This window comes from Streptomyces sp. NPDC003248 (assembly GCF_055563235.1).
Map to the genome: position 1 here is coordinate 57345 of NZ_JBVHDT010000003.1, position 56916 is coordinate 114260.

At 72.4% G+C, this 56916-nt stretch carries 47 protein-coding genes and 1 pseudogene (2 of these 48 running past the window's edge); 20 read left to right on the forward strand and 28 right to left on the reverse strand.

All coding sequences use genetic code 11. The features are described 5' to 3' along the window. The 9 genes from ACZ3KJ_RS09060 to ACZ3KJ_RS09100 all read right to left on the reverse strand — a co-directional run. Window positions 1–1229, reverse strand: partial view of a sensor histidine kinase gene (locus tag ACZ3KJ_RS09060; protein ID WP_467525861.1) — the 5' portion only. The gene continues 109 nt to the left of window position 1, outside the view; only the first 1229 of its 1338 coding nucleotides appear in the window; it begins with the start codon at window positions 1227–1229; the stop codon falls past the left edge of the window. A gap of 19 nt (window positions 1230–1248) precedes the next feature. Beyond that, on the reverse strand, window positions 1249–2136 hold the full coding sequence (locus tag ACZ3KJ_RS09065; protein WP_467525863.1) for a DUF5936 domain-containing protein: 888 nt from the start codon (window positions 2134–2136) through the stop codon (window positions 1249–1251). A gap of 22 nt (window positions 2137–2158) precedes the next feature. Further along, on the reverse strand, window positions 2159–3103 hold the full coding sequence (locus tag ACZ3KJ_RS09070; RefSeq protein ID WP_467525864.1) for a type II secretion system F family protein: 945 nt from the start codon (window positions 3101–3103) through the stop codon (window positions 2159–2161). A gap of 52 nt (window positions 3104–3155) precedes the next feature. Further along, entirely contained in the window at window positions 3156–4493 is a 1338-nt protein-coding gene (locus tag ACZ3KJ_RS09075) for a CpaF family protein (RefSeq protein WP_467525866.1), read from the reverse strand. 25 nt (window positions 4494–4518) lie between these two features. Then, window positions 4519–5061 carry a TadE/TadG family type IV pilus assembly protein gene (locus tag ACZ3KJ_RS09080; protein WP_467525867.1) on the reverse strand — a complete coding sequence of 181 codons (543 nt, stop codon included), beginning with the start codon at window positions 5059–5061 and terminating at the stop codon, window positions 4519–4521. Window position 5062: 1 nt separating this feature from the next. Beyond that, window positions 5063–5455 (reverse strand): TadE/TadG family type IV pilus assembly protein, encoded by a 393-nt coding sequence (locus ACZ3KJ_RS09085; RefSeq protein WP_467525869.1) that lies wholly within the window; start codon window positions 5453–5455, stop codon window positions 5063–5065. After that, entirely contained in the window at window positions 5452–6714 is a 1263-nt protein-coding gene (locus ACZ3KJ_RS09090; RefSeq protein WP_467525871.1) for an AAA family ATPase, read from the reverse strand. Before ACZ3KJ_RS09090 ends, ACZ3KJ_RS09085 begins: the two co-directional genes overlap by 4 nt. A 12-nt stretch (window positions 6715–6726) precedes the next feature. Further along, window positions 6727–7434: a Flp pilus assembly protein CpaB gene (gene cpaB / locus ACZ3KJ_RS09095; RefSeq protein ID WP_467525872.1), complete on the reverse strand. Its 708-nt coding sequence runs from the start codon at window positions 7432–7434 to the stop codon at window positions 6727–6729. A gap of 65 nt (window positions 7435–7499) precedes the next feature. Further along, window positions 7500–8396, reverse strand: a complete 897-nt coding sequence (locus tag ACZ3KJ_RS09100; RefSeq protein ID WP_467525873.1) for a hypothetical protein — start codon at window positions 8394–8396, stop codon at window positions 7500–7502. A 491-nt stretch (window positions 8397–8887) separates the two neighbouring features. On the opposite strand from ACZ3KJ_RS09100, the pseudogene ACZ3KJ_RS09105 reads away from it, so the two are divergent. Together ACZ3KJ_RS09105 and ACZ3KJ_RS09110 are read left to right on the forward strand one after the other, a co-directional pair. Further along, window positions 8888–9961, forward strand: a pseudogene (locus ACZ3KJ_RS09105) (RHS repeat domain-containing protein); the annotation flags it as partial. Between the two features lie 7 nt (window positions 9962–9968). Further along, window positions 9969–10727, forward strand: coding sequence for a hypothetical protein (locus tag ACZ3KJ_RS09110; protein ID WP_467525874.1), 759 nt, complete (start codon window positions 9969–9971; stop codon window positions 10725–10727). A gap of 720 nt (window positions 10728–11447) precedes the next feature. Here the strand turns inward: ACZ3KJ_RS09110 and ACZ3KJ_RS09115 are convergent. From ACZ3KJ_RS09115 to ACZ3KJ_RS09140, 6 genes are all read right to left on the reverse strand, one after another. Next, window positions 11448–12002: an LppU/SCO3897 family protein gene (locus tag ACZ3KJ_RS09115; protein WP_467525875.1), complete on the reverse strand. Its 555-nt coding sequence runs from the start codon at window positions 12000–12002 to the stop codon at window positions 11448–11450. A 220-nt stretch (window positions 12003–12222) separates the two neighbouring features. After that, on the reverse strand, window positions 12223–12627 hold the full coding sequence (locus ACZ3KJ_RS09120; RefSeq protein WP_389513734.1) for a hypothetical protein: 405 nt from the start codon (window positions 12625–12627) through the stop codon (window positions 12223–12225). A gap of 86 nt (window positions 12628–12713) precedes the next feature. Further along, a complete protein-coding gene (locus tag ACZ3KJ_RS09125) occupies window positions 12714–14066 on the reverse strand; it encodes an Nramp family divalent metal transporter (protein ID WP_467525877.1) in 1353 nt (450 codons plus the stop codon). Between the two features lie 157 nt (window positions 14067–14223). Beyond that, window positions 14224–14736, reverse strand: a complete 513-nt coding sequence (locus ACZ3KJ_RS09130; protein ID WP_467525879.1) for an ATP-binding protein — start codon at window positions 14734–14736, stop codon at window positions 14224–14226. Between the two features lie 183 nt (window positions 14737–14919). Next, window positions 14920–15828 (reverse strand): anti-sigma factor RsbA family regulatory protein, encoded by a 909-nt coding sequence (locus ACZ3KJ_RS09135; protein ID WP_467525881.1) that lies wholly within the window; start codon window positions 15826–15828, stop codon window positions 14920–14922. Window positions 15829–15972: 144 nt separating this feature from the next. Beyond that, window positions 15973–18786, reverse strand: coding sequence for an ATP-binding protein (locus ACZ3KJ_RS09140; protein ID WP_467525882.1), 2814 nt, complete (start codon window positions 18784–18786; stop codon window positions 15973–15975). A gap of 361 nt (window positions 18787–19147) precedes the next feature. Between ACZ3KJ_RS09140 and ACZ3KJ_RS09145 the strand changes: the two genes are divergently transcribed. After that, entirely contained in the window at window positions 19148–20503 is a 1356-nt protein-coding gene (locus ACZ3KJ_RS09145) for a M14 family metallopeptidase (RefSeq protein WP_467525884.1), read from the forward strand. A gap of 18 nt (window positions 20504–20521) precedes the next feature. Here the strand turns inward: ACZ3KJ_RS09145 and ACZ3KJ_RS09150 are convergent, their stop codons facing one another. From ACZ3KJ_RS09150 to ACZ3KJ_RS09165, 4 genes are all read right to left on the reverse strand, one after another. Then, entirely contained in the window at window positions 20522–21265 is a 744-nt protein-coding gene (locus ACZ3KJ_RS09150) for a hypothetical protein (protein WP_467525886.1), read from the reverse strand. Window positions 21266–21405: 140 nt separating this feature from the next. Beyond that, entirely contained in the window at window positions 21406–21816 is a 411-nt protein-coding gene (locus ACZ3KJ_RS09155) for a RidA family protein (protein ID WP_467525888.1), read from the reverse strand. Between the two features lie 10 nt (window positions 21817–21826). Then, complete coding sequence (locus ACZ3KJ_RS09160; protein WP_467525890.1) at window positions 21827–22591, reverse strand: IclR family transcriptional regulator; 765 nt, start codon at window positions 22589–22591, stop codon at window positions 21827–21829. Next, window positions 22588–23703 (reverse strand): sugar kinase, encoded by a 1116-nt coding sequence (locus ACZ3KJ_RS09165; RefSeq protein ID WP_467525892.1) that lies wholly within the window; start codon window positions 23701–23703, stop codon window positions 22588–22590. The genes ACZ3KJ_RS09160 and ACZ3KJ_RS09165 overlap by 4 nt, the downstream gene beginning before the upstream one ends. 144 nt (window positions 23704–23847) lie before the next feature. Between ACZ3KJ_RS09165 and ACZ3KJ_RS09170 the strand changes: the two genes are divergently transcribed. Continuing rightward, window positions 23848–25125 (forward strand): amino acid deaminase, encoded by a 1278-nt coding sequence (locus ACZ3KJ_RS09170; protein ID WP_467525894.1) that lies wholly within the window; start codon window positions 23848–23850, stop codon window positions 25123–25125. Window positions 25126–25220: 95 nt separating this feature from the next. Continuing rightward, a complete protein-coding gene (locus tag ACZ3KJ_RS09175) occupies window positions 25221–26846 on the forward strand; it encodes an N-acyl-D-amino-acid deacylase family protein (RefSeq protein ID WP_467525896.1) in 1626 nt (541 codons plus the stop codon). Window positions 26847–26867: 21 nt separating this feature from the next. On the opposite strand, the gene ACZ3KJ_RS09180 is transcribed toward ACZ3KJ_RS09175, so the two are convergent. Beyond that, entirely contained in the window at window positions 26868–27782 is a 915-nt protein-coding gene (locus ACZ3KJ_RS09180) for a trypsin-like serine peptidase (protein ID WP_467525897.1), read from the reverse strand. A 400-nt stretch (window positions 27783–28182) separates the two neighbouring features. Continuing rightward, a complete protein-coding gene (locus tag ACZ3KJ_RS09185) occupies window positions 28183–28956 on the reverse strand; it encodes a hypothetical protein (RefSeq protein ID WP_467525899.1) in 774 nt (257 codons plus the stop codon). A gap of 158 nt (window positions 28957–29114) precedes the next feature. Here ACZ3KJ_RS09185 and ACZ3KJ_RS09190 point away from each other — a divergent pair, with 158 nt between their 5' ends. From ACZ3KJ_RS09190 to ACZ3KJ_RS09215, 6 genes are all read left to right on the forward strand, one after another. Then, window positions 29115–30326, forward strand: coding sequence for a pyridoxal phosphate-dependent aminotransferase (locus tag ACZ3KJ_RS09190; protein WP_467525901.1), 1212 nt, complete (start codon window positions 29115–29117; stop codon window positions 30324–30326). A 112-nt stretch (window positions 30327–30438) separates the two neighbouring features. Further along, window positions 30439–30861, forward strand: a complete 423-nt coding sequence (locus ACZ3KJ_RS09195) for an SCO4983 family protein (protein WP_467525902.1) — start codon at window positions 30439–30441, stop codon at window positions 30859–30861. 300 nt (window positions 30862–31161) lie between these two features. Then, on the forward strand, window positions 31162–32226 hold the full coding sequence (locus ACZ3KJ_RS09200) for a hypothetical protein (protein WP_467525904.1): 1065 nt from the start codon (window positions 31162–31164) through the stop codon (window positions 32224–32226). Between the two features lie 14 nt (window positions 32227–32240). Beyond that, a complete protein-coding gene (locus ACZ3KJ_RS09205; protein ID WP_467525906.1) occupies window positions 32241–33416 on the forward strand; it encodes a toxic anion resistance protein in 1176 nt (391 codons plus the stop codon). Beyond that, window positions 33413–34945, forward strand: coding sequence for a vWA domain-containing protein (locus ACZ3KJ_RS09210; protein WP_467525908.1), 1533 nt, complete (start codon window positions 33413–33415; stop codon window positions 34943–34945). The genes ACZ3KJ_RS09205 and ACZ3KJ_RS09210 overlap by 4 nt, the downstream gene beginning before the upstream one ends. Further along, the gene (locus ACZ3KJ_RS09215) at window positions 34932–35534 is read left to right on the forward strand and encodes a hypothetical protein (RefSeq protein WP_467525910.1); all 603 of its coding nucleotides are present in this window, start codon (window positions 34932–34934) and stop codon (window positions 35532–35534) included. The genes ACZ3KJ_RS09210 and ACZ3KJ_RS09215 overlap by 14 nt, the downstream gene beginning before the upstream one ends. A 205-nt stretch (window positions 35535–35739) precedes the next feature. Here the strand turns inward: ACZ3KJ_RS09215 and ACZ3KJ_RS09220 are convergent, their stop codons facing one another. Next, a complete protein-coding gene (locus tag ACZ3KJ_RS09220; protein ID WP_467525912.1) occupies window positions 35740–37563 on the reverse strand; it encodes a phosphoenolpyruvate carboxykinase (GTP) in 1824 nt (607 codons plus the stop codon). Window positions 37564–37908: 345 nt separating this feature from the next. Between ACZ3KJ_RS09220 and trhA the strand changes: the two genes are divergently transcribed. The 3 genes from trhA to ACZ3KJ_RS09235 all read left to right on the forward strand — a co-directional run bounded on the left by trhA (window position 37909) and on the right by ACZ3KJ_RS09235 (window position 40131). Next, window positions 37909–38622 carry a PAQR family membrane homeostasis protein TrhA gene (gene trhA / locus ACZ3KJ_RS09225; RefSeq protein ID WP_467525913.1) on the forward strand — a complete coding sequence of 238 codons (714 nt, stop codon included), beginning with the start codon at window positions 37909–37911 and terminating at the stop codon, window positions 38620–38622. Window positions 38623–38733: 111 nt separating this feature from the next. Next, on the forward strand, window positions 38734–39366 hold the full coding sequence (locus ACZ3KJ_RS09230) for a TetR/AcrR family transcriptional regulator (RefSeq protein ID WP_467525915.1): 633 nt from the start codon (window positions 38734–38736) through the stop codon (window positions 39364–39366). A 33-nt stretch (window positions 39367–39399) separates the two neighbouring features. Beyond that, a complete protein-coding gene (locus ACZ3KJ_RS09235; protein ID WP_467525916.1) occupies window positions 39400–40131 on the forward strand; it encodes a Mut7-C RNAse domain-containing protein in 732 nt (243 codons plus the stop codon). A gap of 6 nt (window positions 40132–40137) precedes the next feature. On the opposite strand, the gene ACZ3KJ_RS09240 is transcribed toward ACZ3KJ_RS09235, so the two are convergent. After that, entirely contained in the window at window positions 40138–42633 is a 2496-nt protein-coding gene (locus ACZ3KJ_RS09240; RefSeq protein ID WP_467525918.1) for a galactose oxidase-like domain-containing protein, read from the reverse strand. 232 nt (window positions 42634–42865) lie between these two features. Next, window positions 42866–44347, reverse strand: coding sequence for an ArnT family glycosyltransferase (locus tag ACZ3KJ_RS09245; RefSeq protein ID WP_467525919.1), 1482 nt, complete (start codon window positions 44345–44347; stop codon window positions 42866–42868). Window positions 44348–44948: 601 nt separating this feature from the next. Here ACZ3KJ_RS09245 and ACZ3KJ_RS09250 point away from each other — a divergent pair. Both ACZ3KJ_RS09250 and ACZ3KJ_RS09255 read left to right on the forward strand, forming a co-directional pair. Continuing rightward, the gene (locus tag ACZ3KJ_RS09250; protein WP_389514396.1) at window positions 44949–46175 is read left to right on the forward strand and encodes a glycosyltransferase; all 1227 of its coding nucleotides are present in this window, start codon (window positions 44949–44951) and stop codon (window positions 46173–46175) included. Further along, complete coding sequence (locus ACZ3KJ_RS09255; RefSeq protein WP_467525920.1) at window positions 46172–47362, forward strand: glycosyltransferase; 1191 nt, start codon at window positions 46172–46174, stop codon at window positions 47360–47362. Before ACZ3KJ_RS09250 ends, ACZ3KJ_RS09255 begins: the two co-directional genes overlap by 4 nt. 167 nt (window positions 47363–47529) lie before the next feature. On the opposite strand, the gene ACZ3KJ_RS09260 is transcribed toward ACZ3KJ_RS09255, so the two are convergent. Next, complete coding sequence (locus tag ACZ3KJ_RS09260) at window positions 47530–49560, reverse strand: thioredoxin domain-containing protein (RefSeq protein ID WP_467525922.1); 2031 nt, start codon at window positions 49558–49560, stop codon at window positions 47530–47532. Between the two features lie 230 nt (window positions 49561–49790). On the opposite strand from ACZ3KJ_RS09260, the gene ACZ3KJ_RS09265 reads away from it, so the two are divergent. Both ACZ3KJ_RS09265 and ACZ3KJ_RS09270 read left to right on the forward strand, forming a co-directional pair. After that, window positions 49791–50357 (forward strand): Uma2 family endonuclease, encoded by a 567-nt coding sequence (locus tag ACZ3KJ_RS09265; protein ID WP_467525923.1) that lies wholly within the window; start codon window positions 49791–49793, stop codon window positions 50355–50357. A 243-nt stretch (window positions 50358–50600) separates the two neighbouring features. Beyond that, complete coding sequence (locus ACZ3KJ_RS09270) at window positions 50601–53837, forward strand: tetratricopeptide repeat protein (RefSeq protein WP_467525925.1); 3237 nt, start codon at window positions 50601–50603, stop codon at window positions 53835–53837. A gap of 474 nt (window positions 53838–54311) precedes the next feature. Here ACZ3KJ_RS09270 and ACZ3KJ_RS09275 read toward each other — a convergent pair whose 3' ends face one another. Together ACZ3KJ_RS09275 and mca are read right to left on the reverse strand one after the other, a co-directional pair. Then, window positions 54312–54572, reverse strand: a complete 261-nt coding sequence (locus ACZ3KJ_RS09275) for a hypothetical protein (protein ID WP_467525926.1) — start codon at window positions 54570–54572, stop codon at window positions 54312–54314. Next, on the reverse strand, window positions 54565–55425 hold the full coding sequence (mca, locus tag ACZ3KJ_RS09280) for a mycothiol conjugate amidase Mca (protein WP_467526343.1): 861 nt from the start codon (window positions 55423–55425) through the stop codon (window positions 54565–54567). The genes ACZ3KJ_RS09275 and mca overlap by 8 nt, the downstream gene beginning before the upstream one ends. 178 nt (window positions 55426–55603) lie before the next feature. On the opposite strand from mca, the gene ACZ3KJ_RS09285 reads away from it, so the two are divergent. Both ACZ3KJ_RS09285 and greA read left to right on the forward strand, forming a co-directional pair. Further along, window positions 55604–56002: a DUF4307 domain-containing protein gene (locus ACZ3KJ_RS09285; RefSeq protein ID WP_401696420.1), complete on the forward strand. Its 399-nt coding sequence runs from the start codon at window positions 55604–55606 to the stop codon at window positions 56000–56002. Window positions 56003–56181: 179 nt separating this feature from the next. Beyond that, complete coding sequence (gene greA, locus ACZ3KJ_RS09290) at window positions 56182–56682, forward strand: transcription elongation factor GreA (RefSeq protein ID WP_401696418.1); 501 nt, start codon at window positions 56182–56184, stop codon at window positions 56680–56682. 117 nt (window positions 56683–56799) lie between these two features. On the opposite strand, the gene ACZ3KJ_RS09295 is transcribed toward greA, so the two are convergent. Beyond that, on the reverse strand, window positions 56800–56916 hold the 3' end of the coding sequence (locus ACZ3KJ_RS09295; protein ID WP_467525927.1) for an ABC transporter permease. 741 nt of this gene lie beyond the right edge of the window; 117 of the gene's 858 nt are visible here — the last part of the coding sequence; its start codon lies off the right edge, out of view; the stop codon is at window positions 56800–56802.

The window sequence follows — 56916 nt, forward strand, 5'->3', positions numbered from 1 at the left end:
CCGACGAGGCCGAAGTGTCCGCCGCGGCGGAGCTGTTCGAGGGTGGTGCCGGGTGGGAGGCCGCGTCCGTCGTCGAGGACGCTCAGGCGCAGTACGCCGCCGTGGACGCCGGCCCGTACCTCGACGCGGTGCGCGTCAGCGTGGCGGTGCGCGTTCTCCAGGGCCTCCGAGGCGATGGTGAGGAGGTGGCGGGCCACGGCCGGCGGGACGGGGAGCGCCGCGCGGTCGCCCGTCGGGTGGTACGTGGCCGGGACGCCGAGGCGGTCGGCGATGTCGCGGGTGTGCGCCGCCAGTTCCGCCAGGACGTCGACGCCCTGCGCGGGGTCCGTCTCGCGGCGCAGGTCGGTGAGGAGTTCACGGGACTCCGCGGCGGCCCGGCGGGCGGCGCGGGCGATCAGCGCGGCCTGGTGCTGCACCCGGGTCCGGTCCACGGTCGCGGCCGCCGCCGAGCGGGCGAGGCCGTCCGCGGCGAGGGCGACACCGTGGAGGGTCTTGGCCACCGAGTCGTGCATCTCGCGGGCCAGGCGGGCGCGTTCGGCCGCGACCGCCTCGGTGGCGGCGAGCCGGGCCCTGACGGTGGTCAGGGCGTGCGTCGCGGTGCCGAAGCGGAGCATGAGGTTGCGCAGGGTGGAGCCGACGGCTCCGGTGATGACGCAGAAGCCGGGCAGGAGCAGCCGTTCGGCGAGGCTCGCGCCCGACTCCCGCTCCAGGGTGGCGTGGACGAGCAGCAGGATCAGCGACTGGAGGGAGGCGAAGCAGGCCGCCCCGCGCCAGCCGTAGACGATGCCCGCGAGGAGGGGCGTGCAGACGCTGACGTAGGCCAGGGTGGTGTCCGGGCCGGCGGAGATCAGCAGGAGGGTGCCGAAGAGGGTGTCCACGGCCAGGAGGGTGGGGTGGCGCAGGAGGAGGGGGCCGAAGCGTTCCCAGTCGCGGAAGAGGACGTACGAGCCCATGAAGGTGACGACGACGGCCGCGCCGACCAGGCGGGCGCCCAGGCCCGGGGAGGCGTTGAGGAGGGCGGCCGGCGCGGCCAGCGCGATCATGGCCAGGCGGAAGCCGAAGACCTGGCGGCACATGGCCTGGAGGGCGTTGACCTGGAGGGTGAGGGGTGGCTGGGTCGCGTGGGGCGGCCCGCTCCCGGGCACCGCCCCCTCAGATCCGCCGTCGGCCGCTCCCGGGCCGGCGCGTCGGTCCGGGCGGTCGTCGTGCCCCTGGGTGGTCGCCGTCATGACCGTCACCCCGCTCCCCCTACTCGCCCGTGATCGAAGTGAAGTCCGTGCCGGAGCCGAGCAGCATGCCCGCGCCGAGGAGGAGCATGGTGGCCGGGACCATGAACGTGGTGATCATCAAGGTGGCCTTGGGGACCGCCCGGGCGGCCTTGCGGCGGGCGTTCTGGGCGTCGGTGCGGCGCATGTCCTTGGCGATGGAGACCAGCGTGTCCACGATCGGCGCGCCCAGTTCCTCGCCCTGCTGGAGTGCCGTGACGAACATGGCGACCTGTTCGGAGTCGTTGCGGCGGCGCAGTTCGGCGAAGGCCTCGCGGCGGCTCATGCCGAGGTCCATCTGGCGGAGCGTGATGCGGATCTCGTCGGCCCACGGGCCCTCGTACCGGGACGCCACGCGGTCGAGGGCCTGGCGGAAGCCGAGGCCCGCGCTCACGACGACGGCCAGGACGTCCAGGAAGTCGGGCAGCGTCCGTTCGATCGCGTCCTTGCGGACGCGGATGGCGGACCAGATGCCGACCTCGGACCAGAACGCGCCGAAGGCGACCATGAGGAGGGCGAGGAAGTAGCTGCCCTGGAGGAGGGCGACCAGGCCGCCGAGGGCGCCGACCGCGCCGTAGACCGCGCGCCGGGCGGCGTAGCGGTCGATGGTGAGGCCCCCGGGGTTGCCGGCCAGGTCGATCCGGCGCCGGTAGCGGGCGACCTGCGCGGGTCCCATGAGGCGCAGGACGGCGGGGGCGTACCGCATGCCGAGGCGGTCGACGAGGGAGCCGACGGCGCCGGTGCGGCTGGCGCCGATCTCCAGGGCCAGCGCGAGGTCGCTGGGCAGTTTCGCGTCGGCCCGGTACATGCGCAGGCCGGTGAAGGCGCCGAAGACGCCGAGGCCCATGACGAGTGCGAGCAGCAGTTCCACGGTGGGCGGTTCCTCCCCGGCCTCAGACGTCGATGCGGGACATGCGGCGGATGAGGACGAAGCCGACGGCGTACAGCCCGAAGGCGATGATCACGGCGGCCTGGCCGAGGGGGGAGCCCGTCATGCGGTCGAGGGTGCCGTCCTCGACGCTGTTCATCAGGAACAGCGCGCCGACCCCGAGCACCGGCACGGCGTACGAGGTCATGTTCACCTGCGACAGCTGGGTCCGCACCTCCCGTCGCGTCTCCTTGCGTTCCTCCAGCGTCTCCGTCAGGTTCCGCAGCGCCCCGACGACCTGGCCGCCGGCCCGGTTGGAGAGGACCAGGGTCGTGACGAGGACGACCAGTTCGCGGGAGGGGAGGCGGTCGGCGAGTTCGCCGAGGGCGTCGTCGAGGGAGTGGCCGACGGCCAGCTGGTTGGCGACCTTGGCCAGTTCCTCGCCGGCCGGGGCCTCCAGCTCCTCCGCGGCCATGCCGATGGCGGTGCGCAGGGCGAGGCCGGCGTGGGTGGCGTTGGCGAGGATGCGGGCGAGTTCGGGGAGCTGGTTGATGAAGCGCTCGATGCGTTTCTGGCGCTGCCAGGTGAGGAACTGCCAGGCCGCCCAGACGCCGAGGAGGCCCGCCAGGGGGCCGAAGAAGGGGGCGAGGGTGGCCTGGCCGATCAGCCACAGGGCGGCGACCGCCGCCAGCATGGCGACGAAGAACTCGCCCGGCGTCACGTCCAGCCCCGTCGCGTTGAGCTTCCGCTCCAGGGTGCGGCCGAGGTTCGTACGGCGCAGCCGCCGGTCCAGGGTGCGGAAGCGGCGCCGGCGGCCGGTGAGGGGGATCTGGCCGGTGGCGGAGAGGCGGTCGACGAGGGCCGCCCGCTGGGCGCGGCCCCGCCCGTAGGTGTGCAGGCCCGCGACGGCCAGGACGCAGGTCAGGAGGGTCACGCCGGTGGTGAGGGTGATCAGGGTGTGCAGATCCATGGGGCCGTTTCCTGTCCGTCCTGTCTGTCCTGTCTGTTCCGTCTGTCCTGCTCTACCGGGCTTCTCGGGTGGTCAGTTCGTCGAGCGTGCGGGCCACGCCGAAGGCCTGCGGGATGGGCTGGCTCGCCATGTAGAGGCGGTCGGCGGCGCGGCGCGGGAGCGGGGAGTAAGCGAAGGAGCCGTGGATGCGGCCGTCCGCCGTCATCGGCCGGGCGTGGAAGCGGGCGATCGTCGCCAGCCGGTAGGGCTCGCTGCCGTGGCTGTCGAGCAGGGCGATCTCGGTGATGCGGCGGGCGCCGTCGGCGAAGCGGGTGAGCTGGACGATGACGTCCACGGCGCTGTTGATCTGGTCGTGGAGGGCGACGAAGGGGATCTCGACGTCCGACATGGAGGCCAGGGTCTGCAAGCGCATCAGCGCGTCCTCGGCGCTGTTGGCGTGGACCGTGGCGAGGGAGCCGTCGTGGCCCGTCGACATGGCCTGGAGCATGTCGAGCGACTCGCCGCCGCGGACCTCGCCGACCACGATCCGGTCGGGGCGCATGCGCAGCGAGTTGCGGACCAGGTCGCGGATGGTGATGCGGCCCTTGCCCTCGACGTTCGGGGGGCGGGACTCCAGGCGGATCACGTGCGACTGCTGGAGCTGGAGTTCCGCGGAGTCCTCGATGGTGATGATGCGTTCGCCGTCGGGGATCAGGCCCGAGAGGGCGTTGAGCAGCGTGGTCTTGCCCGTGCCGGTCGCGCCGGAGACGATCACGTTGAACTTCGCCTGCACCAGGCCCGCCAGCAGGTACACCATGTGCTCGTCGAGGGAGCCGAAGCCGATCAGTTCGTGCAGGGTGAAGGAGCGCGGGAAGCGGCGGATGGTGAGGGTGGGGCCGGTCAGCGACAGCGGGGGGATGATGACGTTGACGCGTTCTCCGGAGGGGAGGCGGGCGTCGACCATCGGGTTGGTCTCGTCGACGCGGCGGTTGACCGTGGAGACGATGCGTTCGATGGTCTGCATGAGCTGGTCGTTCGACGCGAAGCGGATCGGGAGCTGCTCTACCCGGCCGGCCCGTTCCACGAAGATCGCGTCGGGGCCGTTGACCATGATCTCCGTGATGGACGCGTCCTCCAGGAGCGGTTCGAGGATGCCCAGGCCGAGGGCCTCGTCGACCACCCGGCGGATGAGCTGGGAGCGTTCCGTGGTCGACAGCACGGGGCCCTCGCGGCTGATGATGTGCCCCAGCACCCGCTCCAGGCGGGCCCTGCGCTCGGCCGCCGCGAGCGCGCTCATCTCCGCGAGGTCGATCTCCTCAAGCAGCTTGGCGCGGTAGGAGGCGACCAGGTGGCCGTCCTCGCCCCGGCCGGTGTTCTCCTCGGGCGAGGTGATGCGTGCGCGCAGGCTCATCTCCGGTGCCTTCCTTCGCTGGCCTTCAGTGGTCGACCGGCATCGTGGCCGTCTTGCGGGCCTGGCCGAAGTCCCCGATCCCGGGGATGACGGACGGGATGGTGACGCCGGCGGTGACCCGGACCTCGTCGCCCAGACCGGCGCTCGTGCAGCTGGTGCCGCCGGCCAGCCAGGAGCTGACCGCGCCCTGGCAGGCCTGCTGGGCGCCCTTGTCGAGGGACGCGCTGCGGGCTCCGGCCCGGGCCGCCGTCCCCGCCTGCTGGGCCGTGTACGCGATCAGGCCCAGCTGGACGGCGGCCAGGGCGACGAGGAGCAGGACCGGCACGAACCCGAGGTATTCGAGGGCGACCTGGCCCCGGTCGCGGCGGAAATCGCGGACGCGGTCGCGGTCGCGGCACCCCCCGCGGAAGGTGCCCCGCCGGCTGCCCGGGCAGCCGTCCCGCAAGCCGTGCCGTAAGCCGTGCCGTAAGCCGTGCCGTAAGCCGTCCCGCAAGCCGTCCCGCAAGCCGTCCCGGAAGCCCTCCCGGAAGCCCTCCCGCCGCCGGTCCCGATGCTCGTACGCCGCCATCTCAGTCGTCCTCCTCCTCGACCGCGCCCGCCTGACCGTGCACGTCGAACGGGAAGGAGACCGCGCCCGGGAAGAGGACGGGCACCCGCAGGGTGACCCGGGCCGTCACGTACTCCGCCGACCACCCGCAGTCGACCTGGGCGCCGGACCGCCACGCGCCCGACAGCTTCTGCGTGCCCGCCTGTTCGCACACGGCCTGCCGCTCCCCCCGATGCGCCGCCGTCGCCGCCCGCACCGCCTCGTCGGCAGCATTCCCCGCGAGCGTGAAGGTGTACCCCACCAGCACGAACTGCCACACGACCACCAGGGTCACGATGATGAGCGGGGTCATGCCGAGCAACTCGATCGTGACCTGGCCCCGGTCGTCCTTGCGCCGCCGTGACATCACCCTCATTCCCTCCTCCGCCGGAACCCCACCGACCCCCGGTCCCCGCCCCGGACCGCGCCGCGGGCCCGTCCGTGTCTGCGTTCCGTGCCCTCCGGTGTCTTCACCAGGCCCAGTTCGCCGGCGAGCGCCCAGGTCGCCTGGCGGACGGCGCCCTTGGCGTCGAGGGCGTGGACGCGGCCGGCGTCGACGGCGGCCTGGAGTTCCTTGAAGTGGGCGGGGATCGTGGTCGTGGCCATGGCCGTACCGGTGATCTTCTGGATGAGCGCGGGCTGGATCTCGGTGGCGCGGCTGTGCCGGTTGACCACGACGGTGGTCTCCTCGGCCTTGCGGATCTGGAGGCGGTCCCACATCCGGACGGCGCGTTTGGCGCCCCGTACGGCCACCACGTCGGGGGTGGTGACCAGCAGGGCCGTGTCGGCCATCTCGACGACGGCGGCTCCGGCGCCGCCGAGCTGGGCGCCGCAGTCGACGACGACGACCTCGTAGCGGGAGCGCAGGGCGGTGACGATCTGGCGGGCCGCGCGGTCGGTGACCTCCTCGCCGCGTTCGCCCTCGCCGGGGGCGAGGAGGAGGGCCACGCCGGTGTCGTGGCGGAAGACGGCCTCGGCCAGGATGCGGGGCGAGATGTCGGTGATGGCGGCGAGGTCGACGACCGAGCGGCGGAACTGGACGTCCAGGTAGGAGGCGATGTCGCCGGTCTGGAGGTCCATGTCGACCAGGGCGGTGGAACGGCCGGACGCCTGGGCGGCGAGGGCGAGCTGGACGGCCGTGAAGGTCGCGCCCACACCCCCCTTGGCACCGCTGACGGTGACGACGGTGCCGCCGACGCCGGTGAACACGTCGCCGCCGTGGCCGAGATGGCGGCGCACGCCGACCGACCACCGGGCGACCGCCTGGACGCGGCTGGCCAGTTCCTCGTAGTCGAGGGGGAGGGTGACCAGGCCGCGGGCGCCGGAGTCCATGGCGGCGGCGAAGAGGCCGGGGCTCGCGTCGGTGGTGACGAGGATGACGCCGACCGCCGGGAAGCGCAGGGCGACGTCACGGACCAGTTCCAACGCCGGTACGGGGCCGATGCGTTCGTGGACGACGACGACCTCGGGCAGTTCGTCGACGGACTCGGCGGCGAGGCGGCCGAGGGCGTCGACCAGTTGGGTGGAGTCGGTGACGGGGGTGACGGGCTCGGCGTCCGGGAGCTGGCTGAGCAGCGTGGTGAGGGAGCGGGCCGCGTCCGCGTCGCCGACGGCCGGGAAGATCCTCGTGGGCATGGCGGCGGCCCCTTACTTGTCCGTGGCGAGTTCGTACGTGCGGTCCTGGTCGGGGACCGCGGTGTCGGAGCCGGGCGCCACCAGCGCCAGCCGGACGCGCTTGGCGAACGACTCGGCGTACGTGATGCGCTGGGCGTCGAGCGTGGACAGGGCGAAGGTGATGGGGACGGCGTCGGTGGGCTGCTGCGCGCGGTTGTCGGCGTCGGGTTCGAGGGCCGTCAGCTCGCCGACGTCGAGGACGCGGGCGTTGGTGACGATGATCTTCGACTGGTCGGGGTCGCTCTCCTTGGCGCCCTCGAAGGTGGCGTAGACGTTGACGGAGGAGCCCGGGGTGATCTTTCCGGCGACGCCGGTGGCCGCGTCGATCATGATGGCGACCTCCTGCTGGCCGGGCTGGAGGGCGGGCTGGTCGACGATCATGTCGCTCTGGAGCAGCGAGCCCTTCTTCAGGGTCGTCACGGCGATCTTGCCGCGGATGGCGGCGAGATCGGTCACCGCGTTCTCGGACAGCCACCGCTCGGGCATCTCGATCTTCTCGAACTGGCCCGTGGTGAGCGGGGTGTAGGGCGTGATGTCGGTTTTGAGGCGGTAGGCGGCGACCTCGGGGCCGACCTTGGACTCCACGTCGTCGATGACGGAGAGGACGCCGGCGGAGGCGCCGAGGGCGCACAGCACGGACAGGAGCAGGAGGATCACGCCGCGGCGCTGACGGGAGTTCATGAACCGTGCAACCTCGTTGGGGGTCGGGTCGTGCGGACGGGAACGGGCGGGGCGGTGGACCCGGGTCAGCCGCCGGCGGTGAGCGCGCGGCCGTGGCGGCCGCCGCCCGCGGTGAGCGCGCGGACGGGGTGGGTCGTCTCGTGGGCGGGCGGCGGGGTGGCGGAGCAGAAGACGCAGCGGTCGCCGATGACGTCGATGCCGCACCAGTGGCAGACGGTCTGCCGTACCGAGGTGACGAGCTGGTAGAGGACCGACAGGTCGGGGAGGTAGGCGCAGAACTCGACGAGCCTGCCGGTGCCCCACCAGTCGGCGGACTCGGCGGGCAGCTCCGTCTCGCGCAGGCCCTGGACCCGCCAGGCGGGGGCGAGGGTGCCGGTGACCCAGTCGGCCGGGAGCTGTCCGCGGGCGACCAGCATCCACGTACCGAACTCGGGCCCCTGGAGGACGCTGTCGGGTCCGGCCTTCACCAGCTGCGGCTGCGGATGGGCGAGCACCCCGAACTGGCTGCCCGGGACCCAGGAACGGGCGTGCGACGTCAGGCCCACGGGGATCCGGTCGAGCCGGGAGACGGAGGCGAGGAGGGCTCCGGCGTGCAGGTAGTGGGTGAGCAGCCGGCCCGCCGAGGCGAGGACGCCGGGGCTGAGGTCGCAGGAGGCGAGCTGGCGCAGCTGGCGGGCCAGCACGGCGAGTCCGAGCGGCGGCAGGTCGGGCCGGAACAGCGCGACACGGTCGCTCTCCAGGAGGGAGCGGACGGTGTGCAGCCGCTGTTCGACGGCCGCGGGGACGGCCCGTGAGTAGACGACGATGAGGTGCCCGTGCTGTTCGACGAGCGCCTGGACGTCGGCGACGGCCTGGTCGAGGGGCCGGCGGTCCAGGCCGTCGAGCACGGCGGCGGGCAGGGTCCGCTCGTCCTGCGGTGGCAGCGCCAGGTCGGCGCCGGTCACGGCAATGGCTGTTGGCACGCGCAGCTCCCCGATTTCCACGGTCCGGCCCACCGGTGTTACTCCGGCGCACCGGGGTGACTTCATTGCGTGACTACCTCAGCACTGTATCCACGGCCCTGTGGCCGGAGAACCACTTTCCGTGGCACTTCCACGGCTGCGAAGCAACTGTTCTTCGCGCAAGTCCCGCCAAACCGGCACAGGTTGCCCACACGGCATCCTCCACCTCGCCCTCCAGGCAGCGGCAACGCTCCCCACACACCCTCGCTCCCCGGACCGGACCGCGGACCGCGGCGCCGTCAGCCCGCCGCGGATTCGCCCCGGTCCGCGGAGCCCGACGGCGCGGTCGACGAACGGGTTCACGACGGCCGGGATCGCGTGGTCCGGCACGGAGGTGGCATCGCGAGGGCACGCCGTGCCCTGAGGCGTGCCGGGCGGGCGGCTGACGCCTGCCCGTCGAAGGAACCGGCGGGCAGGCATCGGATTCACGCCATGGCCGAACACCCGGCGGCGTGTCCCGCCGACCGGACACCTGGCGCTACGAGTGGGACACCGAGGACCGCCTGGCCTCCGTCACGACCCCGGACGGCACCCGCTGGCGCTACACCTACGACCCCCTGGGCCGCCGCACGGCGAAACTCCGCCTGGCCGACGACGGCGAGACGGTCGTCGAGCAGATCCAGTTCACCTGGGACGGCACAACCCTGTGCGAACAGACCACCACGTCCCCGGCCCTCCCCCACCCGGTCACCTTGACGTGGGACCACCGGGGCCTCCACCCCATCGCCCAGACCGAACGCATCCTCGCGGCCGACGCCCCGCAGGAGGAGATCGACTCCCGCCTCTTCGCGATCGTCACGGACCTGGTCGGCACGCCGAGCGAACTCGTCGACGAGACGGGCAACGTCGCATGGCGCACCCGGAGCACACTGTGGGGCACCACGGCCTGGTCCCGGGACAGCAGCGCCTACACGCCCCTCCGCTTCCCCGGCCAGTACTACGACCCCGAGACCGGCCTCCACTACAACTACTTCCGCCACTACGACCCTGAGACCGGCCGCTACACCTCCCCCGACCCCCTCGGCCTGGCTCCCGCCCCGAACCCCGTCGCCTACGTGGACAACCCGTACAGTGGGTGCGACCCGCTGGGCCTGATGCCCAAGTACACGAAGGAGGAAAAGGCCCAGAAGCGGATCGACAAGATCGTGGACGACGTCCTGGCGAGGGCACAGAACGGCGAGTTCAAGAAACACGCCGACTACCACGGGGACACCGGGCACGGCTTCACCGACGAAAGGGTTCTGGAGATCCTGAAGAACCCCGATGCCGTGTACCAGTCATCAGGCCAAGCCGGAAACTTCATCTTCCGGAAGGACAATGACATTGCCGTGGTCTACGGGCCCGGCTCCAAGCAAGGCCAGGCCATCACGGCGTACGGAGAGTCGGGCATCAAGGGTGATTCCGGTGCGCGGGCGCTCGGCGGCAGCCCGTCGGACCCCGGCAAGCCGGTTACCCACGAGGACATCGTGGAGGGCAGGATCCCCGGCAAGTTCGGCAACCTGGCCCCAGGAGTGCAAATCAGATGAGGCAAGAATGACGACGAAACTGTCGTTCGACGGCGACATGCGCGCAACGGTGACGGACGATCCGCTGCACATCACCCCCCGCTTCGCAGGCGACTCTGTGCGCGTCACGCACTACACGGACGTGAAGGAGCGTGAACAGTTCCTCGCAGGTACCTTCGGCAGCCAGCACTGGTTGTGGGACACGCCCGACGTCTTCCGGTTCGCCCCGGACAGCCGGAAACTGGTCGGGGTCGAGCTCCAGATGCCGTATGTGTCTGCCGCCGCCGAGGCTTCCACCCGCCTCCCCACCATGCCTGCCGTACGCCCGGGCGGGCTCCGCGCCGACGAGGTCCGGAACTTCCGGCATGAAACGTGCACGGTGCTGTGCCGCGCTCCTGGGGACGCCATGCTGATCTGTCTGCGCGACCTCGATGTCCTCGACGAGCCACTGGAGGCCTGTATTGGCATCGCCCTCGACGTGGCGCTCCTCGTCCAGCACGACACCGTCGTCGGCTGGAGCCTCACCGACCCCGCGCGGTACCTGACCACTGGGTTCGCCAACCCCGATCCCGCCCCACCCTCCGACACCACGCGCCGACTGCTCACCGAGTGCCTGCACCTGATCACCACGCCGGTGGTCGACGACCTGGTGGACGGCGAACCGGCCGCCCTGGCCCGCCTCCGGGCCGCCGACGAAGCCCTACGCAACCAACAAGAGGACCGGCACCGGGCCGACGCCCTGCTCGACCTCATCGCCACCATGGTCGAGGACTACGGAAACTGGTGACCGAGTTCGACACGGGGCATTTCCGTGCCGTGAAGGCGCAGGGGATTGAGACGGCATTCATCAGTAACCCGTGAATGGATTTGGAATGTCAACTCGCGACGACCAGGCGATGCGCACACTAAGCAGGTTCGGAGAACTCGCGTGGCTCAAACTACCCATAGAGATCAATCCCACCCATAAATACCGCCAAGCCTCCTATATGGGATGGCGCTACAAAATCCCCCGGGAAAGAGTTGCACGGGGAATAGAATTCGCCGTGCAAGAACTTCCGACGAGAGTTGACTGGACACTCGACAGGTCGCGAAGGAATTGGGCACCCGTCCCGCCCGATGTTCATACCGGTTAATCCAGCCGAAGGTTAGTACGACGCATACCCGGCTGCTTTCAAATTCCGGTGCGATCGGGAATGCCTTTCGCGCGCCCGGGGGTCTTCCGTGCAGCGTAGGCGGCATGGTGCACACCGACCGTCAACTCCCCACTGACCGGGAGTCGAGAGCGGCCGGAAGGCATGTCGCCTGTGACACTTGCATGGATCAATCGATACGAACTTTTGATGGATTTTATTGAGCCGCCACACAGTGCCAGAGTTCACCTGCCGGCGGAAGGAGTCAGGGTCCTCGAAAGGGGCGTCATCCTCACCTCCATCCAGCCTCCCGCGTAGCGCTCCGCACGCTGATCCTCTGCACCAAGGTGGGAAGCCAACCCCCACCCTGAGGAGGCTCAGTCCAGTGGCCGCAGGCACAGGCTCGTGGTGCCGTTCTCGCTGTACTCCGGGTACGCGAGGTAGTCGCCGTCCTCGCAGCCCTCCGTCCCCGGCTCCAGGACCCGGTACCGTGCGTCGGACGAGCCGCACGGCTCGCTCGACAGGTCCTGGTCGGGCCAGGAGGCGGCGTTGCGGGCGCAGGAACCGACGGTGAGATGCTCCGGGGCGCTGCCCCCGCTCACGAGGCCGATGATCATCAGTACGGGGACGGCCGTCACGAGCAGGCCGAGCAGGGCGAGGGGCACCAGGGCGACCACACCGGCCGGGCGTCTCATCAGGGGCTTGCCCGGGTCGAGCGGCGGGCGGCCGCCCCAGGTCGTGGGCTCGGGGAGACGGAGCAGGGTGGACCGGACGCCGAGGTTCATCAGCAGGGTGACGGGGGTGATGAGCAGCGACAGCGGGCCCCACCAGCCCTGGAGCATGGTGTCCGCCTGCATCTGACGGAAGACGGCCAGCCCGCAAGGCCGGCAGAACACGCCCTGCCGCCGCAGGAAGCGCATCAGCACGATCATGCCCTGATGGCCTCGGACGGTCACCGGCACGGCGGGGGCGGCTCCGCAGATCTGGCACACGGGGAGCGGGGCCGGACCCGGCTGTGGGTGCGAATGCGAGTACGGCGGGGGCGCGTACGCCGGGTGGCCGTACGGAGGCTGGTAGGGAGGTGGTGGTGTGCTCACGGCGTCTCCGTTGCTGATCAGCAGTCGGTGGAGCACCCTATACAGTCCCCGCCCGTCACCCCATCGGCCGGTAGTGCCCCAGCACCCACGCCAACTGCGCGAACCAACCCTGCAACGCCTCCCGCGGTTTCGCGTTCACCACGCACTCGTAGACCCGGCCGTCCAGGTGGACGACGGCGACCATGAGGGCCTTGCCGTTCGGGCTCGCCTTGTAGTGGACGCTGCGGATCTCCGGCCAGTCGAACTCGGCCGACGTGCCGTACATCTCGAAGGCGACGCCCGAGACGTCGACGACGACCGAGTTGTGTTTGTCGACGGCCAGGAACTCCGGGCCGGTCGGCACGGGTTGGGGTGCCGGGGCGCCGTAACCCGGGGCCGGGGCCGCGGGGTAGGCGTACGCGGGCGGGGGCGGGCCGAAGCCGGGGGGCTGGTGGCCCGGGGGCGGTGGCGGGTAGGTCATCCGGAGGCTCCTCGTGCGTCGCGGTGGTGCGCTGGGCACATTCTTCCGGGCCCGGACCGCCGTTCTCTCCCGGCCGGAGGAGTGCCTCAGAAGAACTCCGACCACGGCTGGTCCCAGATCTGCTTCACGCACAGCACCAGGAACAGCAGCGCGGCCACCGCGAGCATGCCGTTGCTGACCCATCCGTTGCGCCACTCGCGGGGCGTGCGGGCGGAGTTGAGGAGCCAGATCAGGGTGAGGGACAGGAACGGCAGGAAGGCCGCGCCGAGCACGCCGTAGAGGATGATCAGGCGGAACGGCTCGCCCTGGAAGAGCAGGACGATCGGCGGGAAGGTCAGCCACAGCAGGTAGGCGCGGAACGGCCGGGAACGCTCGCGCTCGCCGGAGGCGACCTCCGCGCCGGTCGTGCGCTCGCGGCTGCGGTAGCGGGCGACGAAGTCGGCGAACATCAGGCTCACGCCGTGCCAGACGCCGATCAGGGAGGTGAAGGAGGTGGCGAAGAAGCCGACGAGGAAGAACGTGGCCGTCGCCGTGCCGTACTCCTCCTCCAGGATGTCGCCGAGCTGGACGAGGCCCTGGTCGCCGCTGGCGATGGCGATGTTCGCGGAGTGCAGCAGTTCCGCGCCGACGAACAGCATGGCGATGACGAAGACGCCGGTGGTGGCGTAGGCGACGCGGTTGTCCAGGCGCATCACCTTCATCCAGCCGGTGTCGGTCCAGCCCTTGGCGTTGACCCAGTAGCCGTAGGCCGCGAGGGTGATGGTGCCGCCGACGCCGCCGATCAGGCCGAGGGTGTTGAGGACCGAGTCCTTCTCGTCGGGCAGGACCGGCAGCAGGCCCGCGAAGGCGTCGGCCAGGTTCGGGGTGACGCGGACCGCCAGGTACACGGTCACCACGAACATGACGCCCACCAGGACCGTCATGACCTTCTCGAAGACCGCGTACTTGTTGAACCAGACGAACACCAGGCCCACCAGCCCGCAGGCGACGGCCCACCATTCGAGGTCCATCACACCGGGGAAGAGGGCCTGGAGCGGCAGCGCGCTGGACGACATCGCCGCCGCGCCGTAGACGAAGCCCCAGACGACGACGTAGGCGACGAAGAAGTACGTCGTCCAGCGGCCGAGGCTCGCCCAGCCGTCGAACAGGGTGCGGCCGGTGGACAGGTGCCAGCGGCCGGCCGCCTCCGCCAGGGAGATCTTGACCAGGCAGCCGATGATGGCCGCCCACAGCAGGGTGTAGCCGAAGTTGCTGCCGGCGATGAGGGTGGCGACCAGGTCGCCGGCGCCGACGCCGGTCGCGGCGACGACGATGCCGGGGCCGATGTGACGCCAGCCGGCCTTGCGGGGGGAGGGACCGTCGCCGCCGGCTGGTGCCGGGGAGGCATGAGGGGGCTGGGAGGCCTGGGAGTCCGTGGGGTTGCCCGTGGTGTCCGCCATGACGGTCAAGAAAGCCCACCGGTGCCGGTCCGGCAAGGGGGCGTGCGCGATCTCCACCCGATGTGGTCAAGCACCGGACGGCCCCCGTGACCCGTCCGGCAGGGGCGGTCGGCGCGCCGGACCGGGGGTCCGGCGCGGGGCGTGGACCGGGCCGGCGCTACGGCCGGCGCCGGCCGCAGTCGCCGCACCCGCAGGTGCCGAGTTCGAACCACACGGTCGTGCCCGCCCCGTCCTGACGGCACCCCCAGCGACGGGCGAGCGCCTCCAGCAGGAACATCCCCCGGCAGGTCTGCGCGCAGTCCGCCTCCGTCACCTGCGCGGTGCGGCGGCCCGCGTCGGTCACCTCGCAGCGCAGGACGCCGTGCGCGGCGGACAGCGTGAGCTGGAAGCGGCGCGGGTCGGGGCCTCCCCCGCCGTCCCGGCCGTGATGGCGCAGCAGGGCGTTGGTGGCCAGCTCGCTGACGAGCAGGACGGCCGTGTCGGCCAGGTCGCCCCGGTCCGCCAGCCCCCAGAGCTCCAGCTGCCGGCGCACCTCGGCGCGCGCCTGACCGACCGAGGGCGGCCGGAGGTCGTAGCCGACGCTGAGGTGGCCCGCCCCGAGCGGCGGTTGCAGACAGGCGCCGTACGGAGCGTCGGGCTCCGGAAGGCGCCCCCCTGAGAGTTCCAGCATGGCCCCAGGATGGCCGGGCCGGGCGGCCCGTACACGGGGAGGACTACCCGATTCCGTACCTGCGGGGGCGGGGCGGGACCCGTGGGACGTACGGGGAGACCGTGGGTCCCACGGTCTCCGTACGGGGGGTACGTGTCAGAGGTACCGGAGACGTACGTGTCAGCCGCACCGGGGGTGTACGTGTCAGACGTACTGGAGGCGTACGGCGGTACCCCCGTCGTCGGCGTCGCGGAGGTCGACGTAGGCGCACACCTGGCGGGCGAACCAGAGGCCCTGGCCGGGTTCCAGGCCGGGGGTGGTCGGCGGGGCGAAGCCGATGAGCGGGTCGTCGATCCGGCGGGCCAGGGTCAGTTCGCAGACGCAGCCGGGGGGCTCGCCCCACAGCACGGCGCCGGTGACCGGGCCGAGCGCGGCCGCCACCGCGACGGCCGCCGCGAACCGCTCGGCGTCGGCGGCGCCCATCCCGCGTCCCGCGGCCCAGTCCCGCACGGTGTCCGCTGCGGGCACGGCGAGGCGGCGCGCGTCCGGCGGGGGCGGGGGCAGCGGTACGGCCTCCAGCTCGGCCACGAGCCGGAGCGGATCCTCGTACACGCCCGTGCCGGGGTGGGCGCGGCGGGCGGCGGCCACGAGGGCGGAGCCGGCGGTGCGGGTGTCGTAGACGCACAGCGCGGTGGTGGCGGCGTCGGCGAAGAGGAGGTTGGAGAGGGCCTCGTAGCGGATCCACTCGGCGCTCTCGCGCGGTGAGCGGCCGGCCCGTCCGTTCCACACCGGTTCCATCAGCAGGTGGACGCGGCCGTCCGGACCGGTGTGCCCGGCGAGGTGCTCGGCCGCCCGGGCCACGGCGTTGGCGGCGGAGCCGAAGTACCAGTCGGTGTGCGGGACGAAGCCGACCCGTTCGGCGTCGGCGCCGAGGGCGTCGCGCAGGAGGTCCAGTTTGGCGGGGGCGGCGATGGCCAGGGGCGGGGGTTCGTCGGGGGCCGCGAGTCCTTCGGCGAGGAAGGGAAGGGCGGCGGCCAGGAAGGCGTCGTCCGTGGTGGGGGCGGCCATGCGGTGGTCGAATGCCACCGGCTGGTGGACGGGTCGAGCGGTCATCTGGCCCTCAACTTCGGTGTGCGAGACGGTTGCGGTGGGTGGAGAGGCGGGTGGGTGGGGAGAGGGAAGGCCTCGGGGAGGAGGTGCGGTGCCGGGGGATGCGTGGGCTGAACGAGGTGGGGGGTCGGGCGGTTGCGGGGTGTCTCACCGTTGGGCCGTCACCCATGCGGCGATCTGGCTGCGGTTGCTGAAGCCGAGCTTGCTGAGGATGCGTTCGACGTGCCCCTCGGCGGTGCGGCGGGCGATCACCAGGCGGTCGGCGATCTGCTGGTTGGCGAGGCCCTCGGCGACCAGTTCGGCGACCTGGGCCTCGCGGCGGGTGAGGCGGACGGCGTCCGGCGGGGCGTCGCCCGGCGGCCACGGGCTCGCGGCGGGTGCGTGCGGACGGGGTGGGCGGACGGCGGTCGGGGGGCTGTCGGGCCGTCGGTGCCCGGGGGTCTCCGGGCCCGGGACCGCTGGGGACGGCGGGCCCCGCCGGACGGGGTCGTCGTCGCTGAGGGCGTGGGCGACGAGGTCGGGGAGGGAGAGGGCGGCGCCCCGGTCGTAGGCCCTGCGGAAGGCGGTGCGGCCCAGGGCCCGGAGGGCGCGTTCCTCGCTGCCGCGCCGGGTGGAGTCGAGGGCCGCCGATCCCCAGCGGCTGCGGTCGACGTCCGCCCAGGTGCGGTCGGCGCCGCCCAGCAGGACGGCCGCGCGCCCGTGGGCGCCGCGTTCGGCCGCGACCCGGGCCAGCAGGTCGAGCGTGAGGCCCATCCCGACGACGTCGTGCACCGCGAACTTCAGGCGCAGCGCCTCACGGCCGTGCAGTTCCGCCTGCCGCCAGTCGCCCTTGACGCTGTGGGCCAGGGCCGTCATCCGTTCCACGTACGAGAGCACCCAGCGCTCGCCGTGCCCGACGCACAGCGCGCGGGTCTCCTCGCAGACCGCGAGGGCCTCGTCGGCGTGGCCGAGCAGGGCCAGGGAGCAGGCGAGTTCGACGCGGTCGAGGCCGACGAGGCCGAGGTGCTGGCCGGGGACGCGGCCGCGTTCGACGCCGGCCCGGAAGTGTTCCAGGGCGCCGGGCAGGTCGTCGCTGAAGAGGCGGATGACGCCGACGGCGTACTCGGCGTGGGCGGCCTCGGCGGCGTCGCCGAGCCGGTGGGCGAGGTCGCGGGCCTGTTCGGCGAGGCGGCGGCCGCGGGTGAGGTCCTCGGGGCAGCCGGCGAGGAGCCCGGCGACCCACAGGCCGCGGGCGCGTTCCCGGGTCGGTCCGGGGCTGGCGTCGAGGGCGCGGTCGAGCCAGTAGCGGCCCTCGCGGGGGGCTCCGCAGGCGTGCCAGTGGAACCACAGGGTGCCGGCCAGGCGCAGTCCGGCGAGGGCCTCGCCGGGCGCGGTGAGGCTGAAGTCGAGGGCGGCGCGCAGGTTGTCCTGGTCGGCGCGGAGGCGGGCGGCGATGCCGGGCTGGTCCGGACCGAACCAGTCCCGTTCGCAGGCGGTGGCCCTGTGCTGCATCCAGTCGCGCAGGCGGAGGCGGGTGGCGTGCTCCTCCCCGGGGTGCCGTCCCAGCCGTTCCAGGCCGTAGTCGCGCAGGGTGTCCAGGAGACGGTAGCGGACGGTGCCGGCGGGGGTCGTCTCACGGCTGAGGACGGACTTGTCGACCAGACCGGCCACGGCGTCGAGGACGTCGTGGGCGCGCAGGGGCGGAGCGGGGGGCGCGGTCGGCGGCGAGGACGGAGGTCGTCCCTCTTCCGACGGCTGGCCTCCGTCCGACGGCCGGTCCCCTCCCGACGGCTGGCTCCCTTCCGCCGACTGGCCTCCGTCCGACGGCTGGCTCCTTTCCCCCGACTGGCCTCCTCCCGACGGCTGGCTCCCTTCCGCCGACTGGCCTCCGTCCGCCAACTGGCCCCCTTCCGCCAACTGGCCTCCGTCCGACGGCTGGCTCCTTTCCCCCGACTGGCCTCCTCCCGACGGCTGGCTCCCTTCCGACGGCTGGCCTCCGTCCGACGGCTGGCCCCCTTCCGCCAACTGGCCTCCGTCCGACGGCTGGCCTCCGTCCGACGGCCGGCCGCCATCCGTCGGCAGCCCCCCGCACACCGCCTCCGCGGTCTCTAGGTCGAAGCTGCCCGCCAGGACCGACAGGCGGGCCCAGACCAGTTGTTCCGTCGCGCCGCACAGGTCGTGGCTCCAGGCGACCGCCGCGCGGAGGGTCTGGTGGCGGGGCGGGTCGGTGGGGCTGCCGGTGGTCAGCAGGTGGTAGCGGTCGTCGAGGCGGCGCAGGAGCTGGTCGACGCCGAGGACCCGCATGCGGACCGCGGCCAGTTCGATGGCGAGGGGGAGGCCGTCGAGGCGGCGGCAGAGGCGGGCGACGGAGGCGCGGTTGGCGGCGGTGAGGCGGAAGCCGGGGACGACGGCGGCGGCGCGGTCGGCGAAGAGGGCGAGGGCCGGGTAGCCGTCGGCGGCGGAGAGGTCGCCGTCGGGATCGGGGACGGGCAGCGGCCGTACGTCCAGGAGGTGTTCCTCGGTGAGGCCGAGCCGGTGCCGGCTGGTGGCGAGGAGGCGTACGCCGGGGGTGCCGTGCAGCAGGGCGCCGGCGAGGGCGGCGCAGGCCGGCAGCAGGTGTTCGCAGTTGTCGACGACGAGCAGCAGGCGGCGGTCGCGGACCCGCTCCACCAGCGCGTCCAGCGCGGGGCGGTCGGAGTGGTCGCGCAGGCCCAGCGCGTCGGCGACCGCGAGCGGGACGAGGGCGGGGTCGTGCAGGCCGGAGAGGTGCACGAAGCGCACGCCGTCGGGGAAGGCCCGGGCGACGCGGGCCGCGAGCCGTCCGGCCAGCCGGGTCTTGCCGACGCCGCCGGGACCGGTCAGGGTGACCAGCCGCGCCCTGGCCAACAGTTCGCGCCCTTCGGCCAGTTCGGCCCGCCGGTCGACGAAACTGGTCGTCTCCGCCGGCAGGCGGCAGTCCCGTCGTGGCGCTGATCCGCCCATGATCAGCCAGTCCTTCGGGTGGGTTCGGAGGGCCGGAGGATACGGCTCCTCTTCCGTGCGGACCCCTAGCCTTCCCCGGTCCGTACATATATGCACGCCCGCCTCACACCTGCGGGTGACCTTCCTCCAGGACCCGGCCGACATCACCGCCGGGCCCTACACTGCGCGGTCGGCCGGGCCCCCGCGGAGGCGGATTCCGGTCACCGGCCCGCCTGTTCGCACTTGACCTGACCATGTCATCGCTCGACGATGGGCGGACCCGCGCACGGCCGGCGCACAGCACGTCGCACGACGCACCACCCCCGCTCCACTCCCCCACAGGTCCGGCGATCCCGGACTTCCGGAGAACCGAGGAGAGTTCATGCGACTCCGTATACGCGGCTCAGGCGTCCGCGGCGGCAGACGGACCGCCGTACTCGCCGCCCTGATGGCCCTCGCCCTCGCGGCACCGGTCTCGGCGACGGTCACGCCCGCGGCCGCGGGCGGCGCCCCGGAGGCCACGGCCTCCGCCGACGACGTCCGCCAGTACGAGATCCACGTCCACCACAGCACGACCCGGACGCGCACCGCGATCGCCGCGTCCGGCGTGAGCGTGGACGAGGCCGACGAGGAGACCGTGGTCGTCTCCGGGCGCGCGGACCAGATCGCGAAGCTGCGCGCCCAGGGCTACGAGGTCTCGCCGGCCGGCTCCGCGCCGGACCGTGTCGCCGAGGGCGAGGTGCGGCTGTACGACTTCCCCTCCGCCGACTCCCAGTACCACAACTACGCGGAGATGACGGCAGAGATCGACCAGCGGATCGCCGCCTACCCGGGCATCATGAGCAAGCGGGTCATCGGCACGTCGTACCAGGGCCGGGACATCGTCGCCGTCAAGATCAGCGACAACGTGGCCACCGACGAGGCCGAGCCGGAGGTGCTGTTCACCCACCACCAGCACGCCCGTGAGCACCTCACCGTGGAGATGGCCCTGTACCTGATCCGCGAGCTGGGCGCCGGGTACGGCACCGACTCCCGGGTCACCGACGCGGTGAACGGCCGGGAGATCTGGATCGTCCCCGACCTCAACCCGGACGGCGGCGAGTACGACATCGCCACCGGCTCCTACCGCTCGTGGCGCAAGAACCGCCAGCCCAACTCCGGTTCCTCGTACGTCGGTACGGACCTCAACCGCAACTGGGCCTACCGGTGGGGCTGCTGCGGCGGCTCGTCGGGCTCGGCGTCCTCCGAGACGTACCGCGGGTCGGCGGCCGAGTCGGCGCCCGAGGTGAAGGTGGTCGCGGACTTCGTGCGCAGCCGGGTCGTCGGCGGCGTCCAGCAGATCAAGGCCGGCATCGACTTCCACACCTACAGCGAACTGGTGCTGTGGCCCTTCGGGTACACCACCGCCGACACGGCCACCGGGATGACGGCCGACGACCGCAACGCCTTCGCCACCGTCGGGCAGTCGATGGCCGCGAGCAACGGGTACACCCCGGAGCAGTCGAGTGACCTGTACATCACGGACGGGTCGATCGACGACTACCTCTGGGGCACGCACCGGATCTTCGGGTACACCTTCGAGATGTACCCGGGCTCCGCGAGCGGGGGCGGGTTCTACCCGCCCGACGAGGTGATCGAGCGGGAGACCGCGCGGAACCGGGACGCCGTGCTCCAACTGCTGGAGTACGCGGACTGCATGTACCGGTCGATCGGCAAGGAGACCCAGTACTGCGGCTAGGCCGCCGGACTCGGGGACCTAGCCGGCTTCGCCCTTGGTGTCCTTGGTGTCCTTCACTTCCTCGGGGCCTTCGGAGCCTTGGACGTCATCGGCGTCCGGGCTGTCGACAGTGTCCTCGGCGTCCACGGCGTCCACGGCGTCCTCGGTGTCCACGGCGTCCTCGGTGTCCACGGAGTCCTCGGCGTCCACGGAGTCCTCGGCGTCCTCCGCGCCTTCGTCGAAGTAGGCGTCCAGGACCGCGTCCAGCTGGTCGTCCCACTCCTTGAAGCGCCCCCTGGCCGTCGCCTCGATCTCGATGGGGTACCAACGGCGGTCAGGGGTGTGCACCGTGACGGTGTACCGCTTGCCGAAGCGCGGGGTCTCCGTCTCGACCGCGCCGATCTCGTCCCAGCGGAACTCGCACTCCTCCGCGTCCAGCCGGAGACGGACGCCCTTGGCGTCGGCGACGATCCTGGCCCGGCGGTCGGCGGCCTCGAAGACGGGACCGTCGGAGGTCTCCTCCTCCGGCTCCTCCCCGTCGGCGGCCGGTCCGGCCGCGGCGGCGTCCTCCGCGACGGCCGCCACGGAGTCCTCCCGTACGGTGTCTGCCGGCGCGGCGTCCTTCGACGGGGCGTCCCCCGGAACGGCGTCCTCCGGGTCGACGCCCCCCGGCTTCCCGCCCTTCGGCTCCGCGGTCACGGGCGAGGTGAGCCCGGGGATGAATGCCGGGTCGAATCCGGCGCCCTCCAGGGGCTGGCTGCTCGAACCTATGCGCTGCTCCACAGCGGGCAGTATGGTCGACGATCCTGTGCCGTACACAGTCAGCCCCCGACTTCGTTATGAGACCCCTACATGGGGCCCCGGGCGCGCAACGGGCCATACGAACAGACTCGGTACGGCCCCGCCGCCGGCCGGAGAGGACGTCAGCCGAGCACGGCGAGCGCGTCGATCTCGATGAGGAGCCCGGCGGGCAGGCCCACGTAGACCGTCGTGCGGGCGGCGGGGGGCTGGGTGAGGCCCTGCTCCTCGAAGTAGGCGTTGTAGAGGTCGTTCATCTCGGCGAAGTGGTCCACGTCGGTGAGGTAGACGCGGATCATCATCGCGTCGTCCCAGCTCGCTCCGCCCTCCTCCAGGATCGCCTTGATGTTGGCGAGGGTCTGGAGGGTCTGTTCGCGCAGGGTGGGGCCGGCGGGCGTGGGCGGCTCGCCCTCCTCGGCGGGCAGGAAGCCGACCTGCCCGGCGACCTGGAGGATGTTCCCCTTCCGCACACCGTGCGAGAACCTCGCCGGAGGGGTGGTGTGGGTCTTCGGCGTGAGCGCGGTCTTGTCGGTCATACGGTGTCCTTCACTGGGGTCCTGCCGGCACTGGGGTCCTGCCGGAGTACTCGCCGCTGATGTCGTCGGCCGTGCGGCGCACCTGCGGGAGGAGGGTGAGGAGTTCGTCGGCGGTGACGACGACGTTCGGCGCGGACACCGACATCGCGGCGACCACCCGGCCGTCGGCGCCGCGGATCGGCGCGGCGACGCAGTTGACGGACTCCTCGTGGCCGCCGAGGTCGGAGGCCCAGCCCTGTTCGCGCACCTTCTCCAACTCCCGGAGGAAGGCCGGGGCGTCGGGGGTGGAACGGGCCGTGTACAGGGGATAGTCGAGCTTCTCGGCGACCGCGCGCCGCTCGGGCTCGGGCAGGTCGGCGAGGAGCAGCTTGGCGACGGCGGCGACGGTGAGGGCGACGGGCCTGCCGATCCGCGAGTACATGCGGACCGGGTAGCGGCTGTCGACCTTGTCGATGTAGAGGACCTCGCCCTCCTCGTACACGGCGAGATGGACGGTGTGACCGCAGCGCTCGTTCAGCCGCACCAGGTGGGGATGGGCGATCTCGCGGACGTCGAGGTTCTCCATCGCCTCCTGGGCGAGGGCGAAGAGGCGGGCGCCGAGGCGGTAGCGCTGGTCGGACTGGCGGTAGACCAGCCCGTGCTCGTGGAGGGTGCGCAGCAGGCGCAGGGCGGTGGACTTGTGGACGCCGAGGCGGTCGGCGACCTGTCCGAGGCCGGCGGGGCCCTCGGCGAGCAGCGGAAGGATGCTCAGGGCGCGGTCGACGGTCTGGCTCATGGGGTGCGTGCCTCCTCCAGGGCCTCTTCGGCTTGCGTCCAGCCGGGGCCGAGTCGCAGTCTCCCCCACGCGGTGGCGTCGAGGGCGGCCAGGCGGTCGGCGTGGTGGCGGAGCGGGGGCGCGGCGAGGTCGCCGGGGGCGGTGAGGGCGGCGGCGGCCATGAGGTGGCCGTGGCGCAGCCGGTCGCGGGCGGGCAGTCCGCGCAGGGTGGCGGAGAGGAACCCGGCGGCGAAGGCGTCCCCGGCGCCGACGGCGGCGACGACGTCGACGCGCGGGGCGGGGGCGAAGGTGGCCGTGCCGGTCGCGTCCTCCGCACCGCCCTCCGCACCGCCCTCCGCACCGCCCTCCGCGCCGTCCTCCGCACCGCCGGTGTGGCGGTCGAAGAGCGTCGCCCCGCCCTCGCCCTGCTTGACGACCACGACGCCCGGCCCGGGGAGCGCTTCCAGCACGGCACGCGCGCCGTGCAGCCCCCATGCCTGCCTCGCCTCGTCGTCCCCCACGAACACGATGTCGGCTCGGCGCGCGAGTTCCAGGAGCGCGCGGGGCCCCTCGGTGCCCTGCCAGAGCCCGCGCCGGAAGTTGACGTCGAAGGAGACCAGCGGCCGGCCGGGGCGGGGCACGGTCAGCTCGCGCAGCAGTCCGAGGCAGTCGGGGGACAGGGCCGCGGTGATCCCGGTCAGATGCAGCACGCGCCCCGCCCGCGCCGCCGTGAGGTCCGTGTTCGCCACCGACATCGCGGAGGCGGCCGACCCGGCGCGGTAGTACGCCACCTCGTGCGCGTCGGTGGACCGGTCGGCGGCGGTGCGGAAGTAGACGCCGGTGGGCCGTGCCGGGTCCCGCCGGACGGCCGAGACGTCGACCCCGTACCCGCCGATCGTCTCGACCAGGTGATCGCCGAACCCGTCGGCGCCCACGCGGCTCACCCAGCGCACCGTGTGTCCGGCCGCGGCCAGCGCGCAGACGACGTTGGACTCGGCGCCGCCGACGGCCCGGTCGAAGGAGGGGACGTCGGCGAGGCGCCCCGGCCGGGACGGCAGGAAGGTGACCATGGACTCGCCGAGCGCGACGACGTCCACGACGTCGGGGGCGCTGCACGGTCCGCTGGTGGTCACGATGGTGGCTCCCGGTCCGTGTGAAGGGGCGGTGGCGGGGCGGCGGATCCGTTGACCCCGCCTCGGCCGAGATGTTAGACAGCCGTGAGCGGCATACGCAACGAGCGTTGCACTTCATGCAACGTAGCTGATGAGGAGAGACGCATGGCCCTCGACACCGGTTCCGAAGCGCTCGCCCGTCTCGCCGAGGAACGCGTCGACCACCGTTTCAAGGGCCTCCCGCCGGACGCGGACGGGCTCACGGTCGGCGAGCTGGCCGCGCAGCGCCGCAACCTCTTCACCGACGGCTTCGCGACCCCCGTCCTGGCCCTGTCCGCCGAGCGTCTGGAGCACAACCTGCGGCTCATGGAGGCGTACGCGGCCCGCCACGGCCTCGCCTTCGCACCGCACGGCAAGACGTCCATGGCCCCGCAGCTCTTCCGGCGCCAGATCGAGCACGGCGCCTGGGGCATCACCGTCGCGGTGCCGCACCAGGTCCGGGTGGCCCGGGCGTACGGCGTGCGGCGGGTCTTCCTCGCGAACGAGCTGGTGGACGCGGCGTCCCTGCGCTGGATCGACGCTCAGCAGCTCGCCGACCCGGACTTCCGCGTCGTCTGCTACGTGGACTCCGTGCGCGGAGTCGAGCTGATGCAGGCGGCGCTGAGCGGCACGTCCCGCCCGCTGGACGTGGTCGTCGAACTGGCCGCCGGCGAGGACGCCCGCACCGGCGTGCGCACGGAGGCGGAGTGCGCGGCGGTGGCGGCCGCGGTGGCGGCCGCCCCGGGCCTGCGGCTGGTCGGGGTCGCCGGGTACGAGGGCGAGGTCCCGCGGGCCACCCCCGAGCGGGTGCGCGCCTGGCTCCGGCGGCTGGTCGCGCTCGCCGTGGACCTCGACGCGGCGGGGCGGTTCGCGGACGCGGAGGAGATCGTCGTCAGCGCGGGCGGCAGCGCCTGGTTCGACGCGGTCGCCGACGTCCTCGCCGAGCTGCCCGGCCTCTCCCGGCCGGTGCTGAAGCTGCTGCGCTCGGGCGCGTACGTCTCGCACGACGACGGCCACTACCGCAAGCTGACGCCGTTCAACCGGGTCCCGGAGGAGGGCGCCCTGGAGCCGGCGTTCCGGCTGTGGACGCAGGTGGTCTCCCGCCCCTCCCCCGAGCAGGCCTTCGTCAACGCGGGCAAGCGCGACGCGGCGTACGACCTCGACCTGCCCTTCGCCCAGGTGGTCCGCCGGGACGGCACGGAACGCCCCGCCACCGGCATCTCGGTCACCGCCCTGTCCGACCAGCACGCCTGGCTGCGCACGACCGACGAGGCGGACCTGGAGGTCGGCGACTGGGTGGGCCTGGGCCTGTCCCACCCGTGCACGTCCTTCGACAAGTGGCAGCTGATCCCGCTGGCCGAGGCGGACGGCACGGTCGTCGACTACATCCGCACGTTCTTCTAGTCTCACGTTCTCCTAGTCCTTCTAGTCTCACGTTCTCCTAGTCTCACGTTCTGCTCCTCACGTTCTTCCAGTCTTCTGAGTCGGGGAGGCCGGGCATGGAAGACCTCGTCATCCGGGACGCGGACGTCGTCGACGGCACCGGCGGCCCGTCGTACCGCGCCGATGTGGTCGTCGACGACGGCCGGATCGTCTCGATCGTCCAGGAGGCCGCGGCGGCCGGCTGCCAGCGCCCCCGGGCGACGCGGGAGCTGGACGCCGAAGGGCTCGTCCTCTCCCCCGGCTTCATCGACATGCACGCCCACAGCGACCTCGCCCTGCTGCGCGACCCCGACCACAGCGCGAAGGCGGCGCAGGGCGTGACGCTGGAGGTGCTGGGCCAGGACGGGCTGTCGTACGCGCCGGTCGACGACCGCACGCTGGAGGAGGTGCGCCGGGCGATCGCCGGCTGGAACGGGTACGGCGACGACGTCGACTTCGACTGGCGGTCGGTGGGCGAGTACCTGGACCGGCTGGACCGCGGGGCCGACGGGCGGGGCATCGCCGTCAACGCGGCCTACCTGGTCCCGCAGGGCACGGTCCGGGCCCTCGCCGTCGGCTGGGAGGACCGGCCGGCCCGCCCCGCCGAGCTGGACCGGATGCGGCGGCTGGTCGCGGAAGGCCTGGAGCAGGGCGCGGTCGGCCTGTCGTCCGGTCTGACCTACACGCCCGGCATGTACGCCGGGGACGCCGAACTGACCGAGCTGTGCGAGGTGGTGGCGCGCCACGGCGGCTACTACTGCCCTCACCACCGCTCGTACGGCGCGGGCGCGCTGGAGGCGTACGGCGAGATGGTGGAGCTGGCCCGGAAGACGGGCTGCCCCCTCCACCTCGCGCACGCCACCATGAACTTCGGCGTGAACGAGGGCCGGGCCCGGGAGCTGCTGGCCCTGCTGGACGACGCGCTGGCCGCGGGCGCCGACATCACCCTCGACACCTACCCCTACACGTCCGGCTGCACCACGCTCGCCGCCCTGCTGCCGAGCTGGGCGGGCGAGGGCGGTCCCGAGGCGGTCCTGCGCCGCCTCGCCGACGACGCCACGGCCGAACGCATCCGCCACGACCTGGAGGTGACCGGCGCGGACGGCTGCCACGGCGTGCCGGTCGACTGGGACACCGTCGAGATCTCCGGCGTGCGGGACCCGCGCCTGGCGGACCACGTCGGCCGGACGGTCCACCGGTCGGCCCGGCTGCGCGGCGAGACCCCCTGGACGACGGCCCGCCGCCTGCTCCTGGAGGACCGCCTGGCCCCGACGGTCCTCCAGCACGTCGGCCACGAGGAGAACGTCCGCGCGATCATGCGCCACCGGGTCCACACCGGCGGTTCGGACGGCATCCTCCAGGGCGACAAGCCGCATCCGCGGGCGTACGGCACGTTCCCGCACTACCTGGGCCGGTACGTCCGGGAGCTCGGGGTGCTCTCGCTGGAGGAGTGCGTCGCCCACCTCACGGGACGTCCGGCGGCCCGGCTGCGCCTGCCGGACCGGGGCCTGGTGCGGGAGGGGTACCGGGCGGACCTGGTGCTGTTCGACCCGGAGACGGTCGCGGCGGGGTCCGCCTACGACACCCCGCGCGCGCTGCCCACCGGCATCCCGCACGTCCTGGTCGACGGCCGCTTCGTGATGGAGGACGGGCGGCGGACGGACGTCCTGGCCGGGCGGGCGGTCCGCCGCCGTCCCGGGTGACGGACCGCCCCTGCGCGCCGGCTACGGCTTGGGCAGGGTGCAGTCGGCGGCGCTCAGGTCCAGCTGGTTGCCGGTGGTGAAGCACAACGGGAGCTGGTAGGTCTGCTGGGCGTAGTTGATGCCCTGGCGGACGGTGACGGTGCCGTTCTCGTCGACCTCGCACGGGTTGTTCACCGTGCAGGTAGCGCCGTCCTCGTTGCCGGTGTTGTTGACGGCGACGACCGCGCCGGTGGCCTGGTCGACGACCGGCGAGCCGGAGGTGCCGCCGATGGTCTGGCAGGCCGAGGTGTAGCGGACCGAGTCCTTCCAGGTCCAGTCGCCCTCCCGTATCCGGTACACGAACCCGTCGATGGCGCAGCTGTAGAGCCGCTTCCAGTAGCCGGAGGCGACGGTGATCGCGGTGCCGGCGGTGGGGTGCGTGTCCTGGACGGTGAGCGCGCTGATGCCGTAGGAGCCGCGGATGGCCGCGTAGGTGGTGGTGAGCTGGTAGACCGTGGCGTCCGTGTCGGTCATCGTCGAGTACGCGACCTTGGAGGCGCGCAGGGTGGCCACGCGGGTGCCGGCGGAGTTCAGCAGCCCGAAGGTGCGGGTGGAGGCCTGGCCGACGATCACCTCGCCGGGCTCCGGGAAACCGGTCTCCAGACAGTGGCCGTTGGTGAGCACGAGCGCCGGGTCGGTGTCGAGGGAGTCCGGGAAGCGTACGACGGACCCGGAACAGTTGCTCAGCGCGACGGTCCCGGCCAGGGTGACGGCCTGGAGGGCGGGCGACGCGGGGGCCGCGGCCGGTGCGGCGGCGGTCACCGCGGCGGTGGGCGCGGTGCGCGCGGCGGTGGCGGCGGTCGGAGCCGTGGCGGTCCCGGGTGTCGCGACCGCGGGCGCCGCGCCGGCCCCGGCGATGGCCAGGGCGAAGAGCGCGGCGACGAGAGGCTTGGGCATGTGGGGGTCCCCTCTGACGACGGGGCGACCGGAGGTCTTCCGGTCGCCCGCTGATTTGTCATGTACATCATCAGCACGCCGGGAGGGGAGAACAAGCAGTGCTTTTCGGCCGCGCGGGGGCGGGGAGGCGGGGCCGGGAGGACCGCACCGGGCCGGGAGGGGCGGGGGCCGGGAGGGCCGCACCGGGCCGGGGCCGCGCGGACCATACCCGGCTGGGGCAGCGAGGACCGCACCGGGCCGGGAAGGCTGGAGCCCGGAAGACCGGGACCGGGAAGACCGGGACCGGGAAGACTGGAGCCGGGAAGTCAGACCGGACACACCGCCGGGCCTCGCGAGCACCCCGCCAGCACCCTGGGGCCATCCAGGGACCACCCAGGGACCACCCAGAGACCACCGAGCCTCAGCGATTCCCCTTGTCCCCGCCCGTCCCGTGCCCCTTCCCGTTGCCCTTGGCCACAGGGGTGCCGGAGACGGCCGTCCCGTCCGCCGAGGCGGCGGCCGTCGGCGTGTCGCCCCCGGCGGTCGCCCCGGACACCCCAGCCGCCACGGTCTCCGCGGCATCCACGGCATCCACGGCCTCCGCACCCTCCGCACCCTCCGTGGCCTCCGCGGCCTCCGCCGCCTCCGTGGCCTCCGCCGCCTCCGGCGACGCCGTGCCCCGCGCGCCGGAGGACGTGCCGGGAGTCCGTGCGGCCCCGCCGGCGGAGCCGGACGCCGACGGGGACACCGACTCCGCCGGGGCGGCCGACTCCGCGGACCCCGAGCGCGTACCCCCCTGTTCACCGCGCGTGCCGCCCTCCGGGGACCCGGAGAAGCCCATCCCCGCGATCAGCGCGGCCACCGAGACGGCCCCCACCGCCCCCACGGCGGCCACCACCCGCCGCGACCGCCCGGACCGCCCGGACCGCCCGGACCGCCCCGACCCCGCGCCGCGGGCCGCCGCACGCCGCCGGGCCGCACGGCCGCCCCCGGCCCCGGCCCCGGCACCCGTGTCGGCATCCGCACCCGTGTCGGCATCCGCGCCGGGGGCGGCACCGGCGCCGGCGGAAGCCACGCGCGGCAGCTCGGCCGTCTCGTCGTAGGCGATCTCCCAGCCGTGCGCGGCGGCCGGATCCCTGTACTGCTCGTACGCCGGCGCGTCCGCCGCGTCCGGGAGGTACACGTTCGGACGCACCGGGGACACCTCACTTTCACCTGGCCTGAACATGACCGTGGATTCTAGGGATCCGTGGGGCGCAAGGGACAGCGGAGGGCGATACCCGTACAAACCACACGTCTCACGTGGCGGAAAACACCCCCCGAGGAGCGTTACCGAGCCGTAAGCTCCCAGACATGCAGGTGATCCAGTCCACGAAGCTGTCCAACGTCTGCTACGAGATCCGGGGCCCGGTTCTCGAGGAGGCGATGCGCCTGGAAGCGGCAGGGCACCGCATCCTGAAGCTGAACACCGGGAACCCGGCCGCGTTCGGCTTCGACTGCCCGCCGGAGATCCTGGAGGACATCCTCCGCAACGTCTCCTCCGCGCACGGCTACGGCGACGCCAAGGGCCTGCTGGCCGCGCGCCGCGCGGTCGTCATGCACAACCAGACCCTGGGCATCGAGACCGACGTCGAGCACGTCTTCATCGGCAACGGCGTCTCCGAGCTGATCGTGATGGCGATGCAGGGCCTGCTGGACGACGGGGACGAGGTCCTCGTGCCGGCGCCCGACTACCCGCTGTGGACCGCGGCGGTCTCCCTCTCCGGCGGCACGGCCGTCCACTACCGCTGCGACGAGCAGGCGGACTGGATGCCCGACCTCGCCGACGTCGAGCGCAAGGTCACCGACCGCACCAAGGCGATCGTCATCATCAACCCGAACAACCCGACCGGCGCGGTGTACGACGAGGCGATGATCAGGGGCCTGACCGACATCGCCCGCCGGCACAACCTGCTGGTCTGCTCGGACGAGATCTACGACAAGATCCTCTACGACGGCGCCACGCACACCCCGACCGCCTCGGTCGCCCCGGACCTGCTGACCCTCACCTTCAACGGCATGTCGAAGGCGTACCGGGTGGCCGGCTACCGCGTCGGCTGGGTGTCGATCTCGGGCCCGCGCGCCCACGCCGACTCCTACATCGAGGGCCTGACGATCCTGGCGAACATGCGGCTGTGCGCGAACATGCCGGGTCAGCACGGCGTCGTGGCCGCGCTCAGCGGACGCCAGACCATCGACGACCTGGTGCTGCCGGGCGGGCGCCTGCGCGAGCAGCGGGACGTGGCGTACGAGCTGCTGACCCAGATCCCGGGGGTGAGCTGCGTCAAACCGAAGGGGGCGCTGTACCTCTTCCCGCGGCTGGACCCCACGGTGTTCAAGATCAAGGACGACCGGCGGATGGTCCTGGACCTGCTGCGCCGGGAGAAGATCATGGTCGTCCAGGGCACCGGCTTCAACTGGCCCGAACCGGACCACTTCCGGGTGGTGACCCTGCCCACGGTCACGGACCTGCGGGACGCGGTCGGCCGGATCGCGCGCTTCCTGGACGGCTACGGCCAGCCCTGACCCGCCCCGACTCCCGGCCCATGATCAGATAAGTCCGGTTTTGCGATCAAGTCAACTTTAGACGAAATCTAAGCTAGGATGGTTTCCTGTCAGAGCACGGGAGGCCATCCTCATGTACGAACCGATCCGCACCAAGTCGGTCCACAGCACGATGGCCGGCACCACCTCCGACTTCCCCCATCGGTCCCGCGAGGAGGAGCTGGACATCCAGCTCGCGGGCCATCTCGCCGCGCTGCTCGCCGTCACCGACGAGCTGCGCGCGCAGGCACCGTCCACCGACCTGGACACCGCGGCCGAACGGCTCGCGCAGCAGGTGGCCCGGTTGCGGGGAGGACGGACGCCGGTCCGCACGGTGGCATCCGGCGGCCGTGAGGCCCCCCTCACGGCACTGCACGAGCGGGCGCACACGCTCGCCGGGCGCGCCCTCGTCGTCGCGGCGTCGCGAGCCGACACCGCGGTGGCGATCCTCGCGGCGGAGCGCATGGACGCGCACTCCGCCGCGCTGTCCGGCGGGGAACTGACCCCCGCCGGCTGACCCCGCCCGGGCCGGCCCCCACCCGGGTCCGGCCCTCCCCGGGGTCCCCGTGAACGGCCCCGGTCCGCGTGCACCCGCAGCGACGCGCGGACCGGGCGCCACGATCTCCGTACTCTGCGACTACCTGATCGTCGACCCGCGCACCGGCACCGTCGAGGTGCACTCCGAGCCCTGCCGGGGCCGCTACACCGCCCGCGCGAAGAGGAACTCCGCCCTCCCGTTGCGTTCCGGGGCGCCCCCTTCACCCCCCGTTCACCCGGCTCCCCCAGGAACGACCCGTTCCGCGAGCACGCTCCCCGCGTGAGACGTATCGCAGGAACAGTCCTCGCGGTGCTGCTGATCGGTGGCGTGGTGGCCGCCGTCGTCGCAGGCCGGGACAACGAGGCGACAGGCACGGCAACGAAGACCGTGCGCATGGTCATCGGGTCGGAGAAGGCGGAGTTCTTCGCGGATCCGGACGTGGTGAAGGCCCTCGCCGCCAAGGGCTGGACCGTGCAGGCCGAGACCTCCGGGTCCTGGGCCATGGAAGGGCTGGACCTCAAGGGGTACGACCTCGCCTTCCCGTCCAGCCAGGCACCGGCCGTCGAACTGGCGGCCAAGTACAAGGTGACGGGGACCCTCCCCCGCCCCTTCTACTCGCCGCTCGTCGTCGTGGCGCACGAGAACGCCGCCGAGGTGCTCGCCGGCAACGGCCTCGCCGCCCTGGACGCCGAGCACCGGGGCACGTTCGAGATGGCCGCCTACCTCGACGCGGCCCGCGCCGACCGCACCTGGCAGCAGCTCAAGGGGGCCGGCCGGTACGGTGAGCTGACGGGCACGCTGTACCTGTCCAGCACCGACCCGGAGACCTCCAACTCCGGTGCCCTGTACCTCGCCGCCGCCTCCTACGTCGCCAATGACGGCAAGGTCGTCGCGAGCGACGCCGAGGTCGACGGGGCCGGGCCGCTGCTGCACAAGCTGGTCAGCGTGCAGGGCGCCCAGCAGTCCAGCACGGACGCGGCCTTCCGGGACTTCGTCAGCGGCGCCGGCAACCCGCTCGTCCTCGTCTACGAGTCGCAGGTCGCCGCCCTCCTGGCGGACGGACAGCAGCCCGACGACCTGGTCGTCCTCTACCCCGACACCACGGTCAACAGCGACCACACCGCCGTACCGCTCACCGGGAACGGCAAGGCCGTGGCCGAACTCCTCGCCACCGACCCGCGACTGCGCGAGCTGGAGGTCCGGCACGGATTCCGCCCACAGGGCGACACCGCCGGGTTCGCCTCGGCCGGCACCTACCTCAAGCAGCGACTGACCGGCGTCCGCCAGGCGCCCGTGCCCACCTCGAAGGTGCTGCACGAGCTGGCGCGACGGGCGCGCGGATAAAGGGGGACACCACCATGAGCACGACCGACGACACCTTCACCCTCACCCCGCCCGAGCCGGTGGCCGCCGTGCCGCGCGAGAAGGCCGGCGGACTGGTCCCGGTGGACGACGGGGTACGCACCGACATGGCCGCCAAGGCCGCCGCGTACGTCGAGTCACTGGCCGTCCTCGACGCCCGCTCGCCCGAGTTCGCCGGCAAGGTCGGCGAGATCACCGCGCTCGGCGCCGGCGAGATGCGCACGGCCGCCGCGCAGTCCAACCGCATGCTGGAGCGGACCGTCCGCAGCCTGCCCGACAAGGGCGGTGACGCCCAGTCGAAGGTCGCGGGCTCGCTCGTCGAACTGCGGCGCGTGGTGGAGGACCTGGACCCGCGCGACCTGTCCGCGAACAAGGGACGCAGGTTCCTGTCCAAGCTGCCCGGCGGCAACAAGCTGCGCGACCACGTCGCCAAGTACGCCTCCGCGCAGGGCACGTTGAACAGGATCGTGGGGTCGCTGCGCGGCGGGCAGGACGAACTACGCCGCGACAATGCCGCGTTGCAGACCGAGCGGGTCCGCCTCTGGGAGACCATGGGCAAGCTCCAGGAGTACGTCGTCCTCACCGACGCCCTGGACACGGCCGTCGAGCGGCACATCACCGGCGTCGCGGGCACCGACCCCGAGCGCGCCGACGGGCTGCGCGCCGACGTCCTCTTCCCCGTCCGGCAGAAGCACCAGGACCTGCTCACCCAGCTCGCGGTGTGCGCGCAGGGCTACCTCGCCATGGACGTCGTACGCCGCAACAACGACGAGCTGATCAAGGGCGTCGACCGGGCGGCCACCACGACCGTCTCCGCGCTGCGGATCTCCGTGATGCTGGCCTCCGCCCTCGACCACCAGAAGAAGGTCGTCGAGCAGGTCGACGCGTTGCGCGGGACGACCGAGGACCTCATCCGGGGCAACGCCGAGATGCTGGCCACGCAGAGCGGGGAGATCCAGCGGATCGCCGCCGACCCGGCCGTGGGCGCCGAGACCCTGCGCGCGGCCTTCCAGCAGATCTACCGCACCCTCGACGCCATCGACAGCTACAAGGTGCAGGCGACCGAGGCGATGGCGGCGACCGTGGAGAGCCTGACCACCGAGCTCCAGGGCGCGAGCACCTACCTGGAGCGCAGCCGGTCGCGGGGCCCGCAGGACGGGGGCCTCGGATGAGACGGCCCCTGCTCGCACTGACCGCGCTCGCCCTGCTGCTGACCGCCTGCACGGGCCAGGAGCGCGAGGACGACCCGACCGCCCCCGCGCCCGGCACCCTGCGGGTCCTCGCCTCCAGCGAACTCGCCGACATGGAACCGGTGTGGGAGCAGGTCCGCGAGGACACCGGCGTCACGATCCGGCCCACCTACATGGGCACCCTGGACGCGGTGAACCTGCTGGCGGAGAAGAGCGCCGACGCGCGCTACGACGCCGTGTGGCTGTCCTCCAACGACTACCTGCGGCTGCGGCCGGAGGTCGCGAAGAAGGTCGTGTCCGAGACGCCGGTGATGTCCAGCCCGGTCGCGCTCGGTGTGAAGACGCGGACGATGAACGCGCTGGGCTGGACGCCGGAGGACGTCACCTGGTCGCAGATCGAACAGGCCGTCCAGGACGGCAGGCTGACCTACGGCATGACCGACCCGGCCCGCTCCCACTCCGGCTTCGCCACCCTCGTCTCGGTCGCCTCGGCGCTCTCCGGCGCCCAGTCCGCGCTCACCGACGCGGACGTCACGAAGGCGAGCCCGCGGCTGAAGGAGTTCTTCGCCGGGCAGAAGCTGACGTCGGGTTCGTCGGGCTGGCTGGCGAGCGCCTACCGGCGGCGCGGTGACGTCGACGCGCTGCTCAACTACGAGTCGGTGCTCAAGGGCATCCCGGGGCTGACCGTGATCCGGCCCAAGGACGGCGTGCTCACCGCCGACTACCCGCTGTCCTCCCTGGCCGCGACCGACGCGACGACCCGCGAGGACGTCAAGAAGGTCGCCGACGCGCTGCGCACCCCCGCCGTCCAGGAGCTGATCACCACGCGGACCCACCGCCGCCCGGTCGTCGCCTCCGTACCGCCCGCGTCCGGACTGGACACCACCCGGCGGCGCGAACTGCCCTTCCCGGGCAGCCGTTCGGTGGCCGACGGACTGCTCGACGCGTACGAGAACGAACTGCGCCGGCCCTCCCGGACGGTGTACGTCCTCGACACCTCCGGTTCCATGGAGGGCGACCGGCTCCAGAGGCTCAAGGACGCGCTCACCGGTCTCACCGGCGACTTCCGCGACCGCGAGGAGGTCACCCTGATGCCGTTCGGCTCGGACGTGAAAAGCGTCCGCACCCATGTCGTCAGCCCCGCCGATCCGGAGACCGGGCCGGCCGCGATCCGCGAGGACACCGAGCAGCTGGAGGCGGACGGCGACACCGCGATCTACACCTCGCTCCAGAAGGCGTACGACCACCTGGGCACCGGCCGGGACACGTTCACCTCGATCGTGCTGATGACCGACGGCGAGAACACCGCCGGGGCGGACGCCGGGGACTTCGACGCCTTCTACCGGAAGCTGAGCGGCGCGCGGCAGGACATCCCCGTCTTCCCCATCCTCTTCGGCGACTCCGACCGCTCCGAGCTGGAGCACATCGCCGAGCTGACCGGCGGCCGCCTCTTCGACGCCCAGGAGGGCTCGCTGGACGGCGCCTTCGAGGAGATCCGTGGCTACCAGTAGGTTCACCGGATACCTGGAGTCCCGCAAGAACATCACCGGCAGCCTGTGCGGGCTGGCCGGCCTGGCCCTCACCTTCGCGGGGGTGGCGGGCCCGTACTGGCCGGTCGTGGTCGCCGGGCTGTACGGCGCGGGCGCGCTGATCGCCCCGCCGGAGCGCCCGCCGGTGCCGGACTTCCCCGACCCGTCCGCGCAGCTCGACGAGGTGCGCGCCGACTTCGGCCGGCTCCGGGCCTATCTGGCGGACGTCGACCTGCCGCCCGCCGCCGCGGGCCGGCTCACCGAGCTGACCGAGCTGCTGGCCGCGCTGCTGGACCCCGGCTGGGTCACCGAGCTGCTCGCCCAGGACCCGGAGGCCGTCCACGCGCTGTCCCGGGCGGTGCGGCAGGACGTCCCGGAGGCCGTCGACACGTTCGTCCGGACCCGGTGGTGGACCCGGCTCGCCCCCGGCCAGGAGCCTCCCGAACGGCACCTGGAGAAGCAGCTGACGCTGCTCCGGGAGGAGGCGGAACGGCTGGCCGCGGGTCTGCGCGAGACGGAGGCGCGGCGGCAGGAGTCGCACACCCGGTACCTGGAGGACCGGTCGCGGTGACGTCGTGAAGGGGGAGGGCGGGACGGGCGAAGGCCTGCCGCCGTCCCTCCCGTCGGGGCGGACGGGAAGGGCGACGACAGGCCCAGGGCCTCGCACACCGTTGTGCGAAGCCTCGCCGGTCTGTGGTGCTCACCGCGGCCGGCCGTGACGATACTGCTGGTCAGGGCACGATCGGAGCCGGCCGCGGCGTCTTGGGTGGGCTCGCTCAGCCCAGGCGGCGCACCAGTGCGCGGTACTCGTCCCACAGCTCCTCGGGCGTGTGGTCGCCGAAGGTGTTCAGGTGCTCCGGGACGAGGGCGGCCTCCTCGCGCCACACGTCCTTGTCGACGGTGAGCAGGAAGTCCAGGTCGGAGTCGGCGAGGTCGAGGCCGTCGGTGTCGAGGGCGTCCTTGGTGGGCAGCACGCCGATCGGCGTCTCGACGCCCTCGGCCTTGCCCTCCAGCCGCTCCACGATCCACTTCAGGACGCGGCCGTTCTCGCCGAAGCCGGGCCAGACGAACTGTCCCTCGTCGTTCTTGCGGAACCAGTTGACGTAGTAGATCTTCGGGAGCTTCGCCTGGTCCTTGCCCTTGGCGACGTCGATCCAGTGGCCCATGTAGTCGCCCATGTTGTAGCCGCAGAACGGCAGCATGGCGAACGGGTCGCGGCGCAGCTCGCCGACCTTGCCCTCGGCGGCGGCGGTCTTCTCGGAGGCCACGTTGGCGCCGAGGAAGACGCCGTGGTTCCAGTCGAAGGACTCCGTCACCAGGGGGACGGCGGTGGCGCGCCGGCCGCCGAAGAGGATCGCCGAGATCGGCACGCCCTTGGGGTCCTCCCACTCGGGCGCGATGATCGGGCACTGGGCGGCGGGCACGGTGAAGCGGGCGTTGGGGTGGGCGGCCGGGGTGCCGGACTCCGGCGTCCAGTCGTTGCCCTTCCAGTCCGTCAGGTGGGCCGGGGTCTCCTCCGTCATGCCCTCCCACCAGATGTCGCCGTCGTCGGTCAGTGCCACGTTGGTGAAGACCGAGTTGCCCCACAGCGTCTTCATCGCGTTGGCGTTGGTGTGCTCACCGGTGCCGGGCGCGACGCCGAAGAACCCGGCCTCGGGGTTGATGGCGTACAGCCGGCCGTCCTCGCCGAAGCGCATCCAGGCGATGTCGTCGCCGATCGTCTCGACGGTCCAGCCGGAGAGCGTCGGCTCCAGCATGGCGAGGTTCGTCTTGCCGCAGGCGCTCGGGAAGGCCGCGGCGACGTACTTGGACTCGCCCTGCGGCGGGGTCAGCTTGAGGATGAGCATGTGCTCGGCGAGCCAGCCCTCGTCGCGGGCCATGACGGAGGCGATGCGCAGGGCGTAGCACTTCTTGCCGAGCAGGGCGTTGCCGCCGTAGCCGGAGCCGTAGGACCAGATCTCGCGGGTCTCGGGGAAGTGGGAGATGTACTTGGTCCGGTTGCAGGGCCAGGGGACGTCCTGCTCGCCGGGCTCCAGGGGGGCGCCGAGGGTGTGCACGGCCTTCACGAAGAAGCCCTCGGAGCCGAGCTCGTCGAGGACCGGGCGGCCCATGCGGGTCATGGTGCGCATGGAGACGGCCACGTACGCGGAGTCCGTGATCTCGACGCCGATCGCGGAGAGCGGGGAGCCGAGCGGGCCCATGCAGAAGGGGACGACGTACATCGTCCGGCCGCGCATCGAGCCGCGGAACAGGCCCTTCTCGCCCTGGAAGATCTCCCGCATCTCGTCGGGGGCCTTCCAGTGGTTGGTCGGGCCGGCGTCCTCCTCCTTCTCGGAACAGATGAAGGTGCGGTCCTCGACGCGGGCGACGTCGGTCGGGTCGGAGGCCGCGTAGTAGGAGTGGGGGCGCTTGATCGGGTCGAGTTTGCGGAAGGTGCCCTTCTCGACCAGTTCGTCGCAGAGCCGCTGGTACTCGGCCTCGGATCCGTCACACCAGACCACGTTGTCCGGCTGGGTCAGTTCGGCGATCTCGTTGACCCACGAGATCAGTTCCTGGTGCTGGGTGGGGATGACGGGGGGAGCCGCGATGTCGCGCGCCACGATTGCTCCTAGGTGAGGGATTTTGTCCTTGTCTGCCCCGTGGGGGCCGCGACCCGGATGCTTCGCAGCGAGCTGCTGAGCGCTCATCCGGTGTCGACCGCACTCATTTGATCATCCGACGCCTCAGCGCATCTGTCCAGAGGGCGTCACAGATGAGCAGGGTGAGCCTCGCCACGCGTACCCCTCACAGCGCCGGCCCATGCATCCACCCCGTCGGCCCACGTCACCCGCCCGCACCACCGACCCCTCGGCGGCCCTTCGGTGACCGTGAGATGATGGACTCGGCGGCCGTCCGACTCGCCCGACTGACCCGTAACTTACGGTTCCGTAGGTACGATGCGGTGCATGACTGCGTCCGCCCCCGACGCGCCCAGGGACACGCAGGCCGCCGGCCAAGGTCCCGTCGCGCTCTCCCTGCCGCATCCGGTCAAACCCAAGCTCCGCGGCTGGCTGCACCTCGGCATGTTCCCGGCCGCCCTCATCGCGGGCCTCGTGCTCACCGCGCTCGCCGACTCCCCCAGAGGCCGCATCGCCTGCGGCATCTACGCCCTCACGGCGTGCCTGCTGTTCGGCGTCAGCGCGCTCTACCACCGGGGCGACTGGTCCCCGCGCATGGACGGCGTCCTGCGCCGCCTCGACCACGCGAACATCTTCCTGATCATCGCGGGCACCTACACGCCGCTGACGATGCTGCTCCTGCCGGGCAGCAAGGGGCAGTGGCTGCTGTGGGGCATCTGGGCCGCCGCGGCGGCGGGGATCGTCTTCCGCGTCTTCTGGGTCGGCGCCCCGCGCTGGCTCTACACCCCCTGCTACATCGCGATGGGCTGGGCCGCCGTCTTCTTCCTGCCCGACTTCATGCGCGCGGGCGGCATCGCGGTCCTCGTCCTGGTGATCGTCGGCGGCCTCCTCTACAGCGCGGGCGGCGTGATCTACGGCATCAAGCGCCCGAACCCGTCACCGCGGTGGTTCGGCTTCCACGAGGTGTTCCACTCCCTCACCCTGGCCGCCTTCATCGCGCACTACGTGGGCATCTCACTGGTCGCGTACCAGCACGCATAGGCCTCCGCCACTCCGCCAACTCCCCCTCAGGGCCCCGGCTTCACGCCGTGGCCCTTCTCTCTTGCACTCCTGACGTGGCCGCGTCGACGGCGGATGCCGGACAATGACGCCATGACGGCCGCACGTTCCCCCCTCGCCTCCGCCGACCGGCCGCAGCCCGGACTGCGTGAGCGCAAGAAGATCAAGACGCGGGAGGCGATCCGCGCCGCGACCTACGCGCTGGTCGAGGAGCAGGGGTACGACGCCACGACGATCGAGCAGATCGCCGAGCGCGCAGAGGTGTCGCCGTCGACCGTCTTCCGCTACTTCCCGGCCAAGGAGGACATCGTCCTCACGGACGAGTACGACCCCGTCCTGCTGGAGCAGGTGCGGTCCCGGCCCGCCGACGAGCCGTGGCCCGACACGATCCGGACCGTGCTGCGCGAGGCCGTCCGCACGGGCGTGGACGCGGACCTGGAGGTGGCGCGGCTGCGGACCCGGCTGATGGTCGAGGTCCCGGCCGTGCGGTCGCGGATGATGCAGAGCATGTCGGTCACCGGCCGCATGCTCTGCACCGCCATCGGCGAGCGCACCGGCCGCGACCCCGACAGCCTGGAGGTCCGGGTCTACGCGATGGCCCTGATCGGCGGTCTGATGGAGACCTCCCTGTACTGGGCGGAGAAGGGGCACCAGGACGACTTCACCTCCCTCGTCGACCGCACCCTGCTGGTCCTCCAGCACGGCCTGCCCCGGGAAAACCCCTGAGGCCCCACCCCGCCCCCGTGCCATCCTGACCGGGTGAGCACACCCGAGATCCACCTGGCCGTCGCCCCCGAACTGGCCCTGTTCGTCCCGCACGCCCGGCGCGTCGGCGCCCACGCCCTGGCCGTCGACGGGGTCTCCACCCTGGGCCACGTCGTCGAGTCCGTCGGCGTGCCGCTGACCGAGGTCGGCGCACTGGTCGTCGACGGGCGCGAGGTGCCGGTCTCGCACATCCCGGCGCACGGCGAGTCGGTGAGCGTCCGTCCGGTCGAGCGCCCCCAGCGGGTGCCGGGCGCTCCGCTGAGGTTCCTGCTCGACGTCCATCTCGGCACCCTCGCCCGCCGGCTGCGCCTGCTCGGCGTGGACACGGCGTACGAGTCGACGGACATCGGCGACCCGGCGCTCGCCGCCCGGTCGGCGGCCGAGCGGCGGGTCATGCTCAGCCGCGACCGCGGTCTGCTGCGCCGCCGTGAGCTGTGGGCCGGGGCGTTCGTCTACAGCACCCGCCCCGACGACCAGCTCCGTGACGTCCTGGACCGGTTCGCGCCCGCCCTGCGGCCCTGGACGCGGTGCACCGCCTGCAACGGGCTGCTGCGTGAGGCCACCAAGGACGAGGTCGCCGACCAGTTGGAGCACGGCACGCAGCGGTCGTACGACGTGTTCGCGCAGTGCCGGGAGTGCGGGCGGGCGTACTGGAAGGGCGCGCACCACGAGCAGCTGGAGGCCATCGTGGAGCGCGCCCTTCAGGACTTCGCGGGCGAACGCTGACCCGGTCTACTTCTTCTTCACGTCACCCTTCCCGCAGGCGATGCCGTCCTTGTCGCGGTCCAGGCCGTGGCGGTCGCGGCCGGCGACGGTGAGACCGGTGCCGTAGCCCTTCTCCTTGAGCCAGTCGCACCGCTCGGCCACGGTGTTCACCTTCTTCGGGAAGGTCCACGGCACGCACTGGCTGATGGTGCCGTAGGAGTGGTCGCAGCCGTCGTACCCGGCGGGCATCTCGTGGCCTTCGTGGCCCTGGTGGTGCTGGACGTCGCTCTTGGCGGTGCTCTCCGGGCTCACCGTGGTCTTCTCGCTCGCGGGGACCTCCGTCAGGTCCTCCGCGAACTCCTGCACCCGGGCCGCGGCGACCTGGCCGTCGGCGCCGATGCGCACCCACTTCGACACGGAGGGGACGCCGCCCGCGTCCACCACCGACAGCATGTACCAGCCGGGCGGCGCCAGGTCGGGGTTGCTGGTCAGGCTGAGGTCGATGGTGTTCCCCTCGACCGTCATCGGCAGGTCGACGTAGCGCTGGTTGGGGTCGGAGGAGTGGGTGATCGCGGCCGGGCGGATCAGGGACGCCTTCACCACCGGCTTGTCGACGGTGATGCGCTGCGAGCTGCCGTACGCCCACTCGGTGTCGGCCACCGAGGTGATCTGCGGCCGGTCGCCCTTGAACAGGTACGGCGGCTGGTAGATCGACACCCGCTGGTCGAAGGAGCCGTCGCCCGGGTTGTCGCCGACGCTCAGGACGCGTCCGTCGGGCAGCAGCAGGGACGAGGAGTGGTAGGTCCGCGGGACGGGGTCGGTGGCCAGGCCCGGCTGGAACTCGTTGGTCGCCGGGTCGTACATCGACGCCTCGAAGACGGGGTCCTCGCGGTAGGTGTGCAGGGCGCCGCCGGTCTCCAGGACCTTGCCGTCCGGGAGGATGACGGCCGACACGTACACCTTGCCCTGGTCGCCGGTCTGCGCGGTGCCGTCCTGGTAGTGGCCCTGCGGCAGGTCGGGGCCGGGCACGTACTGCGGCGAGTCGGCCTTCATGTCGATGACGTCGGTGAGCCGGTGCGCGTCGGGCGCGACGGTGTGGTTGCCGCCGCCGATGGTGATGACCTTCTGGTCCTGGGCGGGCGGCAGCAGCACCGACATCGACTGGTCCCGCTCGTCCTTCTTGCGCAGGCCCGGTACGTCGGCGATGGTGCCGGCGTCGTAGTCGTAGACGGAGGCGCCGGTGCCGGGCAGGCCGTTGCCGAAGACATGGCTGCCGGTGTAGAAGAGGCGGCCGTCCTGGAGCAGGATCATCGACGGGTACAGGCCCCAGAACGTCCAGGCCTGCTTGGCCTCGCCGAGCGGCAGCCACTTGTTCTGGGCGTAGGAGAAGTGCTCGTTGACGACCGTGCCGGAGGAGTCCTCGGCGAGGCCGCCCAGGGAGATGACGTCACCGTTGCCCATCGCGGTCGCCGACGGGTACCAGTGGCCCGCCAGCATGTCGTTGACCTTGATGTACTGGTTCAGGTCCGGGTCGAAGACGTAGCTGGAGCGCAGGCCCTTGTAGCCGACGCTGCCGTCGGGCTCGGCGTAGTCCTTGTTGCCGCCCATGACCAGCACGCGTCCGTCGGGGAGCTGGACGTGTCCGGCGCAGAAGAAGTCCTCCGGCGTCGGGATGTCGGTGTAGGTGCCGGCCACCGGGTCGTAGACGGACGTCTTGAAGGTGCCGGCCTCGAACATGTCGAGGTCGTTGCCGGAGCCGGCGATCAGCAGCACCTTCCCGGTGTGCAGCAGCACCGAGTGGATGGCCCGGACCGGCATCTCGGTGGTCTGGACGGTCCACTCGCCCCTGCACTCCGGTCCCGTGCCGCCCGTGGTGCAGGGGTCGGGGTCGGAGGGGACGGTGGCGTCCGTCATCGCGTAGTCGTCGGTGGTGAGGGTGCCGACGCCGTAGAGGGCGCCGCCCCAGGTGATCCGGTCGGTGTTCGGCGGGATCACCGGGGTGCGGACCTCGGTGCGGGTCCAGCCGGCCGACTGCTCCAGGGTCTTGAGGTCGGTCCAGTAGACCCAGCCCTGGGCGGTGTCGTGGCGGAAGAGGGTGAACGCGACGTCCGGCGTCGTCGACCGGTACCAGAACGACAGGTCGTACTGGTGGTCCGGCGTGACCTGCGGGGCGCAGGAGTTCTCCAGCATCATCGTCTTGCGGTCGCCGTCGGCGCGCCGGGTCAGTTCGATGCGGACGGCGCGGCTGCCGGAGTGGGCGTCGTCGGTGACGGTGAAGGTGAAGTCGTTGTCCCCCCAGCCCGACTTCTCGAAGCACTGGGGGAACTGGGAGGGCCCGTCGAGGATCTCCAGGCCCGGGTTCCTCACCAGGTTGGTCGCGGCGGTGGCGGGCTGGGCGCCCAGCGGGCCGAGCCCGAGGGCGGCGGCGAAGAGCATGAGGGCGGTCAGCAGCAGACGTGTCGTTCTCCCGCGGGGCAGCGTCCGCCACCGTCCGCCACGGGCTGGTCTTCGGGCTCCGTACATGGTGTTTCCCCCCTTGTTCACGGCTCCTGCGATGCAGGCGGTGCCGGACACGGCTGCCTGCGGTAGAGGCGGTGCCGCTCACGGCTGTCTGCGATGCAGGCGGTGCCGGTCGCGGCTCCCTGCGGTAGAGGCGGTGCCGCTCACGGCCGCCCTGCGATGAGGCGGTGCCGCTCACGGCCGCCCTGCGATGCAGGCGGTACCGGTCGCGGCTGCCTGCGGTACAGGTGGTGCGTCAGGCGTCGTTCTCGATGCGGAGGATGTCGATCCGGCCGCCGCCCTCGCCGAAGGTGGCGACGGGCGTGCCGTGCGCGAACAGGGCGCGCAGGGTGGGCAGGTGTTCGCGCTCACCGCGCAGGGCCGCGGTGGACACCACGTAGTCGATGTCCCGCCAGCCGTGCGGCAGCGTCCTGGTGACCGCCGGGTCCTGGTCGAGCTTGTAGTGCCAGATGACACCGGTGCCCGGGCGGTAGCCGGCGTCGACCGCGTCGAGCCACAGCACGCCGTCGGTGACGACGCGGACCTCGGAGCGGTCGCCGACGGGGGTCTCGCGCAGCCAGCGGGCGGCGTCGTGGTAGACGCCGTTGTCGTCGGCCCGCGTGGCGGCGCGGTCACGGTCGTACCAGTGCGGCCCGGCGAGCAGGGCGGCGGCGGCCACGGCCGCGACGGCGGCCGCGGGCCGCAGGTGCGGTTTCCCGGGCAGGCGGGCGACCACGGCCTGGGCGGTCCCGGCCAGGGTGAGCGCCAGGAACGGCAGCACCTGCACGATGTACATCTGCGGCAGGTATCCGCCGGGCCGCAGCGCCACGAGGGCCAGCACCAGGACGGCGAGGGCGGCCGGCCGCAGCCGCCGGACGGCGAACGCGCACAGGGCCGCCACGCCCCCGCCGATCAGCAGGTACGGGTCCCGGTCCAGCCAGTCCGTGAACAGCTGGTGGGCGTCGGTGCCGTCCTCGAAGGCCGATCCGCTGCCCTCGCGCCCGCCGAGCTGGAACTTGAGCGTGCCGAGCAGCGACACATGTCCGGCGCCCGGGAACAGCTCTCCCTTGAGCAGGGCGTACAGCGGGTAGAACAGGCCGGTCAGGACGAACCCGGAGCCGAAGCCGGCGAAGGAGAACTTGCGGGTGCTGGGGTGGCTGCCCTGCCAGAGGGTGACCAGCAGCACGGGCAGCAGGACCCCGATGGTCTCCTTGGAGAGCACCGCGACCGCGAACGCCGTGCCGGCCGCGACGTGGTGCCACAGGTGGCGGCGCGGGGACAGGGCGAAGGCGAAGGACACCAGCACCCACAGGACGGCGATGTTGTCCAGGTAGATCTGCCGGTGCAGCACCACGGCGAGCGGCGACAGCGCGTACAGCAGCAGGGCCGCGGCGGCCGTGGGCCGCGCCAGTCCGAGGCGCCGGCCGATCACGTAGACCAGGACCATCGCCGCCGCGGCCACCGGCAGCATGGCGATCCGCCCCTGCACGAAGGTGGGCACGTCGGGCAGGAGCCAGTTCGGCAGCCAGGAGACGCCGGCGAGCTGGATCCAGCCCAGCGGCGGGTGGTCGTACCAGTAGGTGTAATGCGCGAGTTCACCGTGCTGTACGGCCCACGCCTGCGCGAGATACGTGCCCTCGTCGTCATTCGGGAATGGGTAATTGCCTATTCCGAGGATCCTCGCCAGGAGGCCTACGACGAAAACAGGCGCAACCCAGAAAACATCTTTCCGTAACACACTCCCGCGTATGGAGGTGTGCCCGTCACCGGATTCACCGGAACCCGGACGGGAAACGGAAGAAGAACTTTCGGAAACCTGCGCCTCGGACGCATCACGCGCTCGCGTGTGCGGTATGGCGGTCCCCATGCGGAATCCCCCCACCCATTTCTGGGCCTGATGACAGCCGGGGGCCTCCCCCTTGAAACCCCCCGGAATCAGGCATGCCGGAGCATCATGACACAGCTCGGGACCCAGTATGAGCAGAACCTGTGATTCCGTTTGAGGCGGGGATCATCACAGCGAGGCCACATTGCGGCGTAAAAGCCGAACCTGCTAACTTCGGCCCTATCTTTGCTCGTGAGCCCGAATCGATCATGCGCGAAAACTCCGGACAACCGGAGGAGAACGGGCTGGGAACCGGCTGGGAACCGGGTCCTCGCCGAGGGCCGTCACACTGATCACGAGCACCTCTGGAAGTCCCGTCGGCCGGGGGGCCGCAGACGGACGGGAGCCTTCCGCGCACGTACGAGTTGAACGACCGTTCACCAAGGATGACCAAGAAAGACCGAGGGGGGAATTCGTGGTCTCCGCCATTCTTTTCATCGATTCGATCGTCCTCATGGCCGCCGCCGGCGTGACCCTGTGGTGGATGCTGCACGCCTGGCGCACCCCGGAGACACTGGAGTCGACGGCCTTCGCCACACCCGACGGCAGGGCGGACCTGTCCTTCTCGCTCCTGGTGCCGGCCCGGCACGAGGAGGCCGTGCTGCGGCACACGGTCGAGCAGATGCTGCGCATCGACCACCCGGACTTCGAGATCCTGCTGATCGTCGGCCACGACGATCCCGGCACCGCCGCCATCGCCCACGAACTGGCCGCCGAGCACCCCGGCACGGTGCGCACGGTGGTCGACACCCACGACAAGAAGAACAAGCCCCGCGCGCTCAACACGGCGCTGCCGCACGCCCGCGGCGAGGTCATCGGGGTCTTCGACGCCGAGGACGTCGTCCACCCCGAGCTGCTCAGCCACGTCGACTTCGCCTTCCGGCGGGAGGACGCCGACGTCGTCCAGGGCGGCGTCCAGCTGATCAACTACGAGAGCAGCTGGTACAGCCTGCGCAACTGCCTGGAGTACTTCTTCTGGTTCCGCAGCCGGCTCCACCTGCACGCCCGCAAGGGGTTCATCCCGCTCGGCGGCAACACCGTCTTCGTCCGGTCCGCCCTGCTGCGGGAGACCGGCGGCTGGGACGGCAACTGCCTCGCCGAGGACTGCGACCTGGGCGTCAGGCTGTCCAGCGGCGGCGCCAGGGTCGTCGTCGCCTACCACTCCGCGCTGGTCACCCGCGAGGAGACGCCCGACTCGATCAAGGCGCTCTACAAGCAGCGCACCCGCTGGAACCAGGGGTTCCTCCAGGTCCTGCGCAAGGGCGAGTGGCGCCGGCTGCCCGGATTCGGGCAGCGGATGCTCGCCCGCTACACCCTCAGCACCCCGTTCGTGCAGGCCGCGACCGGCGTGATGATCCCGCTCGGCGTCCTCTTCGCCGTCATCGGCGGCGTCCCGCTGCCGTTCTCGATGTTCGCCTGGCTGCCCATGCTGCCGATGGCCGCGATGATCGTCTTCGAGGCGGTCGCCCTGCACGACTTCGGCCGCGAGTACGGCTTCCGCATCGGCTTCGGGCACTACGCCAAGCTCGTCCTCGGCGGTCCCGTGTACGCCGTGATCCTCGCGGCCGCCGCGCTGCGCGCCGTGTGGCGCGAGTACACCGGCCGCCGCGACTGGGAGCTGACCTCGCACGTCGGCGCCCACCTCCCCGTCCAGACCCCGCAGCCCCAGGAGGCACGGTGACGGCGCTGCCCGCCGACGTGTCCATCGTCGTCCCCACCTTCAACGAAGCCGACAACATCCGCGAGCTGCTGTCCCGCGTCCGCGCCGCGATCCCCGCCGGAACCCGCGCGGAGGTCGTCTTCGCCGACGACTCCACCGACCGCACCTGCCAGGTCATCGAGGAGGAGGCCGCGTACAGCGCCGTCCCGGTGGTCCTGCACCACCGGGACACCCCCGAGGGCGGTCTGGGCGGCGCGGTGGTCGAGGGCATCGCCCGCGCGTCGGCGCCCTGGATCGTCGTCATCGACGCCGACCTCCAGCACCCGCCGGAACTCATACCCGAGCTGATCGCCCGCGGCGAGGCCACCGGCGCCGAACTGGTCGTGGCCAGCCGGTACGCGGCCGGCGGCGACCGCAGCGGCCTGGACGGCGGCTACCGCAAACTCGTCTCCAGCACCTCCACGCTGGTCACCAAGGCGCTCTTCCCGCGCGCCCTGAACGGCCTCACCGACCCGATGAGCGGCTTCTTCGCCATCCGCCGCACCGCGATCGACCGGGCGTCGAGCCAGGACGAGGGCCTCCAGCCCCTCGGCTACAAGATCCTCCTCGAACTGGCGGTACGCTGCCGTCCGCGCGGCATCGCCGAGGTGCCGTACGCCTTCGGGGAGCGGCACGCGGGCGAGTCCAAGTCGACGGCCCGCGAGGGCATGCGCTTCCTGCGGCACCTGATCACCCTGCGCACCGCCGACCCCCGCGCCCGGGCGGTGGTCTTCGGGCTGATCGGCCTGTCGGGCTTCGTCCCCAACCTGGCGCTCCTGTGGTGCCTGACCACCTGGGCCCCCGGTCTGCACTACGCCCCGGCGGAGATCATCGCCAACCAGGCGGGGCTCCTGTGGAACTTCGCCCTCATCGATTCCTTCGTCTACCGCAACCAGCGCCGCCACCGCCGGCGCGACGTGCGCCTGCTCTCCTTCGCGGCCGTCGGCAACGCCGACCTGATCGCCCGCATCCCGCTGGCCGCGCTCCTGATCGGCGCCGGGGGCATGACCGCCCTGCCCGCCACGGCCCTCGCCATGGCGGTCGTGTTCACGGCCCGCTTCCTGGTCGTGGACCGGTGGCTCTACGGCCGCCTGCACCGGCGCGAGGCGGCGCTCGCCCGCGTCACGCCGGAGAAGGTGGCGGAGCCGGTACCGGACCCGCTGGGCTGACCGGACGCCGAGGGGCCCGGGGGATCCGTCCCTCGGGCCCCTCGGCGTCCACGGCCCGGGGTCCGTCCCCCGCACCTCGCACCCGGCGCCGAACAGCAGGCAGGCGCCTCACCTCACGGCGTCGCCTCACCCCACGGCGTCGGCTCACCGCAGGGCGTCGGCTCGCCTCACGGCGTCAGCTTCGCCTTCAGGGCGGCCGGGTCCGTCACCGGCAGATCGCAGACGAAACCGCGGCAGACGTACGCCGTCGGCTTCCCGTCGATCAGCGCGCGGTCGGCGAGCAGCGGGAACTCCCCGCTGTCCGGCGTGCCCCAGGCCACCACCGCCCCCGGCGCGGTCCCCAGCAGGGCGGTGCGGTGCAGCGCGCGGGTGCCCGCGTCCTCGGCGGACGGTCCGACGACCGCCACCTCACGGGGCCCGTCGAGCAGGGCCTCCGCCGCCGCGAGGCCCCATCCGATGAACCGGGGCACCCGCGGCCCGAGCGCCTTGACGACCCCCAGCGCCCGCTCGGCCGCGGAGCGGTGCGCCTCGGAACCGGTGTGGGCCGCGTAGCCGAGCAGGGCCGACGCGGCGGCCGACCACCCGGAGGGCGTCGCGTTGTCGGTCGGGTCCTGGGGGCGGCGGATGAGCCGCTCGGCGTCGTCGGCGGTGTCGTACAGGGCACCGGAGCCGGGGTCGGTGAAGCGGGTGAGGACGTGGTCGAGGAGGAGACCGGCGAACTCCAGCCAGACGCCCTCCCCGGTGACGGAGGCCAGCGCGAGGAAGCCCTCCGCCACGTCGGCGTAGTCCTCCAGCACCCCCGCGTTCGCCCCGGCGCGCCCGTCCTTGCTGGTGCGGGAGAGGTGCGCCCGGTCGTCGAGGTGCAGGCGGACGAGGAGGTCCGCGGCGGCGAGGGCGGCCTCGATCAGATCGGGGCGGTCGAAGCAGGCCCCGGTCTCGGCGAGCGCGGCGACGGCGAGCCCGTTCCAGGCGGCGACGACCTTGTCGTCCCGGCCGGGGGCGGGGCGTTCCGCCCGCGCCGCGAGCAGCCGCCGCCTGACCGAATCGATCCTCTCGGCCTCGAACACGCCCTCGCTCTGCGGGAGTTGCAGGACGGAGGAGCCGTGCTCGAAGGTGCCCTCCTCGGTCACCCCGAAGTACTGGGCGGCCAGGGCGGCGTCGTCGGCGCCGAGGACCTCGGTGAGCTGCTCCGGCGTCCAGACGTAGTAGGCGCCCTCGACGTGCCGGCCCGTCCCGTCGTCGCTGTCGGCGTCGAGCGCGGACGCGAAACCGCCCTGCTCGGTGCGGAGTTCGCGCACCATGAAGTCGGCGGTCTCCAGCGCCACCCGCCGCGCCTGCTCCGAGCCCGTGGCCCGCCACAGGTGGGTGTACACCCGGCACAGCAGCGCGTTGTCGTACAGCATCTTCTCGAAGTGCGGCACGGTCCAGTCCCGGTCGACGGAGTACCGTGCGAAGCCGCCCCCGAGCTGGTCGTAGATGCCGCCGCGGGCCATCCGTTCACATGTGTCCGCCGCCATCTGCAACGCGCCCTCGGCGCCCGTGCGGGCGTGGTGGCGCAGCAGGAACTCGATCACCATGGACGGCGGGAACTTCGGCGCGCCGCCGAACCCGCCGCGCTGCGGGTCGTACTCGCGGGTCAGCCCGAGCAGTGCCTGCGCCTGCTCCTGCTCCCCCGGTGCCACGCCCTCCCCGTAGGAGATCTCCCGTCCCGCGAGGTCCCGCACGATCTTCCCGGCGACCTCGGCGACCTCCTCCCGGCGGTCGCGCCAGGCCTGGCCGACACCCTCCAGCACCTGGCGGAAGGACGGCATCCCGTGGCGGGGGGCGGGCGGGAAGTAGGTGCCGAAGTAGAACGGCTCGGCGTCCGGCGTCAGGAACACGGTCATCGGCCAGCCGCCCTGCCCGGTGGCGGCCTGGACGGCCTCCATGTAGACGGCGTCGACGTCGGGGCGTTCCTCGCGGTCCACCTTGACGCTCACGAAGTGCTCGTTGAGGTGGTCGGCGGTCTCCTGGTCCTCGAAGGACTCGTGGGCCATCACGTGGCACCAGTGACACGCAGAGTATCCGACCGACAGCAGAACGGGGACATCGCGCCGTTTCGCCTCCTCGAACGCTTCGGGCCCCCACGGCCACCAGTCGACCGGATTGTCAGCGTGCTGAAGCAGATAAGGCGAGGTCATACCAGCCAGCCGGTTCATACGACCCAGCCTCTCACAGCGCATGGCGCGACCGGCGAAACCCTCACGCGCCCGCCTCGCTCGGCCGCATCGCACTGGGGAGCCATCACGTGGCGGGCGGCCCCTTCCCCTCGGGGCCCGGTGTCGAACCTTTCCCGGCGTTCGTCCGAGTCGGGCGGTCCGGCACCTCGGAACAGTAGGCTGGGCGCAGCAGCGCCGGACCTGCCGAGGCTCCTCGAAGGAGGTACACCATGACCGCCGAGATGGTGGCGCCCTCGTGGATGCATGCGCAGATCAGCGCGGAACAGTACGACTCCTGGTCCGAGGAGCAGTGCGCCGGCATCGAGATCGTGGACGGGATGGTCGTCGTCAGCCCGAGCGCCTCCAAACGGCACAACCGGCTGGCGCGGATCCTGGCCAATGCCCTGGACGCAGCCGCGGGCCCTGACTGGAACGCGGACACGGGCTTCGACGTCCGCCTGCAGGACGTTCCGCTCACCAACCGCCGCCCCGACGTCATCGTCTACCGGGCAGAGACCATCGACCTCACACCCACCCGCCCCGAGCACGTACTGCTGGTCGTCGAGGTCGTGTCGCCCGGCTCGGAGACCACCGACCGGATCGTGAAGGTGGACCAGTACGCCAAGGCCGGCATCCCCTTCTACTGGCGAGTCGAGCAGGCCGCCACCGGGGTCCCGATCATCTACACCTACGTCCTCGACCCCGCCACCAAGGCTTACAGGGACGGCGAGATGTTCACCGGCACAGTGAAGGCCACCGCGCCCTTCTCCGTCACGGTCGATCTCGGGGTCATGTAGGGAGCGACTGAGCCGGCGCTACCGAGGGCTCTTCTCCAGCAGTCCGCCGACTTGATGCCCAGGCTCTCGATGAACTGCCGCTCCTGCGCGGCCGGCTCGTGCAGGACCCCACGGGGCACGCGCGGGACATTCGCCGGCCCTCCGGCGCACTCCGGCGAGCGGACCGCGTCCGCACCCTCGCGCCCGTGCGCCCTCCGCCGCACACTTGGCCTGGACACGCTGTGGCCGCCGGAGGGGGACGACATGCGGGACCGCCATCGGGCGGAAGCCGAGAGGCTGTTGGCCCGGGCCGTGGAGGAGGAGGTGCGGCGCACGGGCGGCCGTACCGACCGGCAGGTGCTGACGACACGGGCGCACGGCGCGCTCGAAACGATTCTCCAGACCGCCGCCGAGGAGTACGAGGCGTACGCACGGGCCGACGCGGAGACCCGCTCCGGGCGGCTCGCCCTCGCACAGCGGTACGCGCGGGCGGGCGGGGGCGGGGTCCCCCTGCTGGTGGCGGGCGTCGCGGCCGTGACGACCGCCGTCACCGACCTGGCGCTGGGCACGGGGGCGGGGACGGCGCTGGGGGCCGGCGTGGCCGTCGGCGTCGTCGGCGCGGCGACGACCGTCGTGAGGGCCGCCGGAACCCCGCTGCCGGCGGCCCGCCGCCCCGCGGGCGAGGCCGGCCGGGCCGGTGACCCGGAGCAGCTCCGGCAGCGGTGGCTGACGGCGCTGGAGGAGCGCGGCATCCGTCCGTTCCTGGACCGGCAACGGGTGCTGGGCGCGACGACGGGCCCGAGGAGACCGGGCTCCCGCGGTCCCGCCTCCGGGAAGCCGGGGCCGCGGCTGCGCGGCGCGGACAAGAGCGCGGCGGCGCGCGGACGGACGGTGCTGGAGCAGTCTTACGCCCAACTGCCCGAGCCGTTCTCGCCGTTCGCGGGACGCCGGGCGGAACTGGAGCAGATCCGGCAGTGGGCGCGGGCGGACCCGGCCGCCACCGGGACCCGGCCGACCGTGGTCGTCCTGCACGGCCCGCCCGGCAGCGGCCGCGGCAGCCTCGCGCTACGGGCCGCGCACGAGCTGCGGGACCGGTTCCGGGGCGCGTGCGTGGTGGATCTGCACGGCGACGGCGCGGCGGAGGCACCGCTGTCCACCCGGGACGCGCTGCTGCACCTGCTGAACCGGCTCGGCGCACCGCGCGAGCAGTTGCTCTTCCGGGAGCGCTCCTCGCCGGAGCAGCAGGTGGAGCGGCTGGGCGAGCTGTACCAACAGCGTCTGACGGGCCTGCCGGTGACGGTGGTCCTGGAGAACGCCGCCGATCCGGACCAGGTCCGCGCGCTCGTCCCGCAGCGCTCCGACAGCCTCGTCCTGGTCACCGCGCGGACCCCGCTGGTCCTGCCGCCCGGCCTGTCCGCCCGGGTGCACGAGCTGCCCGTCGCGCCCCTGGACGCGGCCGGCGCGGAGGAACTGCTCGGCGCGGCCGCCCAGGACGCCTCGGATCCATACGACGCCGAGTCCGCCGACCGCATCCGCGAACTGTGCGGCGGGCTGCCGCTGGCGCTGCGGATCGCGGGCTCCTCGCTCGGCCCGCGCTCCCCGCGCCGGCTGGTGGCGGACCTGGAGGCGTACGGCCCGGTGGACCCGGTCGAGCGCGCGCTGCGGCTGGGCTACACCGACCAGCCGGGGACGGCCCGGCGGCTGCTGCGGCGGCTGGCGGCGGCGGGCCGGGCCTCGTTCGGCGCGGCTGCCGCGGCGGCCCTGCTGGGCACCGACCGCACGGAGGCGGCCCGGCATCTCACGGCGCTCGCGCGGGCGGGCATGGTCGTCCCGGTGCGCGGCGACCGCTACCGCCTGCACGACCTGGTCCGCGCCTTCGCCGAGGCCCGCCTGGCCGACGAGGAGGAGCCGGCCGACCGCGCCAAGGCCCAGGAACGCCTGATCGTCAGCTACGCCGAGCTCGCGGACGCCGTGCTGCGCCTGGTCGACGGCAACATCTCGACCCGCTCGGACCGCTTCACCCCGCACGGCTTCGCCTCCCTGGAGGAGGCGCTGCGCTGGCTGGACGACGAGTCGGGCTCCATCACGGCGACGCTGCGGCACGCGGAGGGCGTCGACCAGGCGGCCGTGCTGAGCCTGCTGGGCGCGCTGTGCGACCACTGCCTGCTGCGCGGCGACCTCTACCGCCTCGGCGAGATCAGCGAGCTGGCGCAGTCGGCCGGCCAGGACCCGCTGGTGCGCTCCGTGCGGTGGCGCACCGGCATCGCGGCCCGCCAGCTGGGCGAGCTCGACAAGGCCCGCACGACGCTCGGCTCCGTGGTGGACCTCTACCTCCAGGCCCACCACGACGCGGGCGCGGCCCGCGCCCTGTGCTCGCTGGGCATCACCCTGCACCACCAGGGCAACCTCACGGAGGCGGCGGCACGGCTGCGGGAGGCCCTGGACCTCCAGGCGGCTCCGGAACTGGCGACGGACCGGGCGTGGACCCTGCACGCGCTGGCCGCGGTGGAACGGGACCGGGCCCGGCCGGCGGAGGCCCTCGACCTGCTCACCCGTTCCCTGGTGCTGCACCGCGAGGGCGGCTCGGTGCACGGCGAGGCGTGGGCCCACTACCAGCTCGGCCAGCTGAACCTGCGCCGCGGCGACGTCGCCGGCGCGGAGACCGAGCTGCGCCGCGCCCTCGGCCTGTACGGCCGTACCCGCGACGGCCGCGGTGCCGCCTGGGCGCTGACCCAGCTGGCCCGCGCCCGGCTGATCGCCGGCGACCCGTCCCGGGCGGTGGACGGCCTGCGCGCCGCCGCGGCCCGGCACCGCGACAACGAGGACGCGCGGGGGGAGGCCTGGACGGTCTACTACCTGGGGCTGGCGCTGGAGGAGGCGGGCGACCTGGACCAGGCGGTCCGCGAACTGGAACGCTCCCGGTCCCTGCTCTCCCGCCTGCGCGACGTCTACGGCCTGGCCTGTGCCCGTCACCACTCGGCCCGTGTCACCCGCGACCAGCGGGCGGCCCAGACCGGCTCGCTGCGGAACTCGGGCTTCGCCCGCCAGCTCCTGATGGACGCCCGCGCCGACTTCCAGCGCATCGGTGTCGCCCACGGCGAGGCCTGGTCCTGCCTGGAGCTCGCGATCGTCGACGCGGGCAACGCCCGCACCGGTCAGGCCCTGGCGCTGTGTGACGAGGCGGCGGCGCTCTTCGCCTCCTACGGCGACCGCCGCGGCGAGGACTGGGCCCGCTTCCTGCGCTGCACGCTGCTCCCGTACACGTCCCCCGGCGGCGTCGCGTCCGGCACGGCGGCGGCCCGGGAGGAGCTGGCCCGCCTCTCCGCGGCGGCCCATCCGCTCCGGGACCCCCGGCTCACCGAGGTGGCGGACGCCTACGGCCCCCTGCTGGACCGCGGGGTCCGCCCGGAATCCGGCTGGCAGGCGTGGCGTCTGGGAATGGTGCCGGGCAGACACGCGCGGGAGGTCATGGGGGTGGCGGTGCGGGACGGCGAGGGCTGAGGGGCACCCGTACCGTGGCGGCCCACGCGGCCCACGCGGCCCACGCGGCCCGCGCCGACCGGCACCGGACACACCGGACGCAGCGGCCCGCGCCGAACGACACCAGACGCACCGGCCGCACCGCTCGCACCAGACCGCGCACCGCGGCCAGACCACGCCAGGCACGGCGGCGGGATCAGGACCGCGGCCGGACCAGGCATCGCGGCCAGACCACGTAAGGCACCACCGCCACGCGCGGCATCAGAGCCACGCCAGGCACCACAGCCACGCCAGGCACCGCGGTCGGACACGGCACCGCGGCCCGGCCGCGCACCGCGATCGGGCCGGACCCCGCGACCAAGCCGCGCCTCCGCGCGCCCTCGGTGGCGGACGCGCTCGATCCGCCAGGTGATCGCGCCGCGCGTCCGTCCGTCCCCGGGCGGCAGGGACGGCCGGGGCGGGCCGCCCGGGGCGTGCCAGCTCCGGCGGCCCGGATCAGCCCTGCGCCGGGGAGGCCTTCCCCGGGGTCACCTTGCCGGCCGTGTCCTGGCCGGAGGCGTCCTCCGGGGTCTCCTCGAAGTCGACCTTGCCCATGTGCCGGTTCATGGACTTCATCAGCCCCCACACGGCCAGTGCCATCACCGCGAAGACGATGAAGCCGAGGACACCAGGGGTGACCTTGTCCTCGTCCACCTCCTTCGCGAGGGTGGCGAACTGCGTCACTGCCAGGCTCACGCTTGCGCTCATATCAGGCATTGTCGCGGATGCCCGCGAAGAGGTCGTCCTCGGGGAGGGAGACGTCGACCCGCGACTTCGCGAGCTCGTACTCCTCGGTGGGCCAGACCTCCTTCTGGACGTCCAGCGGCACCCGGAACCACCCGCCGTCGGGGTCGATCTGGGTGGCGTGGGCGATCAGCGCCTTGTCGCGGATCTCGTAGAAGTCGGCGCACGGCACGTGCGTGGTCAGCGTCCGGTCCTTGTGCCCGGACTCGTCCCAGCGCTTGAGCCACTCCCCGTAGGGGGACTCCAGGCCCCGGTCCAGCATCGCCTGGTGCAGCGCCTCGGTGCGCGGACGGTTGAAGCCCTGGTTGTAGTACAGCTTCAGCGGCCGGTACGCCGGCCCGAACTCGGCCTCCGGGTACTTGACGGTGTCGTCCGCGCCGTCGAAGGCGACCATCGAGATCTTGTGGGTCATGATGTGGTCGGGGTGCGGGTATCCGCCGTTCTCGTCGTAGGTGGTGATCACCTGGGGACGGAAGGAGCGGATCTGCTTCACCAGCTCGCCCGCCGCCCGGTCGACGTCCTCCAGGGCGAAGCAGCCCTCGGGCAGCGGCGGCAGCGGGTCGCCCTCGGGCAGGCCGGAGTCGACGAAGCCGAGCCACTCCTGCTCGACCCCGAGGATCTCGCGGGCCTCGTCCATCTCCTTCTTGCGCACCTCGTGGATGTGCTCCTCGATGTACGTGTCGCCCTGAAGCTTGGGGTTGAGGATGGAGCCGCGTTCCCCGCCCGTGCAGGTCACGACCAGCACGTCCACCCCCTCGGACACGTACTTCGCCATGGTGGCCGCGCCCTTGCTCGACTCGTCGTCGGGGTGCGCGTGGACGGCCATCAGTCGCAGCTGGTCAGTCAAGACTCAATCCTCGGTAGGTCGGCGCCCCCGTGAGCAGGGGTGCGATCGGCGGCTTCTATAGTGACCGAATCGAAGGGCCAATAATTCCGGAGCCGGGCTTCGGAAGCCCTTTCGGGACATGCGTCCCACCCCTGTCGAGTCCCTCGGGAGGACGATCATGAGTACGGCGAGCACGCGCACGCCCGAGGGCCGCTACGGCCGCTCCTCGGACGAGCGCACCGACCGCACGCTCAAGCTCGTCGGCGCCGCCCTGGGCGCGGTCCTCCTCGGCGTGATCGGCCTCTTCGGCTACCACTATGTCGCCAAGAACGAGATCAGCGGCGAGCTGATCGCCTTCTCCATCGCGGACGACGCGGTCAAGGTGCACCTGGAGGTCCGCAAGGACGCGGGGTCGAGCGGCTACTGCACGGTCCGCTCACAGGCGGAGAGCGGCGCCGAGGTGGGCCGCGCGGACTTCCGCTTCTCCGGCCCCGACACGCGGATCGACAAGGTGGTCACGCTCCGTACGACGGCCAAGGCCACGTCGGCGGAGCTGCTCGGCTGCCACGCCGACTGACACCGCCGCCCACCCCCCGGAATACGTACGCGCTGACCTGCGTTGACGTAATTCTGATGGCTTATGTCCTCCCCCTTGGGCCGCTGAATTGTTAGGCTCGTGGTTTCGCCCATCCCTGGAGGAACATGCTTCCGGGTAGGGCGATGCTTTGTATTCCCAGTACCGACGAGGAGCACCCTGTGACCCAGACCAGCGAGAACGTCACCTGGCTGACCCAGGAGGCGTACAACAAGCTCAAGGATGAGCTTGCGTACCTTACTGGTCCTGCGCGCACCGAGATCGCTGCCAAGATCGCGGCTGCGCGTGAGGAGGGCGACCTGCGGGAGAACGGCGGGTACCACGCGGCCAAGGAGGAGCAGGGCAAGCAGGAGCTCCGTGTGCGCCAGCTGACCCAGCTCCTGGAGAACGCGAAGGTCGGCGAGGCGCCCGCGTCGGCCGACGGCGCGGTGGCGCCCGGCATGGTTGTGACGATCGCCTTCGACGGTGACGAGGACGACACCCTGACCTTCCTGCTGGCCTCGCGCGAGTACGCGAGCTCCGACATCGAGACCTACTCGCCGCAGTCGCCGCTGGGCGCCGGCGTGATCGGTCACAAGGTCGGCGAAGACGCGGAGTACGAACTGCCGAACGGCAGGAAGGCCTCCGTGCGCATCCTCAAGGCCGAGCCCTACAACGGCTGACGGACCGCCTCCCGGTCCCCCACGAGACCCCCGGCGCCCCCGCGGCACCGGGGGTCTCGTCATGCCGTGCGGGGACTCGTCGCGCCGTGCGGGTGCCCGCGGGCCGTGCGGGCGGCGTCACGCCGTGGCCGAGCGGTACTTGCGGACCGCGAGCGTGCGGAATATCAGCACGATCAGCACCGAGTAGATGAGTGAGGCCCAGACCGGGTGCTGCATGGGCCAGGCGTCGGACGC

Coding starts and splice junctions, on each gene's coding strand:
- ACZ3KJ_RS09070 (WP_467525864.1), bottom strand. CDS start 3,103: ATGGATCTGCACACCCTGATCACCCTCACCACCGGCGTGACCCTCCTG.
- ACZ3KJ_RS09075 (WP_467525866.1), bottom strand. CDS start 4,493: ATGAGCCTGCGCGCACGCATCACCTCGCCCGAGGAGAACACCGGCCGG.
- ACZ3KJ_RS09080 (WP_467525867.1), bottom strand. CDS start 5,061: ATGGCGGCGTACGAGCATCGGGACCGGCGGCGGGAGGGCTTCCGGGAG.
- ACZ3KJ_RS09085 (WP_467525869.1), bottom strand. CDS start 5,455: ATGAGGGTGATGTCACGGCGGCGCAAGGACGACCGGGGCCAGGTCACG.
- ACZ3KJ_RS09090 (WP_467525871.1), bottom strand. CDS start 6,714: ATGCCCACGAGGATCTTCCCGGCCGTCGGCGACGCGGACGCGGCCCGC.
- cpaB (WP_467525872.1), bottom strand. CDS start 7,434: ATGAACTCCCGTCAGCGCCGCGGCGTGATCCTCCTGCTCCTGTCCGTG.
- ACZ3KJ_RS09110 (WP_467525874.1), top strand. CDS start 9,969: ATGACGACGAAACTGTCGTTCGACGGCGACATGCGCGCAACGGTGACG.
- ACZ3KJ_RS09115 (WP_467525875.1), bottom strand. CDS start 12,002: ATGATCGTGCTGATGCGCTTCCTGCGGCGGCAGGGCGTGTTCTGCCGG.
- ACZ3KJ_RS09120 (WP_389513734.1), bottom strand. CDS start 12,627: ATGACCTACCCGCCACCGCCCCCGGGCCACCAGCCCCCCGGCTTCGGC.
- ACZ3KJ_RS09125 (WP_467525877.1), bottom strand. CDS start 14,066: ATGGCGGACACCACGGGCAACCCCACGGACTCCCAGGCCTCCCAGCCC.
- ACZ3KJ_RS09130 (WP_467525879.1), bottom strand. CDS start 14,736: ATGCTGGAACTCTCAGGGGGGCGCCTTCCGGAGCCCGACGCTCCGTAC.
- ACZ3KJ_RS09135 (WP_467525881.1), bottom strand. CDS start 15,828: ATGACCGCTCGACCCGTCCACCAGCCGGTGGCATTCGACCACCGCATG.
- ACZ3KJ_RS09140 (WP_467525882.1), bottom strand. CDS start 18,786: ATGGGCGGATCAGCGCCACGACGGGACTGCCGCCTGCCGGCGGAGACG.
- ACZ3KJ_RS09145 (WP_467525884.1), top strand. CDS start 19,148: ATGCGACTCCGTATACGCGGCTCAGGCGTCCGCGGCGGCAGACGGACC.
- ACZ3KJ_RS09155 (WP_467525888.1), bottom strand. CDS start 21,816: ATGACCGACAAGACCGCGCTCACGCCGAAGACCCACACCACCCCTCCG.
- ACZ3KJ_RS09160 (WP_467525890.1), bottom strand. CDS start 22,591: ATGAGCCAGACCGTCGACCGCGCCCTGAGCATCCTTCCGCTGCTCGCC.
- ACZ3KJ_RS09170 (WP_467525894.1), top strand. CDS start 23,848: ATGGCCCTCGACACCGGTTCCGAAGCGCTCGCCCGTCTCGCCGAGGAA.
- ACZ3KJ_RS09175 (WP_467525896.1), top strand. CDS start 25,221: ATGGAAGACCTCGTCATCCGGGACGCGGACGTCGTCGACGGCACCGGC.
- ACZ3KJ_RS09180 (WP_467525897.1), bottom strand. CDS start 27,782: ATGCCCAAGCCTCTCGTCGCCGCGCTCTTCGCCCTGGCCATCGCCGGG.
- ACZ3KJ_RS09190 (WP_467525901.1), top strand. CDS start 29,115: ATGCAGGTGATCCAGTCCACGAAGCTGTCCAACGTCTGCTACGAGATC.
- ACZ3KJ_RS09195 (WP_467525902.1), top strand. CDS start 30,439: ATGTACGAACCGATCCGCACCAAGTCGGTCCACAGCACGATGGCCGGC.
- ACZ3KJ_RS09205 (WP_467525906.1), top strand. CDS start 32,241: ATGAGCACGACCGACGACACCTTCACCCTCACCCCGCCCGAGCCGGTG.
- ACZ3KJ_RS09210 (WP_467525908.1), top strand. CDS start 33,413: ATGAGACGGCCCCTGCTCGCACTGACCGCGCTCGCCCTGCTGCTGACC.
- trhA (WP_467525913.1), top strand. CDS start 37,909: ATGACTGCGTCCGCCCCCGACGCGCCCAGGGACACGCAGGCCGCCGGC.
- ACZ3KJ_RS09230 (WP_467525915.1), top strand. CDS start 38,734: ATGACGGCCGCACGTTCCCCCCTCGCCTCCGCCGACCGGCCGCAGCCC.
- ACZ3KJ_RS09240 (WP_467525918.1), bottom strand. CDS start 42,633: ATGTACGGAGCCCGAAGACCAGCCCGTGGCGGACGGTGGCGGACGCTG.
- ACZ3KJ_RS09250 (WP_389514396.1), top strand. CDS start 44,949: ATGGCCGCCGCCGGCGTGACCCTGTGGTGGATGCTGCACGCCTGGCGC.
- ACZ3KJ_RS09260 (WP_467525922.1), bottom strand. CDS start 49,560: ATGAACCGGCTGGCTGGTATGACCTCGCCTTATCTGCTTCAGCACGCT.
- ACZ3KJ_RS09265 (WP_467525923.1), top strand. CDS start 49,791: ATGACCGCCGAGATGGTGGCGCCCTCGTGGATGCATGCGCAGATCAGC.
- ACZ3KJ_RS09270 (WP_467525925.1), top strand. CDS start 50,601: ATGCGGGACCGCCATCGGGCGGAAGCCGAGAGGCTGTTGGCCCGGGCC.
- ACZ3KJ_RS09275 (WP_467525926.1), bottom strand. CDS start 54,572: ATGCCTGATATGAGCGCAAGCGTGAGCCTGGCAGTGACGCAGTTCGCC.
- mca (WP_467526343.1), bottom strand. CDS start 55,425: ATGGCCGTCCACGCGCACCCCGACGACGAGTCGAGCAAGGGCGCGGCC.
- ACZ3KJ_RS09285 (WP_401696420.1), top strand. CDS start 55,604: ATGAGTACGGCGAGCACGCGCACGCCCGAGGGCCGCTACGGCCGCTCC.